This window comes from Bacillus sp. FSL K6-1218, from assembly GCF_038006445.1.
In the GTDB taxonomy this organism is placed as follows: Bacteria; Bacillota; Bacilli; order Bacillales; family Bacillaceae_G; genus Bacillus_A; species Bacillus_A thuringiensis_S.
Genome location: NZ_JBBOVE010000001.1, coordinates 3,900,359 through 3,958,029, shown reverse-complemented (window position 1 = coordinate 3,958,029; position 57,671 = coordinate 3,900,359). Strand labels below are relative to the sequence as shown.

The following is a 57,671-nucleotide window of genomic DNA, read 5'->3' as shown; positions in this document are numbered from 1 at the left end:
CAGAGATATGGGAATTTATTTTCGTTTATAAAGATGGAAAATGGTTAATGGATAAATGGTCATCTCATACACCGAGCGATTTAAAACTTACGAAGGAAGAAGCTAGTGAATTTCTGAAAATTCAAGGCTTTAAGAATGTTGATTTTGTTAAAGAAGAAGACAGCGGTGACAAAAAATATATTTTTAAAGAAAATGCTAGATTAATTGCTGTAGATGCAAAAACATCGGTTATTACATATGATTTAGATGAGCAAAAACAGGAAAAGGTAGCGAAAGAAAATAGTAGTTCAGGTCAAGAAACGGTTAAGGAAGATAGTGTAAGTTCACAAGTTATTTCTAAAGAAGAGAAGGAAACTACAAAAGAATCTTCAACAGCTTCAGGTAAAACTAAGGCTCTAAATGAATTATCTACTCTAGAAAATCAAGAAAAACATACAAATACCATGTCCGCAAGCGATATAGTAAATGAAATAGAAGGAAATTATCAACTGTGGGATAATAAACTAAATGAAATTTACAGTACATTAAGAAGTACGATGTCAGTTGATGCGTTCCAGTCGTTAAAAACGAAACAAATTGCGTGGGTTAAAGAAAAAGAAAGTAAAGTTAAAGTAATTGGTACTGATACAAATAACGGAACGATGAGACGTATAGAAGCTTCAGAAGAGAAATACAAGATGACAAAAGCAAGATGTTATGAATTAGTAAATGGGTATATGAACTAGTGTGAACGAATATAAAAAATGCGTTGCTTATAAGCAACGCATTTTTGTATTTACGCTTTTAATTTCATTACAATATCAGCATCTGGTGTTACATATACGGTTTGCTGATTGTCGTACGTAACAAAACCAAGTTTTGCACCACTCGGTTTTTTGACATGGCGTATTTTGGTGAAATCAACAGGTACAGAGCTAGACTCTTTCGCTTTACTGTAATAGGCAGCAATTTTGGCAGCTTCTAGTAAAGTTTCTTCAGCAGGCTCTAAAGAGCGAATGACAACGTGAGAGCCAGGTATGTCTTTCGTATGTAACCAAATTTCATCACGGCGGGCAAACTTCGTTGTTAAATAATCATTTTGTTTATTGTTTTTACCAACGAAAATCTCTGTGCCATCACTTGCTAAATATTTATCTAATACTGGTTTAGTAGGTTTTTTCTTTGCGTTTTTCGTTTTGCGATTGCGCACATAACCTTCTTCAGCTAATTCCTCACGAATTTCTTCAATATCTTTTGAAGAAGCAGCTTCCATTTGTTGAAGTAAGCTATCAAAATAAAGAATTTCTTCATTTGTTTTTTCGATTTGTTCTTCTACAACAACAACTGAATTTTTCGCTTTTTGGTACTTTTGGAAATAGCGTTGCGCATTGTCAGATGGTGTTTTTAAAGGATCTAATGTGATTTTTACAGTTCCGCCATTTTCGTCGTAATAGTTAACGACTTCAATATCTTTATCCCCTTTTTTCAAAGCGTACATATTGGCTGTAAGTAGTTCTCCAAATAGTTGATATTTATCTGCTTTTCCGGCATCTTGCAGTGTTTTTTCGAGTTTAATGAGTTTTTTCTCGTTTTTATTTTTTTCGTTTTGCATAAAGCGTTCTAAATCATGAGCTTGTTGTTTTACACGATCACGTTCTGCTTTGCCAAAGAAGAAACGATCTAACAATTCGCTCACTGATGAGAATGTTTTTTCTTCTCCTTGCAAGTGTGTAAGAGGGAAAAGATAAAAGAATTCTTTTCCATTTGCAGTAATCATTGCTGGTGTATATGCATGAGATAGTAATGGTGTTTGTATAGAGAAAAATGCTTCTGATAATGCTTTCTCGTTTACCATACCGGCTTTCTTTACTACTTCTTTTGCAAATAATGGGGATATTCCCATGAAAGCCCCGACGAGTTGTTTATCCATATTTCCAGATAGAAAGTCTAGCGGTCTAATAAAATCATCTGCGGTTTCAATTTGCAGAGGATTGATTTTATGTTGGGCTGGTGGCGCGACGTACTCAGCACCAGCATATACAGTTCGGTGACGGTTTACGGCTAATGAAACGTGTTTTAAGCTATCTAAAATCACGTTTGTTTTCGTATCTAATAAGATAATGTTGCTATGTCGTCCCATTATTTCAATTACTAATGTTTTTAATGATTCGTCTCCGATTTCATTACGACTGCGAACTGTAATTTGGATAATCCGTTCTAAGTCGATTTGTTCAATTTTTTCAATAAATCCACCTTCTAAATGTTTGCGAAGAAGCATACAAAACATCGGCGGTATTGCTGGCGAATCGTAGTTTTGATTCGTTAAGTGCATACGAGCATATGTAGGATGAGATGAAAGAATTAGTTTTTTGTTCTTTCCATTCGCTCGAATATGTAATAAAATCTCGTATTTTGAAGGTTGGTATATTTTAGAAATCCTTCCCGTGTAAAGAGAATTTTCAATTTCATGTGTAATCGCTCTTGTAAATAGTCCATCGAATGCCATTAATGAACACTCCTTTCTAACTAAATGTTAATTATAGCATTTTTTTGGACGAGGCTGAATAAGCTTTCAATAGAGTATGTCTGGAATCAGGAGGTCGATGGCAGGATGAACTGGTATGGAATGCGAGCACATGAAGTGGAAGAAAGAACGAATACGAATGTAAAGGTTGGACTTACAGAGAAAGAAGCAGAAGGGCGAATTAAGAAATTTGGTACAAATGAATTAGAAGAAGCAAAAAGGCCTTCTGCACTAATGGTATTTTTAGCGCAATTTAAAGATTTCATGGTACTCGTTTTGTTTGGAGCAACAATTGTTTCTGCGTTTTTAGGTGAATACATTGATTCTATTGCTATTGTTGCCATTGTTATTATCAATGGTATTCTCGGCTTTTTTCAAGAAAGAAAAGCTGAAAAATCATTGGAAGCTTTAAAGGAACTAGCTGCTCCACAAGTTACTGTAATGCGGAATGGAAAGTGGGTAAAAGCACCATCTAAAGCACTTGTTTTAGGTGATATTATTAAGTTTTCCAGTGGTGATCGTATTGGGGCTGATGTGCGTCTTGTTGAGGCATCAAGTTTATATATTGAAGAGTCTGCTTTGACAGGGGAGTCCGTACCTGTGCAAAAGAAGGTAGAAGCATTGCAAGGGCAAGAGCAAGAGGTTGCAATTGGTGATCAAAAAAATATGGCTTTTATGGGGACAATGATTACGCGAGGATCTGGAACAGGTGTCGTTGTAGCAACTGGTATGAATACAGCGATGGGTCAAATTGCAAATATGTTACAAAATGCAGAGCAAATGGAAACACCACTGCAAAGAAGGTTAGAGCAGCTCGGAAAAATATTAATTATTGTGGCTCTTATTTTGACAGCGCTCGTTGTATTAGCTGGGGTGTATCAAGGGAATGAAGTATATCATATGTTTTTAGCTGGTGTGTCTCTGGCTGTTGCGGCTATTCCAGAAGGGTTGCCAGCAATTGTTACAGTAGCTTTATCACTTGGTGTACAGCGTATGATAAAAAAGAGAGCAATTGTACGAAAGTTACCAGCCGTAGAAACGTTAGGTTGTGCTTCCGTTATATGTTCTGATAAAACGGGGACAATGACGCAAAACAAAATGATGGTAACACATATGTGGTCAGGCGGAGAATTGTGGAAAGTGACAGGGCAAGGATATGAACCTAATGGCTCTTTTATGAAAGGTGAAATAGAAGTGAATCCAGCTAAGACAAAAGCACTTTATCAGCTACTTACATTTGGTTCACTATGTAACAATGCAAATATTATTCAAAAGAAAAAGACGTACGTATTAGATGGAGATCCAACAGAGGGAGCGCTTGTAGCTGCAGCAATGAAAGCTGGGATTACACGTGAGGCATTGAAAGGGAAATTTGAAATTATTCGTGAATTTCCATTTGATTCAACTCGAAAAATGATGAGTGTTATTGTACGAGATCGAGAGGGGAAAAAGTTTATTGTTACGAAGGGAGCACCGGACGTTCTTTTGCAAATGAGTCAAACGATTTTATGGGGGGATAAGCAGCAGCCGTTAAGTGAGTTATATAGAAAAGAAGTACAGGCGGCTATTCATAGCTTAGGTAGTCAAGCGCTTCGAACAATTGCAGTTGCGTTTAAACCTTTAAAAGTCACGGATTCTATTGAACATGAAAGAGACGTTGAAAAAGATTTTATGTTGGTTGGGATACAAGGTATGATTGACCCGCCAAGGCCAGAAGTGGCGCAGGCGGTAAAAGAGTGTAAAGAAGCTGGTATTCGAACAGTAATGATTACAGGTGATCATAAAGTGACAGCAATGGCGATTGCTGAACAATTAGGAGTTTTGCCACCAGATGGGCGCGTTGTTGAAGGCGTAGAACTCGCAAATATGGATGTGGAGGAATTAGAAAATGTTGTAGAAGATACGTATGTATTCGCTCGTGTATCACCTGAGCATAAATTAAAAATTGTTAAGGCACTGCAAAATCAAGGACATATAGTAGCCATGACAGGTGATGGAGTGAACGATGCTCCAGCTATAAAAACAGCGGATATTGGGATAGCGATGGGAATTACAGGGACAGATGTTGCGAAAGAGGCCTCTTCACTTGTTTTACTAGACGATAATTTTGCTACAATTAAATCAGCAATTAAAGAAGGAAGAAATATATACGAGAACATACGTAAGTTTATTCGCTACTTATTGGCGTCAAACGTTGGAGAAATTTTAGTCATGTTATTTGCGATGTTACTTGCATTACCACTGCCGATGGTTCCCATTCAAATTTTATGGGTGAACTTAGTTACTGATGGTTTACCAGCGATGGCATTAGGTTTGGATAAGGCAGAAGGAGATGTGATGAAGAGAACGCCGCGCCACCCGAAAGAAGGGGTATTCGCTAGAGGGCTTGCGTGGAAAATAATAAGTCGAGGGTTTTTAATTGGGGCAGTGACGTTAGTAGCATTTATTATTGCGTATAACCAACATCCAAATGAACTGAAATATGCACAAACTGTAGCGTTCGCGACGTTGGTACTTGCTCAGCTTATTCATGTATTTGATTGTCGTAGTGAGCATTCTGTCTTTCACCGTAATCCATTTGGGAACGTGTATTTAGTAGGGGCGGTTATCATTTCGTTACTACTCATGCTAGTGGTTATATATTATCCACCGTTACAACCGATCTTTAGCACAATGCCGATACAAGCAAGAGATTGGTTATTAATTGGAGGTTTGTCATCAATTCCGACTTTCTTACTAGTAGGTTCTTTATTAACAGGGAAAAAGGCGAAAAAGAAAAAGCCAATATTATATAAGAAGGGATTAAACTTGAAATAGTCAATGTTATGAAAATGTGATATAATTTACAGAAGGTAGTAGAGCCTTGTCTCTATTACCTTTTTCATTGAGTTATTTTATGGCTTGGATGTGATAAAAATGATTTCTAGTATGACAGGGTTTGGAAGATCGAAAGTAGAAAGTGATACTTTTCAAATTACAGTAGAAATGAAATCGGTGAACCACCGTTTTTTAGAGATGAGTATTCGACTTCCTAAGCAAATGATGGTATTTGAGGACAAAATTCGTAAAATAATTGCAAAACAAGTTCGACGTGGACGCATTGAAGTGTCTATTAGTATAGCAGGTGAAGGACTTGTTGAAAGAAAATTAAGTGTGAATTGGTCACTTCTTGAGCAGTACCAATCGATGATGGAAGATATAAAAGGGAAATTTCAATTACAAGATTCTATTACACTCGAGCAATTAATGGCAATGCCAGAAGTAACAGCAATTGAAGAAATAGAAAATATAAATGAACATTTTGAGAACAGTTTATATGAGGCTGTTCGTCAAGCTGCTCATATGTTGAAAACGATGAGAGATGGCGAAGGAGAACGATTACATAAAGATATAGCGTATCGTTTACAAGAGATTAGCAATTGTGTAAATGCAATTATTCCACATGCACCAATTGTTACACAAAAATATCGTGAACGATTAGAAAATCGCTTAAAAGAATTACATAATCAAGAGTTAGATGAACAAAGATTGCTAACAGAAGTCGCAATCTTTGCAGAGCGTTGTGATATTCATGAAGAGTTAGTTCGTTTGCAAAGTCATTTAGAGCAATTTCATGAAACATTGCAGATTGAAGAGCCTGTTGGAAGGAAAATGGATTTCATCGTGCAAGAGATGCATAGAGAAATTAATACGATTGGTTCTAAGGCAAATGACTTAACAATTTCAAAATATGTTGTAGAAATGAAAAATAACCTTGAAAAAATTCGTGAACAAGTACAAAATATTGAGTAGCTTTCAAAAAATATATAAAGTTATACGTGGTGGAGAAATCGGATAGACTTACTAGGAGGCGCAAACTATGGCCATGCGGTTTTTAAATATTGGATACGGAAATATTGTATCTGCTCATCGAATTATTGCTATTGTAAGTCCGGAGTCAGCTCCTATTAAACGAACAGTACAGGAAGCACGCGAACATAATGCTTTGCTTGATGCTACGTATGGGAGAAAAACAAGGGCGGTTATTGTTATGGATGATGGGCATGTTGTATTAAGTCCAATTCAACCAGAGACGATTGCACATCGTTTGAATAATAAAGAAGATTTAAGTGAGGAAGGGTAGGTTTTACATATTTATGAGAAGTAGAAGAGGATTGCTCATCGTTCTTTCAGGGCCTTCTGGGGTTGGAAAAGGAACGGTTCGTAAAGAGCTGTTTAGCCATGAGGATACACGTTTTCAGTACTCTATTTCAGTAACGACACGTAAGCCGCGTGAAGGTGAAGTAGATGGTGTGGATTATTTCTTTAAAGAAAGAGAAGAATTCGAGGAAATGATTCGTAATGAAAGATTACTTGAGTGGGCTGAGTTCGTAGGTAATTATTACGGAACACCGATTGACTATGTTGAAAAAACATTACAAGAAGGAAAAGATGTATTCTTAGAAATTGAAGTGCAAGGAGCAATTCAAGTTAAGAAAGCTTTCCCAGAAGGTGTATTTATTTTCTTAGCACCTCCGAGTTTATCTGAACTAAAGAGCCGTATTGTTGGCCGTGGTACAGAGACTGAAGATGTTATTGAAAATCGTTTAACTGTAGCGAAAGAAGAAATCGAGATGATGGACGCTTACGACTATGTAGTAGAAAACGATCAAGTTGAATTAGCTTGTGATAGAATTAAAGCGATTGTGGTTGGCGAACATTGCCGCCGCGAAAGGGTAGCAAAATATTATAAAGAAATGACGGAGGGTCTATAATTATGTTAAATCCATCAATTGACTCATTACTACAAAAAATCGATTCTAAATACACACTAGTAACAGTGGCTGCAAAGCGTGCACGTGAAATGCAACTTGCTAATAACTGTGTTGTAGAGCAACCGGTTTCTCATAAGTGTGTAGGTAAAGCATTAGAAGAAATCGATGCGGAAGTATTAAGCTACGTACCAAGTGAAGATAAAGTAGCTGAATAAGCCTTTGCCTTCGACAAAATAAAACATAGACTTTATAATTTTCTATGTAACGGTAACAACCTATTTACAAGTAGGTTGTTATTTTTTTACGAAAGGAATGAAATATTGGTACTGACGAGCTGGGAATTCTATTTCAGTATTATAAGTTTGAAAAAGAAAGAGGACGAGTCATATGCTAAAAGGGAAAAAGATACTTCTATGTGTAACAGGAGGCATTGCGGTTTTTAAAGCAGCTGCGTTAACGAGTAAATTGACACAATCTGGCGCGATTGTAAAAGTAATGATGAGTGAGTCGGCAATGAAGTTTGTTACGCCTCTTACATTCCAAGCACTTTCTCGCCATGATGTATATACGGATACATTTGATGAGAAAGACTCGGCTGTTATTGCTCATATTGATTTAGCAGATTGGGCGGATATTGTACTTGTCGCACCTGCTACTGCCAATTGTATTGGAAAGTTAGCTGGTGGTATTGCAGATGATATGATTACAACTACTTTGTTAGCTACTACAGCTCCGGTATGGATTGCGCCTGCTATGAATGTGCATATGTATGAAAATAAAATTGTTCAAAAAAATATGATGACATTGAAAACGCTAGGATATACATTTATTGAGCCTGGTGAAGGCTTTTTAGCATGTGGATATGTAGCGAAGGGACGACTAGAAGAACCTGAAGCGATTATTGCACGGTTAGAGGAAGCTTTCTCAGAACACAAACCATTGCAGGGAAAAAGAATATTAATAACTGCTGGCCCAACACGTGAAAAGGTTGATCCAGTTCGTTTTATGACGAATTTTTCTTCTGGAAAAATGGGGTATGCGATTGCAGAAGTGGCGGCGAATCTAGGCGCTGATGTTATACTCGTTTCAGGACCGACAGCATTAAATCCACCGTTACATGTAACGACAGTGCAAGTGGAATCTGCACAAGATATGTTAGAAGCAGTTCTTCAACATTATCAAAACGTAGACGTTGTCATTAAAACAGCAGCAGTTGCAGATTATCGTCCGAAATATGTTCATGATAATAAAATGAAAAAGCAAAATGGTGATGCTGTCATTGAGCTCGAAAGAACGGTGGATATTTTAAAAACGTTAGGTCAGAAAAAGGATAAACAGTTACTTATCGGTTTTGCTGCTGAAACGACAAATGTAGAGGAATATGCAACGAAAAAACTACGTGAGAAAAATGCAGATATGATTGTCGCTAATGATGTAAAAGCGCAAGGAGCTGGCTTTGGCACGGATACGAATATTGTAACGATGTATAGAAAAGATGGAAAAGTTATTGAGTTGCCACTTTTAATGAAAAAAGAGGTAGCTCGTGAAATATTAAAGCAAATTGAAATGATGTTAGAAGATGATCGTTTATGAAATTTGCAAGTGTAATTGTTGATGTACCTGCCCGTCAGACAGATCGACCATTTGATTACATTATCCCTAAAAAATGGGAAGATATTGTACAGACAGGAATGCGGGTAGTAGTTCCGTTTGGGCCAAGAAAATTGCAAGGTTTTATTATTGGGATTAAAGATTCGGTGGATGTAGAAAGTAAGAAGTTAAAGACAATCCATGAAATATTAGATGTAACACCGGTTTTAAATGATGAATTATTAAAACTTGGATATTGGCTTACAAGTGAAACGTTATGCTACATGATTTCAGCTTTTCAAGTGATGCTTCCAACTGCGATAAAAGCAACGTATAAAAAACGTCTACAACTTTGTAAACAGGAAGAAATAGCACCTGAAATACTATATTTATTTCAGGATAAAGAAGCAATTGATTTTGAAATAATCGAGCAACAGCCACATTTATACCGGACTATTCAACAAGAAATTAAAAATGGTACGGTTGAAGTCGTTTATCAAGTGAAAGATAAAGTACAAAAGAAGAAGCAAAGAGTTGTTCAGCTGGAGTTGCCAGAAGATAAATTAGAATTAGCGGCATTTGAACTGAAAAGTAAAAAACAACAAGATGTACTCTATTATTTTGTGGAAAATCATAAAAGTGTACCGTTGAAAGTAATTACAGAAGAGTTACAAATAACAGATGCTCCAATAAAAGCACTTGTTAAAAAGGGATTCATTTCAGAAAAGTATGTGGAAGTATACCGAAATCCGTATGACGATGATGATTTTGAACAAACGAAACCATTTCCACTTACGGAGGAACAAAAACAAGTTATTACACCGATTTTATCATCAATTACAAATGAAACTTATAATCCATTTTTACTATATGGTGTTACAGGAAGTGGAAAGACAGAAGTATATTTACAATCTATAGCAGCAGTGCTCGAGAAAGGAAAAGAAGCTATCGTTCTTGTTCCTGAAATTGCACTAACACCCCAAATGGTGGATCGTTTTAAAGGTAGGTTTGGCTCGCAAGTTGCAGTTCTTCATAGTGCGTTGTCTGTTGGAGAAAAGTATGACGAGTGGCGTAAGATTTTAAGAAAAGAAGTGAAAGTTGTAGTTGGTGCGCGTTCAGCCGTTTTTGCGCCTTTTGAGAATTTAGGGATTATTATTATTGATGAAGAGCATGAATCAAGTTACAAACAAGAAGATAATCCAAGGTATCATGCAAGAGATGTGGCTGTCTGGAGAGGGCAATATCATAAATGTCCTATCGTTCTTGGTAGTGCGACACCAACACTTGAATCGTTTGCAAGGGCGAAAAAAGGTGTTTATGAACTACTAACAATGGAAAAACGTATGAATGAACAAGCTTTACCAACGGTAGAGATTGTTGATATGCGAGAAGAACTTCGTGACGGGAATCGATCAATGTTTTCTAAGGCGCTGCATGAAAAAATAGCAGATCGATTAGAAAAGAAAGAACAGATGGTACTCTTTTTAAATAGAAGAGGTCATTCTACATTTGTTATGTGCCGTGATTGTGGGTATGTTGTACAATGTCCGCATTGTGATATTTCATTGACATATCATAAAATGAATCATCGTTTAAAATGTCATTATTGTAGTTACGAAGAAAATATGCCAACTGAGTGTCCAGCTTGTCAAAGTACATACATTCGTTTCTTTGGTACAGGTACACAAAAGGTAGAAGAAGAAATTACAAAACTATTTCCAGAGGCGCGAGTCATTCGAATGGATGTAGATACGACAAGTCGAAAAGGAATGCATGAAAAATTATTAAAGGCGTTTGGGGAAGAAAAAGCAGATATATTACTTGGAACACAAATGATTGCTAAAGGATTAGATTTTCCGAAAGTAACGCTTGTTGGGGTTTTAACTGCAGATACGATGCTTCACTTACCTGATTTTCGGGCAAGTGAAAAGACATATCAGTTATTGACGCAAGTAAGTGGACGAGCGGGTAGACATGAATTGCCAGGGGAAGTTGTGATTCAAACGTATACGCCAGAACATTACAGTATAGAGTTAGCGAAGAACCAACAATATGATGTGTTTTTTGACCAAGAAATGCAAATGAGACGAACAAGACAATATCCTCCATATTACTATGTTGTACTCGTAACCGTATCTCATCCTGAATTATTAAAAGCGGTACAAGTGACGGAAAAAATTGCCTCGTATTTACGAACGCATTGCTCGCAGCAAACAATGGTGTTAGGACCAGTTGCTTCAGCAATTCCAAGGATAAAAGATAGATATCGTTATCAATGCATGATAAAATACAAACGGGAACCAAACTTAAAGAACGTGCTCAAAATGGTAAATGAACATTATCAAGCAGAAATGCAAAAAGAGCTACAAATCTCAATTGATTTTAATCCAACAATGTTAATGTAGCGGAGGGAAATATGGCAGTTTTAGAAATAGTAAAGCATCCAAATGAAGTGTTAGAAACACCATGCGAAAGAGTAATTAACTTTGATAAAAAGTTAGTGAAATTGTTGAAAGATATGCATGAAACAATGTTAATTGCGGACGGAGTCGGTTTAGCTGCGCCTCAAGTAGGTGTAAGCTTGCAAGTAGCGGTTGTTGATGTCGATGATGATACTGGGAAAATCGAGTTAATCAATCCATCAATATTAGAAAAACGTGGTGAACAAGTAGGTCCCGAAGGATGTTTAAGTTTCCCGGGACTTTATGGTGAAGTAGAACGTGCCGATTATATTAAAGTAAGAGCGCAAAATCGCCGTGGGAAAGTATTTTTATTAGAAGCGGAAGGATTTTTAGCGCGTGCAATTCAACATGAAATCGATCATTTACACGGTGTTTTATTTACATCGAAAGTGACAAGATATTATGAAGAAAACGAACTAGAATAGGTGTTAAAAGGAGCGGTTTTTAAATGATAAAAGTAGTGTTTATGGGAACACCGGACTTTTCAGTGCCGGTGCTTCGTCGTCTTATTGAAGATGGCTATGAGGTAGTAGGTGTTGTGACGCAACCTGATCGTCCAGTAGGTAGAAAAAAAGTATTAACACCTACACCTGTTAAAGTTGAAGCGGAAAAACATGGTATTCCTGTTTTACAGCCGTTGAAAATTCGTGAAAAAGATGAATATGAAAAAGTATTGGCATTAGAGCCAGATTTAATTGTAACAGCTGCATTTGGTCAGATTGTACCAAATGAAATTTTAGAAGCACCAAAGTATGGATGTATTAATGTCCACGCTTCTTTACTTCCTGAACTTCGTGGTGGTGCACCAATTCATTATGCAATTATGGAAGGTAAAGAAAAAACAGGTATTACAATTATGTATATGGTAGAAAAATTGGATGCTGGTGATATCTTAACACAAGTGGAAGTGGAAATTGAAGAGCGTGAAACGACAGGCTTATTATTTGATAAATTAAGTGAAGCAGGAGCACACCTTCTATCTAAAACAGTACCTTTATTAATTCAAGGTAAGCTAGAACCGATTAAGCAAAACGAAGAAGAAGTAACGTTTGCGTACAATATAAAACGTGAGCAAGAGAAAATTGATTGGACAAAAACAGGTGAAGAAGTATACAATCACATTCGCGGATTGAGTCCATGGCCAGTTGCTTATACAACTTTAGCAGGACAAGTTGTTAAAGTATGGTGGGGAGAAAAAGTACCTGTAACTGAACCGGCTGAAGCAGGTACGATTGTTGCAATCGAAGAAGATGGTTTTGTTGTAGCGACTAGTAATGAAACAGGTGTTAAAATTACTGAATTGCAACCTTCTGGTAAAAAGCGTATGAGTTGTTCACAATTTTTACGTGGAACAAAACCTGAAATTGGAACGAAGTTAGGAGAAAATGCATGAGACAAAATGTTCGTGAATTAGCTCTTGATGGTTTAATTCAAGTGGAAAAAAGTGGTGCATATAGCAACTTACTTTTAAATAATCTAATTGAAAAAAGTGCAATTGATAGAAAAGATATTGGTTTATTAACTGAAATTGTATATGGAACGATTCAACGTCGTGACACATTGGATTATTATTTACAGCCTTTTTTAAAAAAGAAAGTTGAGGCGTGGGTAAGAGTATTGCTTCGCTTATCTTTATATCAAATGATTTATTTAGACCGAGTGCCAGAAAGAGCGGCTATTCATGAAGCAGTTGAGATTGCAAAGCGTCGCGGGCATAAAGGAATTGCTGGTATGGTGAACGGTGTATTACGTTCGATTCAGAGAGAAGGTGTACCTTCTGTAGATGAAATCAAGGATCCAGTAGAACGTCTTGCAATTGCGACGAGTCATCCAGTTTGGCTTGTACAAGAGTGGACTTCTGCATATGGCTTAGAAACTGCAGAGAAAATGTGTGAAGTAAACATGTTACCTCCTGTACCTACAGCACGTGTGAATGTTGATAAGGTAACGGTAGAAGAAGCGATTGAGTTGTTGGCAAGTGAAGGTATAGAAGCAAAACGTGGTGACTTGTCAGATGATGCAATTCAGATTGAAAGAGGAAATGTAGCGCATACAGAAGCGTTTAAAAAAGGATTTCTTTCTATTCAAGATGAAAGTTCTATGCTTGTAGCACGCGCTTTAGAACCAAATGAGGGAGAGGCAGTTCTTGATAGTTGTGCGGCTCCTGGTGGTAAAACTACGCATATAGCTGAGCGTTTAAAGGGAACTGGTAAAGTAATGTCCCTTGATTTACATGCACACAAAGTACGTTTAATTAAACAGCAAGCAGAGCGACTTGGGCTAGAAAATGTCGAAACAAAAGCGCTAGATGCTAGAAAAGTGCAAGAGCACTTTTCAAATGAAACGTTTGATAAAATATTGGTAGATGCACCGTGTTCTGGATTTGGTGTAATTAGACGTAAGCCGGATATTAAGTTAGGAAAAGATAAGGGCGATAGTGAAAGATTATCGACGATTCAACTTGCGATACTAGAAAAAATAGCACCATTATTAAAACAAGGCGGTCGTCTTGTTTATAGTACGTGCACAATTGAGAAAATAGAAAATGAACAAGTAATAGATAAATTTTTAAAAGAACATCCTGAATTTGAATGGGATACCACGATAAAAGAACGTATGCCAGAAAAATTAAGTCCGTATATTAATGAAGGTCAAGTACAAATTTTACCACATTATTTTGCAACGGATGGCTTTTATATTGCTTGTTTAAGGAAGAAGGTGTAGCATCATGGAAACGACTGTAAGAAAACAAAAGAAAAATGTAGAAACGAAGAAACCATCAATTTACTCTTTACAAATTCATGAAATGCAAGATTGGTTAAAGGAACAAGGAGAACCGAAGTTCCGCGCTGGACAAATTTTTGACTGGCTATATAAAAAACGTGTAAAAAATTATGAGGATATGTCAAACCTTTCTAAAGGATTGCGTGATAAATTGTCGAATTCCTTTGATATTACTACTTTAAACACGTTAGTAAAACAAACGTCTTCGGATGGAACGATTAAATTCTTATTCCAATTATATGACGGGTATTCTATTGAAACGGTATTAATGCGACATGAATATGGAAATTCCATTTGTGTAACAACGCAAGTTGGTTGTCGTATTGGATGTACGTTCTGTGCTTCGACGCTTGGTGGACTAAAACGAAACCTAGAAGCTGGAGAAATCGTAGCGCAAGTAGTAGAAGTTCAGCGTGCGCTTGATGAAACGGAAGAACGTGTAAGTTCTCTTGTTGTTATGGGAATTGGAGAACCATTTGATAATTACGATAATTTAATGGGATTCTTACGTATCACTAACCATGAAAAAGGACTTCATATTGGTGCTAGACATATGACTGTTTCGACGAGTGGAATTATCCCGAAAATTTATAAGTTTGCTGAAGAAGATCTACAAATTAATTTTGCGATTTCATTGCATGCTCCGAACTCAGAATTACGTTCAAAATTAATGCCGATTAACCGTGCTTATAAATTACCGGATTTAATGGAAGCTATTAAATACTATGTAAATAGAACAGGGCGCCGTATTACTTTTGAATATGGATTATTTGGAGGAGAAAATGACCAAGTTGAGCACGCTGAAGAGCTTGCTGCGCTCTTAAAAGGTGTAAAATGTCATGTAAACTTAATCCCGGTAAACTACGTACCTGAACGTGATTATGTACGTACACCACGTGAGCAAATTTTCTTGTTCGAGAAAACGTTAAAAGATCGTGGAGTGAATGTAACGATTCGCCGTGAACAAGGTCATGATATTGATGCAGCCTGCGGTCAGTTGCGTGCGAAGGAGCGCAAAGAAGAGACGAGGTGACGAGATGAAAGCCGTATTTCTATCGGATAAAGGAAAAGTTCGTCAACATAATGAAGATAGTGCAGGAGTTTTTCACAATTTAGATGGAAATGTTTTAGCGGTAGTCGCAGATGGAATGGGAGGTCATCGAGCTGGTGATGTAGCTAGCTCGATGACCATCCAATTATTCCATGATTATTGGAAGCAAACGCATAATATGAATGAACCGAAAAAAGTAGAACAATGGTTACATACTAGTGTTGGGATTATTAATGAGCGTATATATGAATACGCTCAGCAAAATGTAGAATGTAATGGTATGGGAACAACGCTTATAATAGCTGTTTGTACACCAAGTTTTGTGACAATAGGGCATATAGGAGATAGTCGTTGCTATATGGTATCAGAAGGAGAAATGACGCTTGTAACGGAAGATCATTCGCTTGTAAATGAGCTTGTGAGACATGGTGAAATTTCAAAGGAAGATGCAGAGTATCATCCGAAAAAGAATGTGTTATTAAGAGCATTAGGAACAGAAGAAAAAGTTGGATTAGATGTAAAAACGTTGGTGCTTGAGGAAGATGATCAGTTGCTTCTTTGCTCTGATGGGTTATCAAACAAAGTTTCTATAGGTGATATGCAACAAATTTTACAGTTAAATGAACAGCTTGAAGGTAAAGGGCAGCGTCTCATTCAATTGGCGAATGATCGCGGTGGAGAAGATAATATCACACTTGTTCTTATTGATTATGCGGGTTCGACAAACGAAAGTAGGTGAAGTGCAACGTGCTGATTGGAAAACGCTTAAATGACCGTTATAAGCTGCTGAAAATGATAGGTGGTGGCGGAATGGCCAATGTATATTTAGCTCATGATGATATACTTGGCCGAGATGTAGCGGTAAAAATATTAAGACTCGACTACTCAAATAACGAAGAGTTTATTAAACGTTTCCATCGAGAAGCGCAGTCTGTTACAACGTTGTCGCATCCAAATATTGTGAATATGTATGATGTCGGAGAAGAAGATGGTATATATTATCTTGTCATGGAATATGTACCTGGGCAAACATTGAAGCAATACATAATTGAGCGAGGTATGTTACCTATAGGAGAAGCTCTTGATATTATGGAGCAGTTAACATCCGCCATGGCACACGCCCATCATTTTGAAATTGTGCATCGTGATATAAAGCCGCACAATATTTTAATTCGAGCTGATGGAATAATAAAAGTAACAGATTTTGGAATTGCGACAGCTACAAGTGCAACAACAATTACACATACAAATTCAGTACTCGGTTCAGTCCATTATTTATCACCAGAACAGGCACGTGGCGGGATAGCAAATAAACAATCGGATATTTATTCTCTTGGAATAGTTATGTTTGAATTGTTAACAGGAAGACAACCGTTTTCTGGCGAATCTGCTGTTGCTATAGCTTTAAAACATTTACAAAGTGAAATCCCATCACCAAAAAGATGGAATGAAAATATTCCGCAAAGTGTTGAAAATATTATATTAAAGGCAACTGCAAAAGATCCGTTCCATCGATATCAGTCTGCCAATGCGATGAAGCGAGATATTGAAACTGCGTTATATCCAGAGAGGATAAATGAGCAACCATTTTACATACCGGAAGATATGGAAGCGACGAAAGCGATTCCGATTATTCAACAAGAACAATTATTCGCAAATGTAAGTGATGAAACGATTGTTTTAAAAGGGAGTAAGGTGGAGGAACCGATAAGAGCAGAAGCAGCTGAGTTAGATAAGAAGAAAAAACGGGGTAACAAGTGGCTTAAAGTTTTAATTTCAACATTTTTATTTTTAGCAATAGGAATAACATTAGCGCTTACGGTTATTCCAGGATTATTTATTCCGAAAGATGTGAAAGTTCCTGACGTGGCTGGTATGAAATATACGACAGCTGTAAATACATTAGTAGAAAAGGGCTTTGAGGTGACGGAGCCTAATATTGTATATACAGATGATGTTGAGGTTGGGGATGTAATAAAAACGGATCCTGTAGCAGGAAGAGTCGTAAAAGAAAACGCTAAAATTACTATCTATCAATCAGGTGGAAAAAAGAAAAGTAAGATGGCGAATTTCACAGGGCAAAACTTTGAGAGTGTAAAGGCTGAGTTAGAAGAAAAATATAAACAAGTTACAGTAAATTATATTGAAAATGATAAGCCGAAAGGTGAAATCGTAGAGCAAATCCCGACGCCTGATCAAATGGTTATAGAAGCGGAGCAAGAACTGAAAATCTGGGTAAGTAAAGGTCCTTATCAAATTAGACCCGGTGATTTTTCGGGGTGGACCGAAAATAGTGTAACTGGTTATTTGAATGAGAGAAAACTAACTTCGGATATAAAACGAGAGCATTCAGATACAGTTGAAAAAGGACTTGTAATTTCTCAATTTCCAAAGCCAGGTACACCATTAAAAGAGGGAGATAAAGTAACTATTATTATCTCTGATGGTCCAAAGCCTAAAGTGACTAAAACGGTAAAAGTGGACAATATTTCTATCCCATATGAGCCTGCTGTAACAGGTGAGAAAAAGCCGCAAACAATAGAAATTTATAAAGAAGATATGCAGCAAAAAATGGATAGACCAATTGAAACGAGAACAATTACTGAATCAGCGACTATTTCTTTAGAATTTGTAATTCAAGAAGGTTCAAAAGGACACTATAAAATTGTACGAGATGGAGTCACGATTATTGACAAAGAAGTACCATATCCAACTCAATAATAGTGAAAATCTACTTATTATTATTGCCTGTTATGCTGTCTACAAAGTGGACGGTATAGCAGGCAAAAATATATGATTCAAAAAGCTAGTAAAGTGATGCAGCTGTAAATATTTTTTTGCATTTAATGGAAGATTTAATGTATATTAGCGAAAGTATATAGGGTAGGTTTTGAAATCGTTATTTGAAAAATTTAAATCCATTCATTTTTAAATTCAGCATCACCTTATACAAAAAAGGAGAATTCTATGCCAGAAGGAAAAATTATAAAAGCTTTAAGTGGGTTTTATTACGTGCAGCATGAAGAAGGGGTTACGCAGTGCCGTGGGCGAGGTGTATTTAGAAAAAATAAAATTACACCACTTGTAGGAGACCAAGTTGTTTTTCAGGCAGATAATCCAACTGAAGGTTATGTGCTTGAAGTGTTTGATCGAAAAAATGAACTTGTTAGACCTCCTATTGCTAATGTTGATCAAGCGATCCTCGTGTTCTCTGCAGTAGAACCAGATTTTAATCCTGGACTGTTAGATCGATTTTTAGTGCTGATTGAATATCATAACATTAAGCCGATTATTTGTATTAGCAAGATGGATTTAGTGGATGAAAAGATGAAAGCAACTGTTGAAGCTTATGCGGAAGATTATCGTGAGATGGGTTATGATGTGTTATTTACTTCTATCAATACGTCAGAAAGTATTGATATATTAAAACCATACTTAGAAAATTGTGTTTCTGTCGTTGCAGGTCAATCTGGTGTTGGGAAATCTTCAATGCTTAATGTGTTACGTCCAGAATTAGAACTGAAAACAAATGATATTTCCTCACATTTAGGGCGCGGGAAGCATACGACAAGGCACGTAGAATTAATTGCAATTGGGAGTGGGCTAGTTGCAGATACACCTGGCTTTAGTTCGCTAGATTTCATAGATATAGAAGTAGAAGATCTTACATATTGTTTTCCAGAGTTGAAAGAAGCGAGTCAATACTGTAAATTTAGAGGGTGTACACATCTTTCTGAACCGAAATGTGCTGTGAAAGCTGCGGTTGAAGAAGGGAAGATTACAGAATATCGTTATAAGAACTATAAACAATTCGTAGAAGAAATTAGAGAGAGAAAGCCGAGGTATTAGTTATGATTAAAATTGCACCATCGATTTTATCAGCAGATTTTTCAAAATTAGGGGAAGAGATTAAAGATGTAGAAAAGGGCGGAGCGGATTACATTCACGTTGATGTAATGGATGGACATTTCGTACCAAATATTACGATTGGACCGTTAATTGTAGAAGCTATCCGTCCGATTACATCATTACCATTAGATGTACATTTAATGATTGAAAATCCTGATAACTATATCCCGACTTTCGCACAAGCGGGAGCAGATATTATTACTGTTCATGTAGAGGCGTGTCCGCATCTACATCGTACAATTCAGTTAATTAAATCTCATGGCATTAAAGCGGGCGTTGTATTAAATCCGCATACGCCAGTTTCAGTGATTGAGCATGTACTAGAAGATATAGATATGGTATTACTTATGACAGTAAACCCTGGATTTGGTGGACAGAAGTTTATCCATTCTGTATTACCGAAAATTAAACAAGTTGCAGACATGGTAAAAGAGCGCAATCTAGAGGTAGAAATAGAAGTTGATGGTGGTGTAAATGCTGAAACAGCAAGACTTTGTGTGGAAGCTGGAGCAAATGTACTTGTAGCTGGGTCAGCAGTATACAATCAAAAAGACCGCGGTGAAGCAATTCGCGTAATTCGTGGGTAGTGATGAACTTTTATCCTAGTAAGGTATTTATAGGATAGGGTAAAAATATGTAAAAAGGCAATCTACCGAATGGCAGATTGCCTTTTTACAATGGAAGGGGAAGAAAAAATGATTATTCATATTTTAGCAGGAGGACCTTCGGAATATTGCGCAGATTTTGCTCGATATGAGAATGAGGAAGTAGTGTGGGCAGCGGTTGATAGGGGAGTATACCGTCTATTAAAGAAAGGGATTACCCCGGCTGTTGCGTTTGGAGATTACGATTCAGTTACTGAAGAAGAATTAGTATGGATGGGACAGCAAACGAACGAATTACATATTGTTCCGCGGGAAAAAGATCAAACGGATTTAGAAATTGCAATCAACTGGGCATTAGAACAGAAGCCGGCACTAATTCGTATTTTTGGTGCTACTGGTGGAAGGCTTGATCACGGTTTGGCAAATATACAGATGCTTTTAAAAGGGTTAGAAGTAGAGATAGAAATGTGTATTGTGGACAATAAAAATGAAATAACAGTTAAAAAAGTGGGTACACATATAATTGAAGAAAATAAAAATTTTCCTTATGTATCTTTTGTACCAGTTACTGAAATAGTGGAAGGGATTACATTGTTTGGTTTTAAGTATCCTCTTACTAATAAAACAATAGAGTGGGGATCAACACTTTGTATTAGTAACGAACTCGTTGAGGAAAAAGGTACTTTTTCATTTACTTCTGGCATATTAATGTTGATAAGAAGCACTGATTGAAGAAACAATTTTGCTCCTTACATCATATAGTGACCAAGTGGAGTAATGGGGATTAGGAGGGAAACCATGAGATTTTATACAATTAAGTTACCTAAATTTCTTGGTGGAATTGTTCGTGCAATGTTAAATACCTTCAAAAAAGATTAAAAAAGCACCTATCACCGGTGCTTTTTCCATTGTTATAGTAAAAAAAGAGCCTATCGGCTCTTTTTTTTATTATTAAACACGTTCGATTTTGCCAGATTTTAATGCTCTAGCAGAAACGTAAACACGTTGAACTTTTCCGTCGATGCGTACGCGAACTTTTTGAAGGTTAGCGCCCCACTTACGTTTTGTAGCGTTCATTGCGTGAGAACGAGAGTTACCAGAACGAGCTTTTCTTCCAGTAATAGCACAAACACGAGCCATTTATATTTCCCTCCCTTGATACCTTACCATACGTAATTTTTCAATGTTAGTCTTTTATGCGATGCTAAAAACACTACTATAATTTAACACAACTAAAAAGAGAATGCAACACCGTAGAAAAAAGAAATCAAGAAAATTTACTTGACACTATATGTCAATGAAGAAAAGTTGAAATCCACAAAAATTGCTTGACATATTATAGTGGTACATGTTGTATAATAACAATGGACTATTTTGCTCATCATAAAAAAGTGTAATTTAAAACATAAAATATGAGAGTGAAAAGAAAGAACGATGGAATTTTCTTTAAAAAGATTATATGATAGTAACTAAAGTAGTCTAGCTCACTTTCACCATTTATGAAGGGGGAAACGAGATGTCAATTGAAATTAAAACGAAGTACGGTCAAATTGATATTAGTACAGATGTAATTGCAACAATTGCTGGAGGTGCCGCGGTAGATTGCTACGGTATCGTAGGTATGGCATCAAAAAATCAGTTAAAAGATGGATTAACAGACATTTTACGAAAAGAAAACTTCACTAGAGGTGTTATTGTTCGTAAAGATGAAAATGAAGTACATATTGATATGTATATTATTGTGAGCTATGGTACGAAAATTTCAGAAGTGGCACATAATGTGCAAACGAAAGTGAAATATACATTAGATCAAACTGTAGGACTAGCAGTAGATTCTGTAAACATCTACGTACAAGGAGTTAAAGTAATAAACTTGTAATGTGCATTAAGGAGGAAAATCTGTGTCAATTCAAAAAATTGATGGAAAACGTTTATCACAAATGATCATGCAAGGAGCGAATAATTTAACAAACAATGTTCAGCTTGTTGATGCATTAAACGTATTTCCAGTTCCAGATGGCGATACCGGTACAAACATGAACTTATCTATGACTTCAGGTGCGCGTGAAGTGAAAGCAAACCCTTCACAGCATGCTGGTAAAGTCGGTGTAAGTTTAGCCAAAGGATTATTAATGGGAGCTCGTGGTAACTCTGGAGTTATTCTATCTCAGTTGTTCCGTGGTTTTTCTAAATCCATTGAACAAAAAGAAGAGTTAACAACAGTTGATTTTGCTGCAGCACTAGAAGCTGGAGTAGAGGCGGCTTATAAAGCGGTTATGAAACCGATTGAAGGAACGATTTTAACGGTTGCAAGAGAGACGGGTAAATATGCAGTAACAGTTGCGAAAAAACAGCGCGACTTTGTTTTGTTTATGGAAGACGTTGTGAAAGAAGCAAACGCATCGTTAAATCGTACGCCAGATTTATTACCTGTATTAAAACAAGTTGGCGTTGTAGATAGCGGTGGTAAAGGTCTTGTAGTGGTATACGAAGGATTTTTAGCTGACTTAAAAGGAGAAACGATTTCTTCTGATGCACCGACGCAACCATCTATGAATGAGATGGTACGCGCAGAACATCACCGTAGTGTACAAAGCCAATTGAGTACAGAAGATATTAAGTATGGATATTGTACGGAGTTCATGGTGAAATTAGAGGCTGAAAAGGTGAAAGAGCATAATTTCTCTGAACAAAAATTCCGTGAAGATATTAGTGTATATGGTGATTCTCTACTAGTTGTGTCTGATGATGAAATTGTAAAAGTTCATATCCACGCAGAACATCCTGGAGACGCTATGAACTACGGGCAAAAATACGGTAGTTTAATTAAGATAAAAGTAGAAAATATGCGTGAACAGCATACTGCTTTATTAGATGAACCTACTATGGTTCCTGAACAACCAGCTCAATCGAAAGAAAAACAACCATATGGTATCGTAACTGTAGCTATGGGGTCTGGTATTAAAACTTTATTTGAGAGCATCGGCGCAACGAAAGTTATCGAAGGTGGTCAAACGATGAATCCAAGTACGGAGGATATCGTGAAGGCAATTGAAGAAGCGAATGCTGAAAAAATCATTATTTTACCGAATAACGGAAATATTGTAATGGCAGCAGAACAAGCGGCATCAGTTGTAGATCAAGAAGTTATTGTTGTTCGTTCGAAAACGGTTCCTCAAGGTATGGCGGCAATGTTAGCATTTAATCCAGTTGGAACGTTAGAAGAGAATGAAGAAAACATGCAAGAAGCTTTATCTCATGTGAAAACAGGTCAAATTACGTATGCTGTACGTGATACGGAAATTGATGGTGTAGCAATTCAAAAAGACGACTTCATGTGTATTGCAGATGGGAAAATTGTATCTACAAATGCTGAAAAAGTAGGAGCTGCGAAGCAATTACTAGAAGCGCTTATTGATGAAGATTCTGAAATCGTAACGATTCTACAAGGTGAAGATGCAACTGACGAAGAAGTAGCTGAGCTAGTTGAATTTGTAGAAGAGAAATTTGAAGATGCAGAAGTAGAAGTGCATGCTGGAAACCAACCAGTGTATTCTTTCATCTTCTCTGTAGAATAAGATAAGATTCGTTTTGAAAATAAATGAATTACTTACTTGCTAATGGATAAGAAGTAGTAATATGAAGTTTATTACTAGTTTTTATTCAAAAGGCTAGCATATTGAAGAGAGAAAAGAGCCTTGCTGCTAATAGTGAGGCTCTTTTTTACTTGTTTTATATAAGGGATTTGAGTAGTTTCTCTTAGAATGCCTATGATAGAATATAGAAGGTGAAAGAGAGCGATTACAGATGCTAATTGATACTCAAATAGAATGCAATAAAGAAAATAATGTGACGGGGTGTGAGAATCTTGAATGATGTTGTACAAGTTCCTGTTACGGATGTAAAGGGGATCGGAGGAGAAACATCTGAGTTACTACATGAGATGGGGATTTATACAGTTTCTCATCTATTAGAACATTTTCCGTACCGTTATGAAGATTATGCGATGAAAGATCTTGCTGAAGTAAAGCATGATGAACGTGTAACGGTTGAGGGGAAGGTTCATAGTGCTCCTTTGCTGCAATATTATGGTAAAAAGAAATCGCGTCTAACAGTTCGTGTTCTCGTCGGTCGTTATTTAATTACGGCGGTATGTTTTAATAGGCCTTACTATAAGCAAAAATTAACGTTAGATGAAACGGTAACGATTACTGGTAAGTGGGATCAACATCGTCAAACAATTGCTGTATCAGAGCTTCATTTTGGGCCGGTTGTACGTCAACAAGAAGTGGAGCCTGTTTATTCAGTAAAGGGGAAACTTACAGTAAAACAGATGCGTCGTTTTATTGCTCAAGCGTTAAAGGAATATGGAGATTCTATAGTCGAAGTGTTACCGGATGGTTTGTTAGGCCGATATAAATTATTACCAAGATATGAAGCACTTAGGGCCTTGCATTTTCCGGTAGGACAGGAAGATTTAAAGCAAGCGCGTCGCCGTTTTGTATATGAGGAATTTTTCTTATTTCAGCTGAAAATGCAAACGCTGAGGAAAATGGAGAGGGAAAATTCAAAAGGGACGAAGAAAGAGATTCCGTCAGTAGAATTACAAGAATTTATCGATGCACTGCCGTTTCCATTAACGGGTGCGCAGCGCCGAGTTGTAAATGAAATTTTAAAAGATATGACATCTCCTTATCGGATGAACCGACTATTGCAAGGTGACGTTGGTTCTGGGAAAACAGTTGTTGCTGCGATTGGTCTTTATGCATCGAAATTAGCTCATTATCAAGGTGCTTTAATGGTTCCTACAGAAATTTTAGCTGAGCAACATTATCAGTCGCTTGCTGAAACGTTTTCGCATTTTGGTATGAAGGTGGAACTGCTAACAAGTTCTGTTAAAGGTGCGAGACGCCGAGAAATTTTAGCGAAGTTAGAACAAGGAGAAATAGATATTCTTGTTGGAACGCACGCTTTAATTCAAGATGAAGTTATATTTCATAGGTTGGGTCTCGTTATTACAGATGAACAGCATCGATTTGGTGTAGCGCAGCGCCGAGTTTTACGGGAGAAAGGTGAAAGTCCAGATGTATTATTTATGACAGCGACACCAATTCCGCGTACGCTTGCAATTACTGCATTTGGAGAGATGGATGTTTCAATAATCGATGAGATGCCAGCAGGTAGAAAGGTGATTGAAACATACTGGGCAAAACATGATATGTTAGATCGCGTCCTCGGTTTTGTTGAGAAGGAGATAAAAAAAGGAAGACAGGCATACGTTATTTGTCCTCTAATTGAAGAATCTGAGAAACTTGATGTGCAAAATGCTATCGACTTACATAGTATGCTGACGCATCATTACCAAGGGAAATGCCAAGTTGGATTGATGCATGGGAGATTATCGTCTCAGGAAAAAGAAGAGATAATGGGACAGTTTAGTGAAAATAAAGTGCAAATTCTTGTATCGACAACAGTTGTTGAGGTTGGTGTGAACGTACCGAATGCGACTGTGATGGTTATTTATGATGCAGAACGTTTCGGTTTATCGCAGCTTCATCAGCTTAGAGGGCGTGTCGGGCGTGGTAGTGAACAATCATATTGTTTATTAATAGCAGACCCTAAATCAGAAACAGGAAAAGAAAGAATGCGCATAATGACTGAAACAAATGATGGATTTGTATTGTCTGAAAAAGATTTAGAATTACGAGGTCCTGGAGATTTCTTTGGGAGTAAGCAAAGTGGCTTACCAGAATTTAAGGTTGCTGACATGGTACACGATTATCGAGCGTTAGAAACAGCAAGGCAAGATGCGGCGATACTAGTAGAGTCAGAAGCATTTTGGCACAATGATCAATACGCTGCTTTGCGTACGTATCTTGATGGGACAGGTGTGTTCCAAGGAGAGAAGCTCGATTAAAGGGAGTCAACAAAAAAATTGTTGCATTCTACTTTCAATGATTATATACTACTGTTAGTACCTAGTCATAAAAATGGATGGTGCGGTATGAAGAAAAGAAGAAGTAAAAAAGAAAGACAAGAATTATTACAACAAACAATCGAATCAAATCCTTTTATTACGGATGAAGATTTAGCGGAAAAATTTCAAGTGAGTATACAAACAGTACGACTGGATCGTATGGAATTGTCTATTCCTGAATTAAGAGAGAGAATTAAACATGTAGCTACAAAGCAACATGAAGAAGATGTGAAATCTTTACCGTTAGAAGAGGTTGTCGGTGAAATTATTGATATTGAATTAGATAGACATGCAATTTCTATCTTTGAAGTAAAGGTAGAACATGTATTTAAAAGAAATCAAATCGCCCGTGGGCATCATCTGTTTGCGCAAGCAAACTCACTAGCTGTTGCGGTTATTGATGAAGAATTAGCTTTAACTGCAAAGTCTACCATTCGATACATTCGCCCTGTAAAATTAGGAGAGCGTGTTGTTGCAAAAGCGCGCGTTGAAGACGTAGAGAATGATAAGGGACGGACGGTTGTCAAAGTGCGTAGCTTCGTTGGAGAAGAACTTGTTTTTACAGGCACTTTTGAAATGTATCGATCTAGTAATTATAGTGAGGAAGGTAACAACTTATGAAAATCGCAATAGATGCAATGGGCGGAGATCACGCTCCAAAGGCTGTAGTATTAGGGGCAATGAAAGCTATTAAGGAATATTCTGATTTACATATTACGTTAGTAGGGAAAGAAGAGGAAATTCGTCAATACTTAACGAGTGATGAACGAATTACGATTCTTCATACAGACGAAAAAATAGAATCGACAGAGGAACCAGTAAGAGCGGTTCGTCGAAAAAAACAAGCTTCAATGGTACTTGCGGCACAGCAAGTAAAGGATGGAGAAGCAGATGCTTGTATATCCGCAGGTAGTACAGGAGCTTTAATGGCAGCTGGATTATTTGTTGTCGGTCGTATGGAAGGAATTGAGCGACCAGCTTTATCGCCTACAATGCCAACTGTAGATGGAAAAGGTTTTGTTATGTTAGATGTTGGAGCAAATGTTGATGCAAAACCAATTCATTTATATCAATATGCAGTAATGGGATCTATTTATGCTGAGAAGGTAAGAGGAATTGAAAATCCTCGTGTTGGACTATTAAACGTTGGAACAGAGGATGGAAAAGGAAACGAGCTTTCAAAGCAAGTATTTGCAATGCTTAAGGATGCGCCAATTAATTTCGTTGGGAACGTTGAATCGAGAGATTTATTGCAAGGTGTAGCAGATGTTGTTGTATGTGATGGTTTTACAGGGAATGTAGCGTTGAAATCATTAGAGGGAACAGCACTTGCGCTATTCTCTATGTTGAAAGAACAACTAATGAGTTCGTTTACGAGCAAATTAGCAGCGGCGGTATTAAAGCCAAAACTTATGGTATTAAAAGATAAAATGGATTATTCGGAGTATGGGGGAGCTGCATTATTTGGATTGAAAGCACCTGTCATTAAGGCTCACGGTTCTTCTAATGACCAGTCGATATTTAGTGCGATTCGTCAAACGAGAGAAATGGTAGCGAAAGAAGTAATTCCTACGATTTCAAGCGTAATGGAGAAAGAGTCACTCCAATAAGAGGAGGATTTGAAATGGGAAAAATAGCATTTCTTTTTCCGGGCCAAGGTTCACAGGCAGTTGGAATGGGTAAAAAATTAGCAGAGAATAATAAAGAGGTTGCAAAAGTGTTTGCAAAAGCAGATGAGGTGTTGCAAGATTCACTTTCAGAAGTGATTTTTGAAGGACCGCAGGAAAAGCTTACATTAACAACAAATGCTCAGCCTGCATTATTAACGACGAGTTTTGCTATTTTGACAGCTTTGAAAGAGTATGACATTACACCTAACTTTGTCGCTGGTCATAGTTTAGGTGAATATAGCGCTCTTGTAGCAGCTGGTGCATTAACTTTTGAAGATGCTGTATATGCTGTAAGGAAACGTGGCGAATATATGGAAGAAGCTGTTCCAGACGGGGAAGGTGCGATGGCAGCTATATTAGGTGCTGACCTAGATATGCTGAAACAAGTTACAGAAGAAGTAACAAGTGAAGGATATGCAGTGCAAATCGCTAATATGAATAGTACGAAGCAAATTGTAATTTCTGGAACGAAGCAAGGTGTAGAGGTTGCTTCTCAAAGAGCGAAAGAAAATGGTGCAAAGAGAGCAATTCCACTAAAAGTAAGTGGACCTTTCCATTCTTCACTTATGAAGCCGGCAGCTGAGAAGTTCCAAAGTGTTTTAAATGAAATTACAATTCATGACACGAATATTCCTGTTATTGCAAATGTTACGGCGGATGTTATTACACGTGGTGCAGACATTCAAGAAAAGTTAATCGAACAGCTTTATTCGCCTGTATTATGGTACCCGTCTATTGAATGTATGGTGAAGCAGGGAGTAGATACATTTATTGAAATTGGACCTGGAAAAGTACTTGCTGGACTTATGAAGTCAATTGATTCATCAGTGAAAGCATATGCGATATATGATGAAGAGACATTAAAAGATACCATTTCAAATTTGAGAGGAGAAAACTGATGTTAAAAGGGAAGGTAGCATTAGTAACTGGCGCTTCACGTGGAATTGGTCGCGCGATTGCGATCGATTTAGCGAAACAAGGGGCAAATGTAGTAGTAAATTATGCAGGTAATGAACAAAAAGCAAATGAAGTAGTAGATGAAATTAAGAAATTAGGTTCTGATGCAATTGCGGTAAGAGCAGATGTTGCAAATGCTGATGATGTTACAAATATGGTGAAACAAACAGTAGATACATTTGGACAAGTTGATATTCTTGTAAATAATGCTGGTGTAACAAAAGATAATTTATTAATGCGTATGAAAGAAGAAGAATGGGATACAGTTATTAATACAAACTTAAAAGGTGTATTCTTATGTACAAAAGCAGTATCTCGCTATATGATGCGTCAACGTCATGGTAGAATTATAAATATCGCTTCGGTTGTTGGTGTTATAGGAAACCCAGGGCAAGCTAATTATGTTGCTGCTAAAGCGGGTGTTATTGGATTAACAAAAACATCTGCAAAAGAGTTAGCAAGTCGAAATATTACAGTGAATGCAATTGCGCCGGGCTTTATTGCGACTGATATGACGGATGTACTAGATGAGAATATTAAAGCCGAAATGTTAAAAGTTATTCCAGCTGCTCAATTTGGTGAAGCGCAAGATATCGCGAATGCTGTAACGTTTTTTGCTTCTGATCAAAGCAAATATGTTACAGGTCAAACGTTAAATGTTGATGGCGGTATGGTAATGTAATAAAAGAATCGATTTCACCTAGTTTTTTTGGTCAATATTTAATATAATATTTGAGGGGAGGTGAATGGAATGGCAGATGTTTTAGAGCGCGTAACAAAAATCATCGTTGATCGTTTAGGAGTAGAAGAGACTGAGGTAGTACCAGCTGCAAGCTTCAAGGAAGATTTAGGAGCAGACTCCCTAGATGTAGTAGAACTTGTAATGCAATTAGAAGATGAATTCGAAATGGAAATTTCTGATGAAGATGCTGAAAAGATTGCTACTGTTGGCGATGCTGTGACTTACATAGAGAGTCATCTATAATGCTTAAGTGAAGTCCCGTTTTTTAGCGGGGCTTTCTGGCTTATATCTGGAGGGACCTATGCCGTACCGAAAATATAGAGAAAAAAAATACGAAACAAAATATCGTGAAGCATTTAAAGTGTTTCAAGAAAAGATAGGTATTACGTTTACAGATGAAAAATTATTGATTCAAGCATTTACGCATTCATCGTATGTGAATGAGCATCGAAAAAAACCGCATGAAGATAATGAGCGTCTTGAATTTCTTGGAGATGCAGTATTGGAACTTACTGTATCGCAGTATCTGTTTCAAAAATATCCGACAATGAGCGAAGGAGAGTTAACAAAACTACGTGCAGCTATTGTATGTGAGCCATCTCTTGTTCGTTTTGCGAACGAATTGTCATTTGGTAGCCTTGTTTTATTAGGAAAAGGTGAAGAAATGACAGGTGGACGTGAACGACCAGCTTTATTAGCGGATGTCTTTGAAGCGTTTATTGGTGCCCTTTATCTTGATCAAGGGTTAGAAACAGTTTGGGAATTCTTAAAAGAAATTGTATATCCGAAAATTAATGAGGGTGCTTTTTCTCATGTGATGGATTATAAGAGTCAGTTACAAGAATTGATTCAGCGTGATGGTAGTGGCAATGTTGAGTATCAAATTTTGCAAGAAAAAGGACCAGCTCACAATCGAGAATTTGTGTCACGTGTTACGTTAAATAACGTAGCTTTAGGTCTTGGTAGTGGTAAGTCGAAAAAAGAAGCAGAGCAACAAGCTGCAGCAGAAGCATTGAAAAAATTAAAAGAACAACTATAAGGAATCCCCCTTTGAATGAGGGGGATTCCTTATGCATAAAATGAAACTTTCTTTTTGTTTGTGAATAAAAGGAAGGGAAATCCGTATGATAGCTCGTTTTTTTATAGATAACAGTTATAGCAACGGAGAATAGGAGGAAGGCCTTTCGTGTTTTTAAAAAGATTAGAAATAGCAGGATTTAAGTCTTTTGCTGAGCGTGTATCTGTTGATTTTGTCCCAGGTGTAACTTCTGTAGTAGGACCTAATGGAAGCGGGAAAAGTAATATTACTGATGCGATTCGCTGGGTACTTGGTGAACAATCTGCAAAATCATTACGTGGTGCAAAGATGGAGGATATTATTTTTGCCGGCAGTGATACGAGGAGAGCGGTTAATGTTGCTGAAGTAACAATAACTTTAAATAATGAAGATCAACGTTTACCAATTGAATACAATGAGGTGTGTGTAACACGTCGTGTATCTCGTTCAGGTGATAGTGATTTTTATATTAATAAACAATCATGTAGATTGAAAGATATTATCGATTTATTTATGGACTCTGGTATGGGAAGAGAAGCTTTTTCAATTATTAGCCAGGGGAAAGTGGAAGAGATTTTAAGTAGTAAGTCAGAAGAGCGTCGAGGTGTATTTGAAGAAGCGGCAGGCGTACTAAAATACAAACTTCGCAAAAAGAAAGCTGAAGGGAAATTAGCAGAAACACAAGAAAACTTAAATCGTGTACAAGATATAATTCATGAATTAAGTAGTCAAGTAGAACCTTTAGAAAGACAAGCTTCTATTGCGAAAGATTATCTTGAGAATAAAGAAGAATTAGAGAAAGTAGAAGCTGCGCTTATTGTACATGAAATTGAAGAATTGCATGAGAAATGGGAAGCGCTTCGAAATCAGTTTGGGCATAATAAAGACGAAGAAGCTAAAATGTCAACGGATTTACAAAAAAGTGAAGAAGAGCTTGAGGAATTACGAGGACAATTACAAGCGGTAGATGAGTCTGTAGATTCGTTGCAAGAAGTACTTCTTCTTTCTAGTAAAGAGCTAGAAAAACTAGAAGGGCAGCGCGAGTTGTTAAAAGAGAGAAAGCAAAATGCTACGACGCATTGTGCGCAACTTGAGCAGTTAATTGTTGAATTAACAGAGAAAGCTAAAAGTTACGATGGTGAAATTGCGTCAAGTACAGAAGCTTTAATGCAATTTGTGAATCAAGTAAAAGAGTTAGAGCAAAAATTGCATGATAATGAGCAACTGCTTGCTACTTTTGCTGACAATTTAGAGGAACAAATTGAGAATTTAAAAGGTGACTATATTGAACTTTTAAATCAACAAGCCAGTCATCGTAATGAATTATCTATGATTGAAGAACAATCTAAACAGCAAACGTCTAAAAACGAGCGGCTGGATGAAGAGAATGCGAAATATGTAGAAATGCGTATGGAAATTACAGCGAAAAAGACGAAACTTGTAGAAAATTACGAACAAGTGAAAGAAAAAGTAGCTGGCATCCTCTCAAACATACAGAAGACAGAAGCGGCGCTCGGGAAATGTAAGACGCAGTATAGTGAAAATGAAACAAAACTGTATCAAGCATATCAATTTGTGCAACAGGCACGTTCTCGAAAAGAAATGCTTGAAGAGATGCAAGAAGATTATTCTGGTTTCTATCAAGGTGTACGTGAAGTATTGAAAGCTAGAGAAAATAGGTTGCAAGGTATCGAGGGTGCTGTTGCGGAACTGTTAAAGGTACCTAAAGAATACGAAGTTGCAATGGAAATCGCTCTAGGTGCAGCGATGCAGCACATTGTTGTACAAACAGAGGAACATGCTCGTAATGCAATTGCATTTTTAAAGCAAAATAAACATGGGCGTGCAACGTTTTTACCGCAAGCTGTTATTAAAAGCAGGTCGTTATCATTTGAGCAATTACGCATTGTAAATCAACACCCATCGTTTGTAGGTGTGGCGGCAGAACTTGTGCAGTACAATAATAAATATGAAAATGTAGTTTCAAATTTATTAGGTACTGTTATTGTTGCGAAAGATTTACGCGGAGCAAATGAGTTGGCGAAACAACTGCAATACCGTTATCGCATTGTAACAATCGAAGGTGACGTAGTGAATCCTGGCGGTTCTATGACTGGTGGAGCGGTAAAACAAGCGAAATCTTCTTTATTAGGACGCCAACGTGAACTGGAAGAGTGGACTCGCAAGTTAACTGATATGGAAGAAAAAACAACGAAGTTAGAAAACTTTGTTAAAGCAGTAAAACAAGAGATTCAAGAAAAAGAAGTGAAAATACGCGAACTAAGGCAAACTGTAGAAGCGGAGCGTGTAGATGAGCAGAAATTAAGAGAAGAGATTAATCGTTTAGAATTAGAAGAACATCGTATTAATGACCGCTTGTCTATTTATGATTTAGAGATTGAAGGTTTTTTACAAGATCGAGTAAAAATACAAGGGCGTAAAGAGGCGTTAGAAGGGACTTTAACGAATCTTCAAGCTGATATCACAGAGTTAGATAGTAAAATTGTAGCTTTAACAAAACAAAAAAGTGAGCAACATTCTTCAAAAGAAAAAGTTCAACAAGAAATGACTGAGTTAAAAGTGCTGGCAGCTGAAAAGCAACAACGCTTATCTAATCAAAAAGAAAAAGTTGAACGATTTACGAAGGAAAAAGAAGAAACGGATGCGACACTTGTAAAAACGAAAGAGGATTTAGCTTTCTTAAAACAAGAAATGACATCTAATTCAAGTGGTGAAGAGCAAATTACGAATATGATTGAAAAGAAAGCGTATGATCGTAATCAAACTTCAGAATTAATTCGCTCTCGTCGCGAACAACGTGTCTCGTTGCAAGAGAGAGTAGAACATTTAGAGCGTAATTTGAAAGAAACGACAGGTAAACATAAATATATTATTGAAATGTTGAAAGATCAAGAAGTGAAAATAAACCGACTTGATGTAGAGTTGGAAAATAGATTACAACATTTACGTGAAACATATACGATTTCATTTGAAGCGGCAAAACTAAAATATACAATGACAATGCCTGCAGAAGATGCGCGTAAGAAAGTAAAATTAATCAAATTATCCATAGAAGAGTTAGGTACAGTGAACCTAGGGGCAATTGATGAATATGAACGCGTAGCGGAGCGTCATACATTCTTACTAGAGCAGAGAGACGACCTAGAAGAAGCGAAAACGACATTGCACCAGCTTATTACCGAAATGGATGAAGAAATGAAAAAACGCTTTTTTACTACGTTTGAAGGCATTAGAATGGAGTTTCAATCGGTATTCTCTGAGTTGTTTGGAGGCGGAAGAGCGGATTTAGTAATGACTAATCCAGAGGATTTACTAAATACGGGTATTGATATTGTAGCACAACCGCCAGGGAAGAAACTGCAGAACTTAGGTTTACTTTCAGGCGGAGAGCGTGCTTTAACGGCAATTGCGCTTTTATTTGGTATTTTAAAAGTGCGCCCAGTACCGTTCTGTGTACTAGATGAGGTAGAGGCGGCCCTTGATGAAGCCAATGTAGCTCGTTTTGCACAGTATTTAAAGAAATTCAGTGATGAGACGCAGTTTATTGTAATTACACATAGAAAAGGTACAATGGAAGAGTCTGATGTGTTGTACGGTGTAACAATGCAAGAATCAGGGGTATCTAAACTTGTTTCGGTGCGTTTAGATGCCGGAGAAGAACTTATTGCAAGTGAATAGGAAGGATGGGAAAGTATGAGTTTTTTTAAAAAACTAAAAGAAAAAATTTCAAAACAAACGGATACAGTTACAGAGAAATTTAAACACGGATTAGAAAAAACTAGAAATTCATTTGCGGATAAAGTGAATGATTTAGTGTATCGTTACCGTAAAGTGGACGAAGATTTCTTCGAAGAGTTAGAAGAAATCTTAATCGGTGCAGACGTTGGCGTTGCAACGGTAATGGAATTAATTGATCAATTGAAAGAAGAAGTACAACGTCGTAACATTCAAGATCCAAAAGAAGTACAAGCTGTTATTTCAGAAAAACTAGTAGGAATTTACAAAGGTGACAGCGATTTTAGTAACGAAATTAATATGCAAGAAGACCAATTAACGGTTGTTTTATTTGTTGGTGTTAACGGTGTAGGAAAAACGACGACAATTGGTAAACTGGCGCATAAGTTTAAATCAGAAGGTAAGTCAGTCCTATTGGCGGCAGGAGACACATTCCGTGCTGGGGCGATTGAACAATTAGAAGTATGGGGCGATCGCGTTGGTGTAGAAGTGATTAAACAAGGATCTGGATCTGATCCAGCGGCGGTTATGTATGACGCTGTACAAGCTGCAAAAGCACGTAAGGTAGATGTATTACTATGTGACACAGCAGGACGCTTGCAAAATAAAGTAAACTTAATGAAAGAGTTAGAGAAGGTGAAGCGTGTAATTGAGCGTGAAGTACCAGGTGCTCCTCATGAAGTATTGCTTGTTATTGATGCAACAACAGGACAAAACGGTTTAAGCCAAGCGAAAACATTCCGTGAAGCAACGAATGTAACTGGTATTGTTTTAACGAAGTTAGATGGAACTGCTAAAGGTGGTATTGTATTAGCGATTCGTAACGAAATGGATGTACCGGTGAAGTTTGTTGGATTAGGAGAGCAAATGGATGACTTGCAGCAGTTTGATCCAGAACAATATGTGTATGGTTTATTTGCGAACTTAGTAGAAACAGAAGAAGCATAAGCGAAAGAAGCGGTATTTCCGCTTCTTTTTCTATAAAAATATATGATGTTAAGAAAAAAACTTGACACTCTTTTGGACTCCATGTAAACTAATTCATGTAAAGGGAAATCACTTAACAAAGGATGATCCAACATGCTCGAAAAAACAACGAGAATGAACTATTTATTTGATTTTTATCAATCGTTGTTAACGCAAAAACAAAGAAGTTATATGTCGCTTTATTATCTAGATGATTTATCTCTTGGTGAAATTGCGGAAGAATTTGATGTAAGTCGCCAAGCCGTGTATGATAACATTAAACGGACTGAAGCGATGCTTGAAGAATATGAAGAAAAATTAGTATTACTTCAAAAGTTTCAAGAGCGACAGCGACTTGTTGCAAAGCTAAAACAGCTAATCAGCGAAGAAGAGCATGTGAATGAAGAAATGAAACAAGTTGTTGAAGCTATCGAAAAATTAGATTAGGAGGGCGGCAATATGGCATTTGAAGGATTAGCCGACCGACTTCAACAGACAATGCAAAAAATCCGCGGCAAAGGAAAAGTTTCTGAAGCCGATGTGAAAGAAATGATGAGAGAAGTTCGTCTAGCTCTTTTAGAAGCAGATGTTAACTTTAAAGTAGTAAAAGATTTTGTGAAGCGTGTGTCTGAACGTGCTGTCGGACAAGATGTAATGAAAAGTTTGACACCTGGACAACAAGTAATTAAAGTTGTACAGGAAGAACTTACAGAACTTATGGGCGGAGAGCAGAGCAAAATTGCTGTTGCTAATAAGCCACCGACTGTTATTATGATGGTTGGTCTGCAAGGTGCGGGTAAAACAACGACGACAGGTAAGCTTGCGAATTTGCTTCGTAAAAAGCATAATCGTAAACCGATGCTTGTTGCAGCGGATATTTACCGTCCAGCAGCGATTAAACAGCTTGAAACATTAGGGAAGCAATTGGACATGCCTGTATTTTCTTTAGGAGATCAAGTAAGTCCTGTTGAAATTGCGAAACAAGCGATTGCAAAAGCAAAAGAAGATCATCATGATTATGTTTTAATCGATACAGCGGGTCGCCTGCATATTGATGAAGAACTAATGGATGAATTAGCGAAAGTGAAAGAAGTTGCGAAACCGGATGAAATTTTCCTTGTTGTCGATGCGATGACGGGACAAGACGCGGTAAATGTTGCACAAAGTTTCCATGAACAGTTAGGTTTAACAGGTGTTGTATTAACGAAATTAGATGGTGATACGCGCGGTGGTGCTGCATTATCTATTAAGGCTGTAACAAACACACCGATTAAATTTGCTGGTATGGGTGAAAAACTAGATGCAATTGAAGCGTTCCATCCAGAGCGTATGGCATCCCGTATTTTAGGGATGGGCGATGTCTTAACATTGATTGAAAAAGCGCAAGCTACAGTTGATGAAGAGAAAGCAAAAGAACTTGAGCAAAAAATGCGTACGCTTTCGTTTACGCTTGACGATTTCCTAGAACAACTTGGACAAGTGCGTCAACTTGGACCGCTTGATGAATTGTTAGGAATGCTTCCTGGTGCAAATAAAATTAAAGGGCTGAAAAATGCGCAAGTTGATGAAAAACAAATTGGGCATATTGAGGCAATTATTCGTTCTATGACTAAATTAGAACGAGAACAACCGGAAATAATCAATGCTAGTCGCAAAAAGCGCATTGCCAAAGGTAGCGGTACAACTGTACAAGAAATCAATCGTCTAATTAAGCAATTCGATGACATGAAAAAAATGATGAAGACGATGACGGGAATGCAAAAAGGCAAGAAAAAAGGACTAGGTGGATTGAAGTTTCCATTCATGTAAGGAAAAAAAGATGGCTCTGTTAAGAAAAAATACTTTACAAAGCAATAGTCTTTTTGCTAATATAATTATCTGTGTGAAATAAATTCGGAGGTGCTTTATAAATGGCAGTTAAAATTCGTTTAAAACGTATGGGAGCTAAAAAAACTCCTTTCTATCGTGTAGTTGTTGCAGATTCTCGTTCTCCTCGTGACGGACGTTTCATTGAGGAAATCGGAACTTACAATCCAGTTGCTCAACCAGCTGAAGTTAAGATCGACGAAGAAGCAGCATTAAAATGGTTAGGAAATGGTGCTAAACCATCTGATACAGTTCGTAACTTATTCTCTAACCAAGGTATCATGGAGAAATTCCACTTATCTAAACAAGGTAAGTAATTGAGGCAATGACTATGAAGAAGTTAGTCGAGACGATTGTCAAGCCTCTTGTCGATCATCCTGAAGATGTAAAAGTTACACAGGAACTTTGCAACGGAGAGATAAAGTATCGATTAACTGTACATCCTGAGGATGTTGGGAAAGTCATTGGAAAGCAAGGGAGAGTTGCGAAAGCGATTCGAATGCTCTTGTATTCAGTGGGACATCATAATGATGAAAAAGTAACACTGGAAATTCAATAAACGTAAAAAGGGCGAGGAGTTATTCCTCTCCCTTTTTTAACATTTAAATAGAGATTGCATGTTCCATCTATGAAATGGAGATGCTTAATTTATATAGAAACCAGGGGGGACATACTATTTATGACAAAGTGGTTTAACGTAGGGAAAATTGTAAATACTCATGGAGTAAGAGGAGAAATCCGTGTGATTTCTCGTACTGATTTTCCAGAAGAGCGATATAAAGTAGGAAACACGCTATACATATCGAATGAGAAAGACACAGACTATCTTCCAGTGAAGGTAACTTCTCATCGCCAACATAAGACATTCGATTTATTAACATTTGAAGGATATAACAATGTAGATGAAGTAGAGAAGTTTAAAGGTTCTTTAATAAAAGTACCGGAAGAGCAGTTAGGTGAACTTTCTGAAGGTGAATACTACTATCACGAAATTATTGGTTGCAGCGTTGTAACGGAAGAAGGAGAAGCGCTAGGGACAATCAAAGAGATTCTCTCTCCTGGTGCAAATGATGTTTGGGTGATTAAACGTCCGAAGGGTCAAGATCTCTTAATTCCTTATATTGATGACGTTGTACTTCAAGTTAATATTGAAAATAAATTAGTAACCATTCATGTAATGGAAGGGTTGCTATAATGAAAATTGATATTTTAACGTTGTTCCCAGACATGTTTACCGGTGTATTTGGATCTTCTATATTAAAGAAGGCGCAAGAAAAAGAAGCGGTAAACCTTCGTGTTGTTAACTTTCGTGATTATACAACAAGTAAGCATAATAGCGTAGACGATTATCCTTACGGCGGAGGAGCTGGTATGGTGCTTACTCCTCAGCCTATTTTTGATGCTGTAGAAGATTTGACGAAAGAGACAGAGCGTAAGCCGAGAGTTGTCTTAATGTGTCCGCAGGGCGAAAGATTTACGCAGAAGAAAGCGGAAGAGCTTGCAGGGGAAGAACATTTGATCTTTGTATGTGGGCATTATGAAGGGTATGACGAACGAATTCGTGAGCATCTCGTAACGGATGAGATTTCTATTGGTGACTATGTATTAACGGGCGGAGAATTAGCTTCTATGGTTATTACTGATAGTGTTGTACGTCTCTTGCCAGGCGTGCTAGGAAATCATGCTTCACAAGTAGAGGATTCGTTTAGTACAGGTTTATTAGAGCATCCTCATTATACACGTCCGGCTGATTTTCGTGGTATGAAGGTACCGGATGTATTAATGTCAGGGAATCATAAAAATATTGATGAATGGCGACATAAGGAATCTTTGCGCCGTACGTATACGCGTAGACCTGATTTGTTAGATGATAGAGATCTATCTAAACAAGAGAAAAAATGGCTTGAGGAAATAAAGCGAGAGCAGTAATAACTTCATATATTTGCTATTGCAACAGGCCTAGTAATATGCTATTATAACATTTGTGCTACTGAAATCAGTAGCCGTATTAACGATGTTCCGCTGTAATTTATTAAGACTTTATAAGAGCATCTGTTTAAAGGAGAGAATTTAATATGCAACAATTAATCGCAGAAATTACAAAAGGCCAATTAAAAACTGACCTTCCTTCATTCCGTCCTGGTGACACTTTACGTGTACACGTAAAAGTTGTTGAGGGAACTCGTGAAAGAATTCAGCTTTTCGAAGGTGTTGTAATTAAACGTCGTGGTGGCGGAATTAGTGAAACATTCACAGTTCGTAAGATTTCTTACGGTGTAGGTGTTGAGCGTACATTCCCAGTTCACACGCCAAGAATCGCGAAAATCGAAGTACTTCGCCGTGGTAAAGTACGTCGTGCTAAGTTATACTACTTACGTAACCTTCGCGGTAAAAAAGCACGTATTAAAGAAATTCGATAAGACATGTATGGGAGCTTGTAAATGCACAAGCTCCCTTTTTCCAATCTATATGAAATTTTGGTATAATACGAACAGCTTACATAACCGTGGAGGGGAAATGCATGAAAAAAGAGAAGAGTTCACTTTGGGAATGGATTAAAGCAATTTTGATTGCTGTTGTATTAGCTGGTGTTATTAGACAGTTTTTCTTTGCGCCAATTCTCGTAGACGGGGTATCGATGGCACCTACTTTACATGATCGTGATCGAATGATTGTGAATAAAATTGGTTATCACATTGGAGATCCAAAACGCTTTGATATTATCGTATTTCGAGCAACAGAAGATAAAGATTACATTAAGCGCATTATAGGCCTACCGGGCGATGAAATAGAGTATCGTAATGATAAGCTGTATGTTAACGGAAAGGCTTATGAGGAGCCGTATTTAGACAAGCAGAAAAAGCAAATTGCTGACGGACCGCTTACATATGATTTTAATCTTGAAGAAATGACAGGCAAGAAAACCGTTCCAAAAGATCAATTATTTGTTTTAGGTGATAATCGTCGTTTTAGTAAAGATAGCCGTTCAATCGGTACGATTTCAATGGATCAAGTAATTGGTAAAGCTAATATGTTATATTGGCCGTTAGAAGACGCACGTATTGTGAAATAAATGAAAAAGAAGGTGGCAACATGGTAATTCAATGGTTTCCAGGGCATATGGCGAAGGCTAGACGCCAAGTAACGGAGAAATTAAAATTAATTGATGTTGTAATTGAACTTGTAGATGCTCGATTACCATTATCATCTCGAAACCCAATGATTGATGAAATCATTACACATAAGCCGAGGCTTGTTGTTTTAAATAAAGCGGATATGGCAGATGACCGTTTAACAAAACAATGGATCGCATATTTTAAAGAAAAAGGCCATATGGCAATTTCGATTAACGCGCAAGCTGGACAAGGTATGAAAGAAATTGCAGCAGCTTGTAAAGTGCTTGTTAAAGAAAAATTTGATAAAATGGTTGCAAAAGGTATTAGACCGAGAGCGATTCGTGCATTAATTGTAGGTATACCAAATGTTGGTAAATCTACATTGATTAATAAATTGGCAAAGAAAAATATTGCTAAAACAGGAGATCGTCCAGGTGTGACAACAGCTCAACAATGGATTAAAGTTGGGAAGGAAATGGAATTGTTAGATACGCCAGGTATTCTGTGGCCTAAATTTGAAGATCAATTAGTGGGTCTTCGCTTAGCGACGACGGGTGCAATTAAAGATTCAATTTTAAATTTACAAGATGTAGCTGTTTACGCATTACGTTTTATGGAGAAACATTATCCAGAACGCTTGAAAGAACGCTATAATTTAAATGAGATTCCAGAAGATATTGTGGAATTATTCGATGCAATTGGAAAAAATAGAGGCTGCTTAATGGGCGGCGGAATGATTGATTATGATAAGACATCTGAGCTTGTACTTCGTGAGCTTCGTGGTGGCAAACTTGGAAAAATGACGTTTGAAACACCGGAAGAGTTTGCAGAGCAAGTAGAAGATGTGGAAAAAATAGAAGAAGTATAAGACGTGCGTTTGTGCGTCTTTTCTTTTTGGATACGTTTAAAAAGGAGTTTGTATAAATGCAAAAAATGACGATAAAAGAAGCGGAAAATGTATTGAAAGAAATTATGAATGAAGAAGATGATCGCTTTCAACTGTTAATGAAAGATGAGCGAAAAGGCGTTCAAAAGCTCGTTTTGAAGTGGTATAAACAAAAAGAGTTAGAACAGAAAGAAAAAGAGAATTTTTTTGAAATGTCCAAGTATGAAAATGCTTTGCGTGAAAAAGGGGTCACATATATCGCGGGTATTGATGAAGTAGGGCGTGGCCCGTTGGCTGGGCCTGTTGTGACGGCAGCTGTCGTCCTTCCAGAGGATTTTTATATTCCAGGGTTAAATGACTCAAAAAAGCTGAGTGAAGCGAAACGTGAGCGTTTTTATGATGAAATAAAAGTACAAGCAATTGCAATTGGCGTAGGAATTGTATCACCGCAAGTTATTGATGACATTAATATTTACCAAGCAACGAAACAAGCGATGTTAGATGCAGTTGCAAATTTATCTTGTACACCCCAACATTTATTAATTGATGCGATGAAGCTTCCTACACCAATTCCGCAAACCTCAATTATTAAAGGTGATGCGAAAAGTATTTCTATTTCAGCTGCATCTATTATTGCGAAAGTAACGAGAGATCGTATGATGAAAGAACTGGGAGAAAAGTATCCTGAATACGGATTTGAGCAACATATGGGATATGGCACAAAGCAACATTTAGAGGCAATTGAAGTGCATGGAGTATTAGATGAACACCGAAAGTCATTCGCGCCAATTAAAGATATGATTCAAAAATAAGCTGTAAATATACAGCTTATTTTTTATTTTGGCATATAAACATTACTATTTTCGAAAAAGAATAAAGCGATTTCAGTTTTCTGACACTTTATTGTAGACAGCGTGCCAATCATCTTATACAATGGCAATGTAATGTTTTTTAAACATTAAAAAACTTTTCGAGTAAAACAGGAAAACAGGGGAGGATGGGACCATGAATATCCATGAGTACCAAGGTAAGGCAGTCCTTAGAAGCTATGGGGTTAGCGTTCCGAACGGGAAGGTTGCATTTACAGTAGAAGAAGCTGTAGAAGCAGCGAAAGAACTAGGAACAGATGTATGTGTAGTGAAAGCACAAATTCACGCTGGTGGACGCGGCAAAGCTGGCGGAGTAAAAGTTGCAAAAAATTTAGATGAAGTTCGTACATATGCAGAAAGCATTTTAGGAACTACACTTGTGACACATCAAACAGGTCCTGAAGGTAAGGAAGTAAAACGCTTACTTATCGAAGAAGGTTGCGATATTAAAAAAGAATATTATGTAGGTCTAGTTTTAGATCGTGCAACTTCTCAAGTTGTTTTAATGGCGTCTGAAGAAGGCGGAACAGAAATTGAAGAAGTAGCAGAAAAAACACCTGAAAAAATCTTTAAAGAATATATTGATCCAGCAGTAGGCTTACAAGGTTTCCAAGCACGCCGAATTGCATTTAACATCAATATTCCAAAAGAGCTTGTAGGACAAGCTGTGAAGTTTATGATGGGCTTATACCGTGCGTTTATCGAAAAAGATTGCTCTATCGCTGAGATTAACCCACTTGTTACAACAGGTGAAGGTAAAGTTATGGCATTAGATGCAAAATTAAACTTTGATTCTAATGCGTTATATCGCCATAAAGACATTTTAGAGCTTCGTGATCTTGATGAAGAGGATTCAAAAGAAATTGAAGCTTCAAAATACGACTTAAACTACATTCCTTTAGATGGAAATATCGGTTGTATGGTTAATGGTGCAGGTTTAGCGATGGCTACAATGGATATCATTAAACATTACCACGGTGACCCAGCTAACTTCTTAGATGTTGGTGGCGGTGCAACTGCTGAAAAAGTTACAGAAGCATTCAAAATTATCCTTTCTGACAAAAATGTAAAAGGTATCTTCGTTAACATTTTTGGTGGCATTATGAAGTGTGATGTTATTGCAGAAGGTGTTATTGAAGCAACGAAACAAGTAGGTCTTGAGTTACCTTTAGTTGTACGTCTTGAAGGTACAAACGTAGAACTAGGTAAGAAAATTTTAAATGAGTCTGGCTTAAATATTGTTGCAGCAGAATCTATGGCAGACGGTGCACAAAAAATTGTTTCACTAGTGGGCTAATAGAAAGCGGGGGAGAAAAATGAGCGTATTAGTTAATAAAGATACAAAAGTTATTGTTCAAGGTATTACAGGTTCTCAAGGTTTATTCCATACAAAACAAATGATTGAATACGGTACGAAAATTGTCGGTGGTGTAACACCAGGTAAAGGCGGCACTGATATTGAAGGTGTACCAGTATTTGATACAGTAGAAGATGCAGTGAAAGCAACAGGCGCAAACGCTTCAGTTGTATACGTTCCACCCGCTTTTGCGGCAGATGCAATTATGGAAGCAGTTGATGCAGAAATTGATTTAGTAGTATGTATTACTGAAGGAATTCCTGTATTAGATATGGTAAACGTAAAGAGATATATGGCTGGTAAACATACACGTTTACTTGGACCAAACTGCCCAGGTGTAATCACACCAGATGAATGTAAGATTGGTATTATGCCAGGATATATTCATAAAAAAGGTCATGTTGGTATCGTATCTCGCTCTGGTACATTAACGTATGAAGCTGTACATCAGTTAACACAAGAAGGTATTGGCCAATCTACTGCTGTAGGTATCGGCGGAGACCCTGTTAACGGTACAGACTTTATTGATGCGTTAAAAGCATTTAATGAAGATGAAGAAACACATGCTGTAATTATGATTGGTGAAATCGGCGGTACAGCAGAAGAAGAGGCAGCTGAATGGGTAAAAGCTAATATGACAAAACCTGTTGTAGGCTTCATTGGTGGTCAAACAGCGCCTGCTGGCAAACGTATGGGCCATGCTGGTGCAATCATTTCTGGCGGTAAAGGAACTGCTGCTGAAAAGATTAAAACAATGGAAGCTTGTGGCATTAAAGTAGCTGAAACTCCAGCAGTTATGGGAGAAACGCTAATCTCTGTTTTAAAAGAAAAAGGTCTATTTGAGACTTGCAAAAACTATTAATCTGTTGAAAGACACCTTCTTACTTGAGGGTGTCTTTTTGCACTTTTTTCTGTTTACATAATAAAAATTATGGGTAAGGAGAATCAAGATGAAAAGAGAGCGGTTATTACATCTTCATTACTTGCTAGCAGATTATTGGAAAGCGATGGAGAGGCTACTATATGTCGATCCAGAATTAAAGAACATATATACTTTTAACGAAAAACAAATGGAGCACTACACTGGAATATCCTCGAAAAAATCTTCAGAACTAGTGAAATTTCTTCAAAGTTCAAATCTTCCGCAATATATATCTTATTTAGAGAAAAATCGTATCTTTTATATAACGATATGGGATGAAAATTATCCGCAATTATTACGTGAAATACAAGACCCTCCCTTCGTTTTATATGGAAAAGGAGAGAAAGATTTTCTAAATAAAGTAACTAAATTGGCAGTTGTTGGAACGAGAGAACCATCATTATATGGTCATGAGAGCTTGAAATTTATTTTACACCCTTTATTAGAAAGAGAGTGGCTTATTGTCAGTGGGTTTGCAAAAGGGATAGATACAATGTCTCATGAGATTACAGTAAGGCATCATTGCCCCACTATTGCGATATTAGGGCACGGATTGTCGTTTATGTATCCGAAAGAAAATAGACATTTATATGAAATGTGGAAGGAATATATATTGTTATTGACAGAGTATCCTCCGCACTATGCACCGAAAAAATGGTATTTTCCAAAAAGGAACCGGATTATTAGTGGTATAAGTAAAGGTGTTTTAGTTGTAGAAGCGAAATCGAGAAGTGGAACACTTATTACTGCAGACCTTGCGTTAGAGCAAAATAGAGAGGTGTTTGCACTTCCTGGACCTATATTTATAGAGGGGGCATCAGGAACGAATCATCTTATTCAACAAGGAGCAAAATTAGTAAGAAATGCAGAAGATATCTTGGAAGAGATTTTAAATTAACCTTATATTTTTAAATTTTTATTAAACAATTATTGACAAATGGTAGATTGGCACTGTATGGTATATTCATTCTTGATTGACAAAAACAAGAGAAATCAATAAGATTAATGAAGACTTGAATCCACCTCTTAAGGAGGCACTAGCATGTCAGATTACCTCGTGATCGTGGAGTCGCCTTCTAAGGCGAAGACCATTGAGAAATATTTAGGGAAAAAATACAAAGTTGTCGCGTCTATGGGACATGTTCGCGATTTGCCAAAAAGTCAAATGGGGATAGAAGTAAAGAACAACTTCACCCCGAAGTATATTACCATTCGTGGTAAAGGTCCCGTCTTAAAAGATTTAAAATCAGCGGCGAAAAAAGCAAAGAAAGTCTATCTCGCGGCCGATCCAGACCGCGAAGGGGAAGCAATCGCTTGGCATTTAGCGAATACGTTAAATGTGGACGTTGAATCAGATTGTCGGGTTGTGTTTAATGAGATTACGAAAGATGCAATCAAAGAATCATTTAAACATCCTCGTGCAATTAATATGGATTTAGTAGATGCACAACAAGCAAGACGTATACTTGATCGTCTTGTTGGTTACAATATTAGTCCTTTATTATGGAAGAAAGTAAAAAAAGGATTAAGTGCAGGGCGTGTACAATCTGTAGCAGTTCGTTTAATCATCGAACGTGAAAAGGAAATTCAAAGCTTTGAACCTGAAGAATTCTGGACAATTAAAACAGAATTTGTAAAAGGAAAAGACACATTTGAAGCAAGCTTTTACGGTGTAGATGGGGAAAAGGTTCAATTAACGAATGAAACGCAAGTGAATGAAATAATTGAACAGATGAAAGACAATGCGTTTTCAGTTGAAAATGTAACGCGCAAAGAGCGAAAACGTAATCCTGCATTACCGTTTACAACATCTTCCTTGCAACAAGAAGCAGCACGTAAGTTAAACATGCGAGCAAAGAAAACGATGATGCTTGCACAGCAATTGTATGAAGGGATAGATCTTGGAAAACAAGGAACTGTAGGTCTTATTACGTATATGAGAACTGATTCAACACGTATCTCAGAAACAGCTCAAACAGAGGCTCGTACTTACATCACTGAAGCGTATGGTACGGAATACATAGGAACAGAAAAGAAGAAAGAAACGAAAAAGTCAAATGCACAAGATGCACATGAGGCAATTCGTCCTACTTCGGTAATGAGAAAGCCAGAGGAACTAAAAAGTTTCTTAAGTCGTGATCAACTTCGATTATATAAATTGATTTGGGAGCGATTTGTTGCAAGTCAAATGGCGTCTGCTATAATGGATACTGTGACAGCGAGACTCATTAATAACAAGGTTCAGTTCCGTGCAAGTGGATCGGTTGTAAAGTTCCCAGGATTTATGAAAGTGTATGTAGAGTCGAAAGATGATGGTGCTGAAGAAAAGGATAAGATGTTGCCGCCTTTAGAAGTAGGGGAAACTGTATTTTCAAAGGATTTAGAACCGAAGCAACATTTTACACAACCTCCTCCGCGCTATACAGAGGCTCGTCTAGTAAGAACACTTGAAGAACTTGGAATCGGAAGACCGTCGACTTATGTACCTACACTTGAAACGATTCAAAAACGTGGATATGTAGGCTTGGATAATAAACGCTTCGTTCCGACTGAACTTGGTGAAATAGTAATTGAACTTATTTTAGAATTTTTCCCGGAAATTATTAACATTGAATTTACTGCCAATATGGAGCAAAGCCTTGATGAAGTGGAAGAAGGAAATGCCAATTGGGTGAAAATTGTTGATGATTTCTACGTAGGATTTGAACCGCGCTTAGAAAAAGCGGAAAAAGAAATGCGTGAAGTGGAAATTAAAGATGAGCCAGCTGGGGAAGACTGTGAATTATGCGGACATCCAATGGTCTTTAAAATGGGTAAATACGGGAAGTTTATGGCTTGTTCGAATTTCCCTGATTGTCGTAATACAAAACCGATTGTGAAAGAAATCGGTGTAACTTGTCCGAAATGTGAAGAAGGACAAATTATTGAGCGTCGTAGTAACAAAAAGAAACGCCTTTTCTATGGATGCGGTACGTATCCAGAATGTGACTTTGTATCTTGGGATAAGCCGATTGGTCGTAAATGTCCGAAGTGTGAAGGCATGCTTGTAGAGAAGAAGTTGAAAAAAGGCGTGCAAGTACAATGTATTTCGTGCGATTATGAAGAAGAACAACAAATGTGAGCGTAACTGCTCACATTTTTTTCGGGAAGAAAAGGAAAGGTGATATATATGACAACACAAGTAGTAAACGTCATTGGCGCAGGTCTTGCAGGAAGTGAAGCGGCTTACCAAATTGCAAAACGTGGTGTCCAAGTTAGATTATATGAAATGAGGCCGGTAAGGCAAACGCCAGCTCATCACACAGATAAATTTGCTGAATTAGTATGTAGTAACTCACTTCGTGCAAACACTTTAACAAATGCAGTTGGAGTTATTAAAGAGGAAATGCGTTTAATGGATTCTGTAATTATTCGTGCGGCAGATGAGTGCTCTGTACCAGCTGGAGGTGCTTTAGCTGTAGACCGTCATGAGTTCGCAGCTAAAGTAACAGAATACGTAAAAAACCATCCGAATGTAACTGTAGTGAACGAAGAGCTTACTGAAATTCCAGAAGGACCAACAATTATTGCAACAGGTCCACTTACATCTCCTGATCTTGCTGCACAATTAAAAGAACTAACAGGTGAAGATTATTTCTATTTCTACGATGCGGCAGCACCAATCGTAGAAAAAGACAGTATTGACATGAATAAAGTATATTTAAAATCGCGTTATGACAAAGGGGAAGCTGCATATTTAAATTGCCCAATGACAGAAGAAGAGTTTGACCGTTTTTATGAGGCTTTAATTGCTGCTGAGACAGTGCCTTTAAAAGAGTTTGAAAAAGAAATTTTCTTTGAAGGTTGTATGCCAGTAGAAGTTATGGCAAGTAGAGGGAGACAGACGCTAGTATTTGGACCTATGAAACCTGTTGGATTGGAAGATCCAAAAACAGGGAAAACGCCATATGCTGTTGTTCAGTTACGTCAAGATGATGCAGCAGGAACTTTATACAATATCGTAGGTTTCCAAACGCATTTAAAGTGGGGACCACAAAAAGAAGTGCTACAGTTAATTCCGGGACTGGAAAATGCAGAGATTGTACGTTATGGTGTAATGCATCGTAATACGTTTATTAATTCACCTAATTTGCTTCGTCCAACATATCAATATAAACAACGTGATGATTTATTCTTCGCTGGTCAAATGACTGGAGTAGAGGGATATGTTGAATCAGCAGCATCAGGATTATTAGCAGGAATTAATGCTGCACGTCTTGTGCAAGGTGAAGAGCCAGTTGTATTACCGTCAGTAACTGCAATGGGCAGCATGGCAAATTACATTACGGCAACGAACGCTAAAAACTTCCAACCGATGAATGCGAACTTCGGTCTATTTGCACCGTTAGAGAAGAAGATCAAAAAGAAAGCGGAACGAAATGAAGCATACGCAACACGCGCTTTAGAAACAATTCAAAATTTTGTAAATATTTAGTTAAATTTCTTGCAAAGGCTACTAAGTTGTGATACGATTTAGTAGCCTTTATTGAGGTGAGTTGTGTGAATGTGAAGAAATTGTTACAATTATTCGTTGGATATTTACAAATTGAAAGAAATTATTCAAAATATACAATTGCAAGTTATCAAAATGATTTAGAACATTTTGTGCAATTTATGGAGCGAGAAGGCATATCCTCTTTTTTAGACGTTACATACGCGGATGTTCGTTTGTACTTAACGACGTTGCACGATGAAAAGTTAGCCCGTAAATCTGTCGCAAGAAAAGTATCAAGCTTACGAAGTTTATATCGTTTTTTGATGCGAGAAGGTTATCGGAAAGATAATCCGTTTGCACTTGCGTCACTCCCCAAAAAAGAATTGTCAATCCCAAAGTTTTTATATGCTGAAGAGTTAGAGGAATTATTTGAAGTTTCTGACACGGGAACACCATTAGGTCAAAGGAATCAAGCTTTATTAGAGTTGATGTATGCGACCGGAATCCGTGTGAGTGAATGTGTCAATTTACAACTTACTGATATTGACTTTGCGGTGGGAACAATTTTAGTAATGGGAAAAGGAAAAAAACAAAGGTATATTCCGTTCGGAAGCTATGCGCAAGATTCTTTAATTACTTATATAGAGAATGGGAGAAAACAGTTAGTTAATAAGACTGACGAAGACTCTCGTATGGTGTTTTTAAATGCGAAAGGTACACCGCTAACAAGTCGTGGAGTACGTTATGTTTTAAATGAACTCATTAAAAAGGCTTCACTGACAATGCGAATAAGTCCCCATATGTTAAGGCATACATTTGCTACACATATGTTAGATGAAGGGGCGGATTTACGTACTGTACAGGAGCTATTAGGTCATGAGAATTTGTCGACCACACAAATTTATACGCATGTCTCTAAAGAAAGATTGCGTTCTGTTTACATGAAGCATCACCCGCGGGCATAAATTGCTTTAAAAGCTATAAAAACAAATAAAGGAGTTTTTTCTATGGGGAATTTCCACGCTACAACGATATTTGCAGTTCATCATAATGGAGAATGTGCAATGGCTGGAGATGGTCAGGTGACAATGGGAAATGCTGTTGTAATGAAACATACAGCTCGTAAAGTTCGCAGACTTTTCCAAGGTAAAGTTTTAGCTGGTTTTGCAGGTTCAGTTGCTGATGCATTTACTCTTTTTGAAATGTTTGAAGGAAAATTAGAAGAGTATAATGGCAACTTGCAGCGTGCTGCTGTTGAAATGGCAAAACAATGGCGTGGCGATAAAATGTTACGTCAACTAGAAGCGATGCTCATTGTCATGGATAAAACAACTATGCTCCTTGTTTCAGGTACAGGAGAAGTGATTGAACCGGATGATGGTATTTTAGCAATTGGATCTGGTGGGAATTATGCACTTTCTGCAGGTCGTGCTTTAAAGCAATATGCAAGTGAACACTTAACAGCGAAACAAATTGCGAAAGCGAGTTTAGAGATTGCTGGCGATATTTGTGTTTATACGAATCACAACATAATTGTTGAAGAATTGTAGAATCGTAAGGGAGGCATTTTATATGCATTTACATTTTACTCCGCGCCAAATTGTGGAAAAATTAGATCAATACATCATCGGTCAAAAAGACGCAAAGAAAGCGGTTGCTGTAGCGTTGAGAAATCGATACCGTCGCAGTAAATTAGCTGAAAATTTACGTGATGAAATAGCACCTAAAAACATTTTGATGATTGGACCGACAGGTGTTGGGAAAACAGAGGTAGCACGACGAATGGCGAAACTCGTTGGAGCACCTTTTATTAAGGTTGAGGCTACAAAATTCACAGAAGTTGGATATGTGGGTAGAGATGTAGAGTCGATGGTACGTGACCTTGTGGAAACATCGGTTCGTATCGTAAAAGAAGAAATGGTAGTGAAAGTTCAAGATAAAGCAGAAGAGCAAGCGAATCAACGTCTTGTTGAAATTTTAGTACCGAGTCCGGAGAAGCAATCTGGATTTAAAAATCCATTAGAGATGCTTTTTGGGGGCGCTCAAAATTCGAGTCAAACGTCTGATACACAAGAAGATGGTGAAATCGAAAAGAAACGTCAAGATGTGGAGAGAAAGCTTGCTGCAGGGCTTCTTGAAGACGAAATTGTATCGATTGAAGTGACTGAGCAACAGTCGTCAATGTTTGATATGTTACAAGGAACTGGCATGGAACAAATGGGAATGAATTTCCAAGATGCGTTAGGGAGTTTTATGCCGAAAAAAACAAAAAAACGTAAACTTTCTGTAAAAGAAGCAAGAAAACTCTTGACAAATGAAGAGGCACAGCGCTTAATTGATATGGATGAAGTTACACAAGAGGCTGTTTATCGTGCTGAACAGCTCGGGATTATTTTTATCGATGAAATTGACAAAATTGCTGGTAAGCAGTCGAATAGCGTAGATGTATCACGTGAAGGTGTGCAACGTGACATTTTGCCAATTGTAGAAGGGTCGAATGTTGCGACAAAATACGGATCAGTAAAAACGGATTATATTTTATTCGTTGCAGCTGGAGCGTTCCATATGTCTAAACCGTCGGATTTAATTCCGGAATTGCAAGGGAGATTTCCGATTCGAGTAGAATTAACAAAATTATCGACAGACGATTTTGTTAAAATATTAATCGAGCCTGACAATGCGTTAATTAAACAATATATGGCATTATTAGCGACTGAAGGTATAGAAATTGAATTTTCAGACGAAGCTATTCGTAAGATTGCTGAGATTGCTTATCAAGTTAATCAGGATACAGATAATATTGGAGCAAGAAGACTTCATACGATTATGGAGAAGCTCCTTGAAGATTTATCGTTTGAAGCATCTGAAATTACGTTAGAGAAAATAACGATAACCCCTCAATACGTTGAGGAGAAATTAGCAACAATTGCTAAAAATAAAGATGTGAGCCAGTTTATTTTGTAATAGTGTCATCAGGTGACTCGCCCTAGTTTCCAAGTGATGAAAAAATATGTGAGTAACATGTAGGAGGAACTTTTGAAATGGAATTATTAGCAAAAACAAGAAAATTAAATGCGTTATTACAGAGCGCAGCAGGGAAGCCTGTAAACTTTAGAGAAATGTCTGACACAATGTGTGAAGTAATCGAAGCAAACGTATTCGTAGTTAGCCGTCGTGGTAAATTACTAGGTTATGCAATTCACCAACAAATCGAAAACGAACGCATGAAGCAAATGCTTGCAGAACGTCAATTCCCAGAAGAATATACACAAAGCTTATTCAACATTACAGAAACATCTTCAAACTTAGATGTGAACAGTGCTTACACAGCATTCCCAGTAGAAAACAGAGAATTATTTGGTCAAGGTTTAACTACAATCGTACCAATCGTTGGTGGTGGTGAGCGTCTAGGTACATTAGTATTAGCTCGTCTAGGTCAAGAGTTCTTAGATGACGATTTAATCCTTGCTGAGTACAGCTCAACTGTTGTAGGTATGGAAATCTTACGTGAAAAAGCAGAAGAAATCGAAGAGGAAGCACGTAGTAAAGCTGTTGTTCAAATGGCGATCAGCTCATTATCTTACAGTGAGTTAGAAGCAATTGAGCACATCTTCGAAGAATTAAATGGAACAGAAGGTTTACTTGTTGCAAGTAAAATTGCTGATCGCGTAGGAATTACTCGCTCTGTAATCGTAAATGCACTACGTAAATTAGAAAGTGCTGGTGTTATTGAGTCTCGCTCTTTAGGTATGAAAGGAACATACATTAAAGTGCTAAACGACAAGTTTCTACAGGAACTTGCTAAATTAAAAACAAACTAATTTATAAAAAACTCTCCTCGATTGAGGAGAGTTTTTTTGTGCAATGGATTGATGGTGCTTGTGAAAAGTGGCATAAGCGTGTTTTCTGGGAAAACTATTAATTGTATTTTGCTTTTTTGCTTAAAAGAAATGAAGGTTGGTAATACTAGAATTCGAGTATGAACAAAGAAAGTTTTACATTGTTCGCATTTTCGACTTGATTGTAATATTTCAGTATGATATAGTAAGCAGTGGTGTCAGTACAAAGTACACACGTTTACTGATTTAAGTGTTGGTGCTACGTTTGTAGTTTCGCTTAGAGATGAAGTAAACGGAGGATATCAAAAACCATTTAGGAGGAACTATATTATGTCAGTAATTTCTATGAAGCAATTGCTTGAAGCTGGTGTTCATTTCGGACATCAAACTCGTCGTTGGAACCCAAAAATGAAGCGTTACATTTTCACAGAGCGTAACGGTATCTACATCATCGACTTACAAAAAACTGTGAAAAAAGTTGAGGAAGCTTACAGAACGATGCGCGACATCGCTGCTGAAGGTGGAGACATTTTATTCGTAGGTACTAAAAAACAAGCACAAGAAGCTATTAAAGAAGAAGCAACTCGTGCTGGTATGTACTTCGTTAACCAACGTTGGTTAGGTGGAACTTTAACAAACTTCCAAACAATCCAAAAGCGTATCAAGCGTCTTAAAGACATCGAAAGAATGCAAGAAGATGGTACTTTCGAAGTACTTCCTAAGAAAGAAGTTGTTCAACTTAAAAAAGAGTTAGAGCGTCTTGAGAAATTCTTAGGCGGTATTAAAGATATGAAAGGTCTTCCAAGTGCATTATTCGTAGTAGACCCTCGTAAAGAGCGTATTGCAGTTGCTGAAGCACGCAAATTACACATTCCAATCATCGGTATCGTTGATACAAACTGTGATCCAGACGAAATCGATCACGTTATCCCAGCAAACGATGATGCAATTCGTGCTGTAAAACTTCTTACATCTAAAATGGCAGACGCGATCCTTGAAGCAAAACAAGGTGAAGAAACTGTTACTGCGTAACAAAGTTGGAAAGGTGATAAGGGGTTCGGCCTTTTATCACCTTTTTTAAGGTATAAACACCTTTATAAAAGGTATAAATACATATTTTAGGAGGATGAAAAGTATGGCAATCACTGCTCAAATGGTAAAAGAATTACGTGAAAAAACTGGCGCAGGTATGATGGACTGCAAAAAAGCTTTAACAGAAACTAACGGCGACATGGAGAAGGCAATTGACTTCTTACGTGAAAAAGGTATTGCGAAAGCTGCTAAAAAAGCAGACCGCATTGCTGCTGAAGGTTTAACTTTCATCGAAACAAACGGTAACGACGCTTTAATCTTAGAATTAAACTCTGAAACTGATTTCGTTGCGAAAAACGAAGGTTTCCAAGCATTAATTAAAGAACTAGCTGCTCACTTATTAGCTAACAAACCTGCTAACGTTGAAGAAGCTATGGCTCAAACAATTGAAGGCGGCAAAACAGTAGAAGAGCACATCAACGAAGCAATCGCTAAAATTGGTGAAAAACTTACACTTCGTCGTTTCGAAATCGTATCAAAAACTGATGCAGATGCATTCGGCGCTTACCTACACATGGGTGGACGTATTGGTGTATTAACAGTTCTTGAAGGTTCTACTGATGAAGCAGCTGCTAAAGATGTGGCAATGCACATTGCAGCAGTTAACCCTAAATACATCGACCGCGATGCTGTAACAGCTGAAGAAGTTGAGCATGAGCGTCAAGTATTAACACAACAAGCATTAAACGAAGGCAAGCCTGAAAAAATCGTTGCAAAAATGGTTGAAGGCCGTCTAGGCAAATTCTTCGAAGAGATTTGCTTACTTGACCAAGCATTCGTTAAAAACCCTGATATGAAAGTTCGTCAGTTCGTTGAGTCTAAAGGCGGAACATTAAAAGGATTCGTTCGCTACGCTGTTGGTGAAGGTATCGAAAAACGCGAAGACAACTTTGCTGAAGAAGTAATGAACCAAGTAAAAGGTAGTAACTAATACAGATTAGGGAACACATTGTGTTCCCTTTTTTAAAATAAAGATGTAAGCAATTGGAGGTTCATTATGAGTAAACCGAAATATAATCGTGTCGTTTTAAAGCTAAGTGGAGAAGCTTTAGCTGGAGAGCAAGGATTTGGAATTAATCCAACTGTTATTAAGTCAGTTGCAGAACAAGTAAAAGAAATTGCAGAACTTGATGTAGAGGTTGCTGTTGTTGTTGGTGGCGGTAACATTTGGCGTGGGAAAATTGGAAGTGAAATGGGCATGGATCGTGCAGGAGCAGATTACATGGGCATGTTAGCTACAGTTATGAATTCATTAGCTCTTCAAGATAGCTTGGAGAATATTGGAATCCAAACTCGTGTACAAACTTCAATTGAGATGCGTCAAGTGGCAGAGCCTTACATTCGCCGTAAAGCAGTTCGTCACTTAGAGAAAAAACGTGTTGTTATCTTTGCAGCAGGTACAGGTAATCCATACTTCTCTACAGATACAACAGCAGCATTACGTGCAGCGGAAATCGAAGCAGACGTTATTTTAATGGCGAAAAATAATGTGGATGGCGTATATAGCGCAGATCCATCTATTGACCCAACGGCTACGAAATACGAAACGCTTACTTACTTAGATGTATTAAAAGAAGGTTTAGGTGTAATGGATTCTACAGCTTCTTCTCTATGTATGGATAATGATATTCCATTAATTGTATTCTCAGTTATGGAAAAAGGTAATATTAAACGTGCCGTTTTAGGCGAAAATATTGGAACAGTTGTAAGGGGGAAATAAATATGGGACAACAAGTATTGAAGTCTTCAAATGAAAAAATGGAAAAAGCAGTTGCTGCTTATTCTCGTGAATTAGCAACAGTTCGCGCTGGTCGTGCAAGCTCGTCTGTATTAGATAAGGTACAAGTTGATTACTATGGTGCACCAACACCAGTTGTGCAATTAGCGAACATTACAGTTCCAGAAGCACGTTTACTTGTAATTCAACCTTATGATAAAACTTCTATCGGTGATATCGAAAAAGCAATTTTAAAAGCAGATTTAGGCTTAAACCCTTCTAATGATGGAACTGTAATTCGTATTGCATTCCCTGCATTAACAGAAGAGCGTCGTCGTGATCTTGTTAAAGTTGTGAAAAAATATGCTGAAGAAGCAAAAGTAGCTGTTCGTAACGTACGTCGTGACGGAAATGATGATCTTAAGAAGCTTGAAAAAGCTGGCGAGATTACAGAAGATGATTTAAGAGGATATACTGAAGATATCCAAAAAGAAACAGATAAATATATTGCAAAAGTTGACGAAATCGCAAAAAACAAAGAAAAAGAAATCATGGAAGTGTAATAGCGATAACTTCGCAAATATGACCCTCTTCTTAAGGGGGTCTTTTTACACTTTTAGGCATACGTCTGCTTGTTGGAGGGTATGAATGATGTTTAAAAACTTTCCTTTTTTTAAAGGTAAAAAGGACACATCGTTTGATCATCTCGTTGAAGAAGTGAAAAAAGGATATATCCCAGAACATATTGCCATCATTATGGATGGGAATGGAAGATGGGCAAAGAGGAGAGCAATGCCTCGTATTGCGGGACATCATGAAGGTATGCAAGTTGTAAAGAAAATTACAAAATTTGCAAGTAAACTTAATGTGAAAGTGTTAACTCTCTATGCTTTTTCAACTGAGAACTGGAAAAGACCGAAAAAGGAAGTTGATTATTTAATGAAGCTTCCAGAAGAATTTCTAGGTACATTTTTACCAGAATTGATTGAAGAAAACGTACAAGTCCGAGTAATAGGGCAAAAAGATCGTCTTCCTACGCATACACGCAGAGCGATGGAGAAAGCCATGGAAGATACGAAAGAGAATACGGGATTAATTCTTAATTTCGCGTTAAACTATGGAAGTCGAGATGAAATCGTTTCTGCTGTGCAACATATGATGAAAGATAACGAGGAAGGAAAAATTCGTTCTGAAGAGGTAAGTGAAGAAATGCTTTCTTCCTACTTAATGACGAGTTCTTTACCTGATCCAGAGTTGTTAATCCGAACAAGCGGAGAGCTACGTATTAGTAATTTCATGTTATGGCAAATTGCGTATTCGGAGTTTTGGTTTACAGACGTGTATTGGCCAGACTTCAAAGAAGAACATTTGTTAAATGCAATTACTGACTTTCAACATAGAGGGCGCAGATTCGGAGGCGTGTAGAAAGAGAGGGTTTGGTAGTGAAACAGAGAATTATTACTGGAGTGGTTGCTGCCGCGCTATTCATTCCCATCGTAATATACGGTGGCGTGCCTTTTACGGTTTTAGTGTATGCACTTGCTTCTATAGGTTTATATGAATTAATTCGCATGAATAAGCTTACGCTTATTTCAGTACCGACAGTTTTAGCTGCAGTATTATTGTGGATTCTTTTAATTCCAAGTAGTGCATCAGAACTGTTTACATGGATTGGATTAGGTAAATTGGAAATCACATTTGTGATTGTTTTATTACTTTTATCATATACAGTCCTTTCTAAGAATACATTTACTTTTGATAATGCTTCATTTTTACTGATGGCAACGACATATGTGGCAATGGGATTCTTATATTTAAATGAAACGAGAATATTAGGAATTAAATATGTGTTTTGCGCATTATTTATTATATGGGCTACTGATTCAGGCGCATATTTCGTAGGAAAAGCATTAGGCAAGAGAAAATTGTGGCCAGAAATTAGTCCAAATAAAACGATTGAAGGTTCATTAGGCGGCATCGTTTGCGGAATTATCGTGGCACTTGTTTACAACGCGTTCTTCCCAGTGGAATCGAATGTAGTAATTTTAATTGTGCTGACAATTATCATTTCTATTTTTGGACAAATTGGTGATTTAGTACAATCTGCTTTTAAACGTCATTATGGCGTAAAGGATTCAGGTACAATTTTACCTGGACATGGTGGTATATTAGATCGAACAGATAGTTGGTTATTCGTTTTACCAATTCTCTACTTCTTATTACAATACAATTAATAAATGAACGAGGGGTTGGAGTCATGAAAAACATTAGTTTATTAGGTGCAAGCGGATCAATTGGTACACAAACTTTAGATGTATTACGCTCGCACCCAGACCAATTCCGTCTCGTTGCTTTTTCTGTAGGGAAAAATATTGACTACGCAGTAAAGGTAATTCAAGAATTTTCTCCGCAAATCGTCTCTGTGCAAAGAGAGGAAGATGTTTTAAAATTACAAGCTGTTTCTGGTAATACAAAAATTGTATATGGTAGTGAAGGGCTTTTAGAAGTAGCATTACATCCAGATGCGGAGATTGTAGTAAATGCTGTTGTAGGTAGCGTAGGGTTGTTACCAACACTTCGTGCAATTGAGGCGAAAAAAACAATTGGAATTGCAAATAAAGAAACGTTAGTAACTGCAGGACATCTTGTAATGGAAGCAGCACGAAAACATAATGTTTCGTTACTTCCAGTAGATAGTGAACATTCAGCTATTTTTCAATGCTTGAATGGTGAAAATGAGAAAAGAATTT

At 37.4% G+C, this 57,671-nt stretch carries 57 protein-coding genes (2 of these 57 running past the window's edge); 55 read left to right on the top strand and 2 right to left on the bottom strand.

What is annotated here, in order from left to right:
* Window positions 1-725, top strand: the 3' portion of a protein-coding gene (locus MHI26_RS20005; RefSeq protein WP_000736522.1) for a lysozyme inhibitor LprI family protein. 457 nt of this gene lie to the left of the window's left edge; 725 of the gene's 1,182 nt are visible here — the last part of the coding sequence; its start codon lies beyond the left edge, outside the window; the stop codon is at window positions 723-725.
* A 50-nt stretch (window positions 726-775) separates the two neighbouring features.
* On the opposite strand, the gene MHI26_RS20000 is transcribed toward MHI26_RS20005, so the two are convergent.
* Window positions 776-2,485 carry an Rqc2 family fibronectin-binding protein gene (locus MHI26_RS20000; RefSeq protein ID WP_061666368.1) on the bottom strand — a complete coding sequence of 570 codons (1,710 nt, stop codon included), beginning with the start codon at window positions 2,483-2,485 and terminating at the stop codon, window positions 776-778.
* A 105-nt stretch (window positions 2,486-2,590) separates the two neighbouring features.
* On the opposite strand from MHI26_RS20000, the gene MHI26_RS19995 reads away from it, so the two are divergent.
* From MHI26_RS19995 to spoVM, 17 genes are all read left to right on the top strand, one after another.
* A complete protein-coding gene (locus MHI26_RS19995; RefSeq protein WP_001104762.1) occupies window positions 2,591-5,320 on the top strand; it encodes a calcium-translocating P-type ATPase, SERCA-type in 2,730 nt (909 codons plus the stop codon).
* 99 nt (window positions 5,321-5,419) lie between these two features.
* On the top strand, window positions 5,420-6,295 hold the full coding sequence (locus MHI26_RS19990; RefSeq protein ID WP_000625863.1) for a YicC/YloC family endoribonuclease: 876 nt from the start codon (window positions 5,420-5,422) through the stop codon (window positions 6,293-6,295).
* Window positions 6,296-6,362: 67 nt separating this feature from the next.
* Window positions 6,363-6,626: an extracellular matrix/biofilm regulator RemA gene (remA, locus tag MHI26_RS19985; RefSeq protein WP_001251456.1), complete on the top strand. Its 264-nt coding sequence runs from the start codon at window positions 6,363-6,365 to the stop codon at window positions 6,624-6,626.
* A gap of 13 nt (window positions 6,627-6,639) precedes the next feature.
* Window positions 6,640-7,257 carry a guanylate kinase gene (gene gmk / locus MHI26_RS19980; RefSeq protein WP_001257742.1) on the top strand — a complete coding sequence of 206 codons (618 nt, stop codon included), beginning with the start codon at window positions 6,640-6,642 and terminating at the stop codon, window positions 7,255-7,257.
* Between the two features lie 2 nt (window positions 7,258-7,259).
* Window positions 7,260-7,472, top strand: a complete 213-nt coding sequence (gene rpoZ, locus MHI26_RS19975; RefSeq protein ID WP_000933962.1) for a DNA-directed RNA polymerase subunit omega — start codon at window positions 7,260-7,262, stop codon at window positions 7,470-7,472.
* 172 nt (window positions 7,473-7,644) lie between these two features.
* Window positions 7,645-8,850 (top strand): bifunctional phosphopantothenoylcysteine decarboxylase/phosphopantothenate--cysteine ligase CoaBC, encoded by a 1,206-nt coding sequence (gene coaBC / locus MHI26_RS19970; protein ID WP_000911743.1) that lies wholly within the window; start codon window positions 7,645-7,647, stop codon window positions 8,848-8,850.
* Window positions 8,847-11,252: a primosomal protein N' gene (gene priA / locus MHI26_RS19965; RefSeq protein WP_061666369.1), complete on the top strand. Its 2,406-nt coding sequence runs from the start codon at window positions 8,847-8,849 to the stop codon at window positions 11,250-11,252. Before coaBC ends, priA begins: the two co-directional genes overlap by 4 nt.
* Before the next feature lie 11 nt (window positions 11,253-11,263).
* A complete protein-coding gene (def, locus tag MHI26_RS19960) occupies window positions 11,264-11,734 on the top strand; it encodes a peptide deformylase (protein WP_000279470.1) in 471 nt (156 codons plus the stop codon).
* A 23-nt stretch (window positions 11,735-11,757) separates the two neighbouring features.
* Complete coding sequence (gene fmt, locus MHI26_RS19955; protein ID WP_000598802.1) at window positions 11,758-12,702, top strand: methionyl-tRNA formyltransferase; 945 nt, start codon at window positions 11,758-11,760, stop codon at window positions 12,700-12,702.
* Window positions 12,699-14,033, top strand: coding sequence for a 16S rRNA (cytosine(967)-C(5))-methyltransferase RsmB (rsmB, locus tag MHI26_RS19950; protein WP_001249663.1), 1,335 nt, complete (start codon window positions 12,699-12,701; stop codon window positions 14,031-14,033). The genes fmt and rsmB overlap by 4 nt, the downstream gene beginning before the upstream one ends.
* 4 nt (window positions 14,034-14,037) lie before the next feature.
* The gene (gene rlmN, locus MHI26_RS19945; protein ID WP_000450547.1) at window positions 14,038-15,126 is read left to right on the top strand and encodes a 23S rRNA (adenine(2503)-C(2))-methyltransferase RlmN; all 1,089 of its coding nucleotides are present in this window, start codon (window positions 14,038-14,040) and stop codon (window positions 15,124-15,126) included.
* 4 nt (window positions 15,127-15,130) lie between these two features.
* A complete protein-coding gene (locus MHI26_RS19940) occupies window positions 15,131-15,883 on the top strand; it encodes a Stp1/IreP family PP2C-type Ser/Thr phosphatase (protein WP_000648711.1) in 753 nt (250 codons plus the stop codon).
* Window positions 15,884-15,891: 8 nt separating this feature from the next.
* Window positions 15,892-17,865, top strand: coding sequence for a Stk1 family PASTA domain-containing Ser/Thr kinase (gene pknB, locus MHI26_RS19935; RefSeq protein ID WP_000904741.1), 1,974 nt, complete (start codon window positions 15,892-15,894; stop codon window positions 17,863-17,865).
* Between the two features lie 246 nt (window positions 17,866-18,111).
* The gene (rsgA, locus tag MHI26_RS19930; RefSeq protein WP_001113931.1) at window positions 18,112-18,993 is read left to right on the top strand and encodes a ribosome small subunit-dependent GTPase A; all 882 of its coding nucleotides are present in this window, start codon (window positions 18,112-18,114) and stop codon (window positions 18,991-18,993) included.
* 2 nt (window positions 18,994-18,995) lie between these two features.
* Window positions 18,996-19,640, top strand: a complete 645-nt coding sequence (gene rpe, locus MHI26_RS19925; RefSeq protein ID WP_000589974.1) for a ribulose-phosphate 3-epimerase — start codon at window positions 18,996-18,998, stop codon at window positions 19,638-19,640.
* Between the two features lie 69 nt (window positions 19,641-19,709).
* Window positions 19,710-20,390: a thiamine diphosphokinase gene (locus MHI26_RS19920; RefSeq protein ID WP_000752664.1), complete on the top strand. Its 681-nt coding sequence runs from the start codon at window positions 19,710-19,712 to the stop codon at window positions 20,388-20,390.
* Window positions 20,391-20,456: 66 nt separating this feature from the next.
* Complete coding sequence (spoVM, locus tag MHI26_RS19915) at window positions 20,457-20,537, top strand: stage V sporulation protein SpoVM (protein WP_001213599.1); 81 nt, start codon at window positions 20,457-20,459, stop codon at window positions 20,535-20,537.
* A 72-nt stretch (window positions 20,538-20,609) separates the two neighbouring features.
* On the opposite strand, the gene rpmB is transcribed toward spoVM, so the two are convergent.
* The gene (gene rpmB, locus MHI26_RS19910; protein WP_000124776.1) at window positions 20,610-20,798 is read right to left on the bottom strand and encodes a 50S ribosomal protein L28; all 189 of its coding nucleotides are present in this window, start codon (window positions 20,796-20,798) and stop codon (window positions 20,610-20,612) included.
* A 376-nt stretch (window positions 20,799-21,174) separates the two neighbouring features.
* Between rpmB and MHI26_RS19905 the strand changes: the two genes are divergently transcribed.
* The 37 genes from MHI26_RS19905 to dxr all read left to right on the top strand — a co-directional run.
* Window positions 21,175-21,537, top strand: coding sequence for an Asp23/Gls24 family envelope stress response protein (locus MHI26_RS19905; protein WP_000021110.1), 363 nt, complete (start codon window positions 21,175-21,177; stop codon window positions 21,535-21,537).
* A gap of 22 nt (window positions 21,538-21,559) precedes the next feature.
* Window positions 21,560-23,236, top strand: a complete 1,677-nt coding sequence (locus MHI26_RS19900) for a DAK2 domain-containing protein (RefSeq protein ID WP_000027129.1) — start codon at window positions 21,560-21,562, stop codon at window positions 23,234-23,236.
* A 290-nt stretch (window positions 23,237-23,526) separates the two neighbouring features.
* Window positions 23,527-25,575: an ATP-dependent DNA helicase RecG gene (gene recG / locus MHI26_RS19895; protein ID WP_001000825.1), complete on the top strand. Its 2,049-nt coding sequence runs from the start codon at window positions 23,527-23,529 to the stop codon at window positions 25,573-25,575.
* 87 nt (window positions 25,576-25,662) lie between these two features.
* Complete coding sequence (gene fapR / locus MHI26_RS19890) at window positions 25,663-26,256, top strand: transcription factor FapR (protein ID WP_000747349.1); 594 nt, start codon at window positions 25,663-25,665, stop codon at window positions 26,254-26,256.
* Window positions 26,253-27,245, top strand: a complete 993-nt coding sequence (gene plsX, locus MHI26_RS19885; protein ID WP_000684095.1) for a phosphate acyltransferase PlsX — start codon at window positions 26,253-26,255, stop codon at window positions 27,243-27,245. The genes fapR and plsX overlap by 4 nt, the downstream gene beginning before the upstream one ends.
* Before the next feature lie 14 nt (window positions 27,246-27,259).
* Window positions 27,260-28,204 (top strand): ACP S-malonyltransferase, encoded by a 945-nt coding sequence (gene fabD / locus MHI26_RS19880; protein WP_000515897.1) that lies wholly within the window; start codon window positions 27,260-27,262, stop codon window positions 28,202-28,204.
* The gene (gene fabG, locus MHI26_RS19875; protein ID WP_000911774.1) at window positions 28,204-28,944 is read left to right on the top strand and encodes a 3-oxoacyl-[acyl-carrier-protein] reductase; all 741 of its coding nucleotides are present in this window, start codon (window positions 28,204-28,206) and stop codon (window positions 28,942-28,944) included. The genes fabD and fabG overlap by 1 nt, the downstream gene beginning before the upstream one ends.
* A gap of 69 nt (window positions 28,945-29,013) precedes the next feature.
* Complete coding sequence (gene acpP / locus MHI26_RS19870) at window positions 29,014-29,247, top strand: acyl carrier protein (protein ID WP_000786062.1); 234 nt, start codon at window positions 29,014-29,016, stop codon at window positions 29,245-29,247.
* A gap of 58 nt (window positions 29,248-29,305) precedes the next feature.
* Window positions 29,306-30,043, top strand: coding sequence for a ribonuclease III (rncS, locus tag MHI26_RS19865; protein ID WP_001146875.1), 738 nt, complete (start codon window positions 29,306-29,308; stop codon window positions 30,041-30,043).
* 147 nt (window positions 30,044-30,190) lie between these two features.
* Window positions 30,191-33,760, top strand: a complete 3,570-nt coding sequence (gene smc / locus MHI26_RS19860; RefSeq protein ID WP_000478968.1) for a chromosome segregation protein SMC — start codon at window positions 30,191-30,193, stop codon at window positions 33,758-33,760.
* Between the two features lie 15 nt (window positions 33,761-33,775).
* Window positions 33,776-34,765 carry a signal recognition particle-docking protein FtsY gene (gene ftsY, locus MHI26_RS19855; protein WP_000007641.1) on the top strand — a complete coding sequence of 330 codons (990 nt, stop codon included), beginning with the start codon at window positions 33,776-33,778 and terminating at the stop codon, window positions 34,763-34,765.
* Window positions 34,766-34,897: 132 nt separating this feature from the next.
* Window positions 34,898-35,230, top strand: a complete 333-nt coding sequence (locus tag MHI26_RS19850; protein ID WP_000891062.1) for a putative DNA-binding protein — start codon at window positions 34,898-34,900, stop codon at window positions 35,228-35,230.
* A 12-nt stretch (window positions 35,231-35,242) separates the two neighbouring features.
* Window positions 35,243-36,592 (top strand): signal recognition particle protein, encoded by a 1,350-nt coding sequence (gene ffh, locus MHI26_RS19845; protein WP_000863460.1) that lies wholly within the window; start codon window positions 35,243-35,245, stop codon window positions 36,590-36,592.
* Between the two features lie 101 nt (window positions 36,593-36,693).
* Window positions 36,694-36,966, top strand: a complete 273-nt coding sequence (gene rpsP, locus MHI26_RS19840; RefSeq protein ID WP_000268748.1) for a 30S ribosomal protein S16 — start codon at window positions 36,694-36,696, stop codon at window positions 36,964-36,966.
* Window positions 36,967-36,980: 14 nt separating this feature from the next.
* Window positions 36,981-37,208 (top strand): KH domain-containing protein, encoded by a 228-nt coding sequence (locus MHI26_RS19835; protein ID WP_000737393.1) that lies wholly within the window; start codon window positions 36,981-36,983, stop codon window positions 37,206-37,208.
* 120 nt (window positions 37,209-37,328) lie between these two features.
* The gene (gene rimM / locus MHI26_RS19830; protein WP_000170273.1) at window positions 37,329-37,844 is read left to right on the top strand and encodes a ribosome maturation factor RimM; all 516 of its coding nucleotides are present in this window, start codon (window positions 37,329-37,331) and stop codon (window positions 37,842-37,844) included.
* Complete coding sequence (trmD, locus tag MHI26_RS19825) at window positions 37,844-38,578, top strand: tRNA (guanosine(37)-N1)-methyltransferase TrmD (RefSeq protein WP_000686901.1); 735 nt, start codon at window positions 37,844-37,846, stop codon at window positions 38,576-38,578. Before rimM ends, trmD begins: the two co-directional genes overlap by 1 nt.
* A gap of 146 nt (window positions 38,579-38,724) precedes the next feature.
* Window positions 38,725-39,069: a 50S ribosomal protein L19 gene (rplS, locus tag MHI26_RS19820; protein ID WP_001186516.1), complete on the top strand. Its 345-nt coding sequence runs from the start codon at window positions 38,725-38,727 to the stop codon at window positions 39,067-39,069.
* Window positions 39,070-39,170: 101 nt separating this feature from the next.
* Entirely contained in the window at window positions 39,171-39,722 is a 552-nt protein-coding gene (gene lepB / locus MHI26_RS19815; protein WP_000711853.1) for a signal peptidase I, read from the top strand.
* Window positions 39,723-39,742: 20 nt separating this feature from the next.
* Window positions 39,743-40,633 (top strand): ribosome biogenesis GTPase YlqF, encoded by an 891-nt coding sequence (ylqF, locus tag MHI26_RS19810; protein ID WP_000236702.1) that lies wholly within the window; start codon window positions 39,743-39,745, stop codon window positions 40,631-40,633.
* 56 nt (window positions 40,634-40,689) lie between these two features.
* On the top strand, window positions 40,690-41,463 hold the full coding sequence (locus tag MHI26_RS19805) for a ribonuclease HII (protein WP_001171121.1): 774 nt from the start codon (window positions 40,690-40,692) through the stop codon (window positions 41,461-41,463).
* Between the two features lie 193 nt (window positions 41,464-41,656).
* Complete coding sequence (gene sucC / locus MHI26_RS19800) at window positions 41,657-42,817, top strand: ADP-forming succinate--CoA ligase subunit beta (RefSeq protein WP_001020791.1); 1,161 nt, start codon at window positions 41,657-41,659, stop codon at window positions 42,815-42,817.
* A 19-nt stretch (window positions 42,818-42,836) separates the two neighbouring features.
* Window positions 42,837-43,739 carry a succinate--CoA ligase subunit alpha gene (gene sucD / locus MHI26_RS19795; RefSeq protein ID WP_000115178.1) on the top strand — a complete coding sequence of 301 codons (903 nt, stop codon included), beginning with the start codon at window positions 42,837-42,839 and terminating at the stop codon, window positions 43,737-43,739.
* An 88-nt stretch (window positions 43,740-43,827) separates the two neighbouring features.
* Window positions 43,828-44,697 carry a DNA-processing protein DprA gene (gene dprA, locus MHI26_RS19790; RefSeq protein WP_000818045.1) on the top strand — a complete coding sequence of 290 codons (870 nt, stop codon included), beginning with the start codon at window positions 43,828-43,830 and terminating at the stop codon, window positions 44,695-44,697.
* Between the two features lie 144 nt (window positions 44,698-44,841).
* Window positions 44,842-46,920, top strand: coding sequence for a type I DNA topoisomerase (gene topA, locus MHI26_RS19785; protein ID WP_061666370.1), 2,079 nt, complete (start codon window positions 44,842-44,844; stop codon window positions 46,918-46,920).
* Between the two features lie 48 nt (window positions 46,921-46,968).
* On the top strand, window positions 46,969-48,273 hold the full coding sequence (gene trmFO / locus MHI26_RS19780) for an FADH(2)-oxidizing methylenetetrahydrofolate--tRNA-(uracil(54)-C(5))-methyltransferase TrmFO (protein ID WP_000213006.1): 1,305 nt from the start codon (window positions 46,969-46,971) through the stop codon (window positions 48,271-48,273).
* 65 nt (window positions 48,274-48,338) lie between these two features.
* Window positions 48,339-49,238 carry a tyrosine recombinase XerC gene (gene xerC / locus MHI26_RS19775; RefSeq protein WP_001101245.1) on the top strand — a complete coding sequence of 300 codons (900 nt, stop codon included), beginning with the start codon at window positions 48,339-48,341 and terminating at the stop codon, window positions 49,236-49,238.
* 42 nt (window positions 49,239-49,280) lie between these two features.
* On the top strand, window positions 49,281-49,823 hold the full coding sequence (hslV, locus tag MHI26_RS19770) for an ATP-dependent protease proteolytic subunit HslV (protein WP_000526274.1): 543 nt from the start codon (window positions 49,281-49,283) through the stop codon (window positions 49,821-49,823).
* A gap of 22 nt (window positions 49,824-49,845) precedes the next feature.
* On the top strand, window positions 49,846-51,237 hold the full coding sequence (gene hslU, locus MHI26_RS19765; protein WP_000550084.1) for an ATP-dependent protease ATPase subunit HslU: 1,392 nt from the start codon (window positions 49,846-49,848) through the stop codon (window positions 51,235-51,237).
* A 77-nt stretch (window positions 51,238-51,314) separates the two neighbouring features.
* A complete protein-coding gene (gene codY / locus MHI26_RS19760; protein ID WP_000421290.1) occupies window positions 51,315-52,094 on the top strand; it encodes a GTP-sensing pleiotropic transcriptional regulator CodY in 780 nt (259 codons plus the stop codon).
* A 348-nt stretch (window positions 52,095-52,442) separates the two neighbouring features.
* Window positions 52,443-53,144 carry a 30S ribosomal protein S2 gene (rpsB, locus tag MHI26_RS19755; protein WP_000111485.1) on the top strand — a complete coding sequence of 234 codons (702 nt, stop codon included), beginning with the start codon at window positions 52,443-52,445 and terminating at the stop codon, window positions 53,142-53,144.
* Window positions 53,145-53,247: 103 nt separating this feature from the next.
* Window positions 53,248-54,135, top strand: coding sequence for a translation elongation factor Ts (gene tsf / locus MHI26_RS19750; protein ID WP_001018575.1), 888 nt, complete (start codon window positions 53,248-53,250; stop codon window positions 54,133-54,135).
* Between the two features lie 66 nt (window positions 54,136-54,201).
* Entirely contained in the window at window positions 54,202-54,924 is a 723-nt protein-coding gene (gene pyrH / locus MHI26_RS19745) for a UMP kinase (protein ID WP_000042669.1), read from the top strand.
* 2 nt (window positions 54,925-54,926) lie between these two features.
* On the top strand, window positions 54,927-55,484 hold the full coding sequence (frr, locus tag MHI26_RS19740; protein WP_000531505.1) for a ribosome recycling factor: 558 nt from the start codon (window positions 54,927-54,929) through the stop codon (window positions 55,482-55,484).
* 85 nt (window positions 55,485-55,569) lie between these two features.
* A complete protein-coding gene (gene uppS, locus MHI26_RS19735) occupies window positions 55,570-56,346 on the top strand; it encodes an isoprenyl transferase (RefSeq protein ID WP_000971296.1) in 777 nt (258 codons plus the stop codon).
* 17 nt (window positions 56,347-56,363) lie between these two features.
* Window positions 56,364-57,155, top strand: a complete 792-nt coding sequence (gene cdsA / locus MHI26_RS19730; RefSeq protein ID WP_000813589.1) for a phosphatidate cytidylyltransferase — start codon at window positions 56,364-56,366, stop codon at window positions 57,153-57,155.
* 23 nt (window positions 57,156-57,178) lie between these two features.
* Window positions 57,179-57,671, top strand: the beginning of a protein-coding gene (dxr, locus tag MHI26_RS19725) for a 1-deoxy-D-xylulose-5-phosphate reductoisomerase (protein ID WP_000790358.1). 650 nt of this gene lie beyond the right edge of the window; only the first 493 of its 1,143 coding nucleotides appear in the window; its start codon is at window positions 57,179-57,181; its stop codon lies off the right edge, out of view.

What these genes read in the sequence shown, in the direction of transcription:
- MHI26_RS20000 (WP_061666368.1), bottom strand. Translation starts at nt 2,485, where the DNA reads ATGGCATTCGATGGACTATTTACAAGAGCGATTACACATGAAATTGAA.
- MHI26_RS19995 (WP_001104762.1), top strand. Translation starts at nt 2,591, where the DNA reads ATGAACTGGTATGGAATGCGAGCACATGAAGTGGAAGAAAGAACGAAT.
- MHI26_RS19990 (WP_000625863.1), top strand. Translation starts at nt 5,420, where the DNA reads ATGATTTCTAGTATGACAGGGTTTGGAAGATCGAAAGTAGAAAGTGAT.
- remA (WP_001251456.1), top strand. Translation starts at nt 6,363, where the DNA reads ATGGCCATGCGGTTTTTAAATATTGGATACGGAAATATTGTATCTGCT.
- gmk (WP_001257742.1), top strand. Translation starts at nt 6,640, where the DNA reads ATGAGAAGTAGAAGAGGATTGCTCATCGTTCTTTCAGGGCCTTCTGGG.
- rpoZ (WP_000933962.1), top strand. Translation starts at nt 7,260, where the DNA reads ATGTTAAATCCATCAATTGACTCATTACTACAAAAAATCGATTCTAAA.
- coaBC (WP_000911743.1), top strand. Translation starts at nt 7,645, where the DNA reads ATGCTAAAAGGGAAAAAGATACTTCTATGTGTAACAGGAGGCATTGCG.
- priA (WP_061666369.1), top strand. Translation starts at nt 8,847, where the DNA reads ATGAAATTTGCAAGTGTAATTGTTGATGTACCTGCCCGTCAGACAGAT.
- def (WP_000279470.1), top strand. Translation starts at nt 11,264, where the DNA reads ATGGCAGTTTTAGAAATAGTAAAGCATCCAAATGAAGTGTTAGAAACA.
- fmt (WP_000598802.1), top strand. Translation starts at nt 11,758, where the DNA reads ATGATAAAAGTAGTGTTTATGGGAACACCGGACTTTTCAGTGCCGGTG.
- rsmB (WP_001249663.1), top strand. Translation starts at nt 12,699, where the DNA reads ATGAGACAAAATGTTCGTGAATTAGCTCTTGATGGTTTAATTCAAGTG.
- rlmN (WP_000450547.1), top strand. Translation starts at nt 14,038, where the DNA reads ATGGAAACGACTGTAAGAAAACAAAAGAAAAATGTAGAAACGAAGAAA.
- MHI26_RS19940 (WP_000648711.1), top strand. Translation starts at nt 15,131, where the DNA reads ATGAAAGCCGTATTTCTATCGGATAAAGGAAAAGTTCGTCAACATAAT.
- rsgA (WP_001113931.1), top strand. Translation starts at nt 18,112, where the DNA reads ATGCCAGAAGGAAAAATTATAAAAGCTTTAAGTGGGTTTTATTACGTG.
- rpe (WP_000589974.1), top strand. Translation starts at nt 18,996, where the DNA reads ATGATTAAAATTGCACCATCGATTTTATCAGCAGATTTTTCAAAATTA.
- MHI26_RS19920 (WP_000752664.1), top strand. Translation starts at nt 19,710, where the DNA reads ATGGCAGATTGCCTTTTTACAATGGAAGGGGAAGAAAAAATGATTATT.
- spoVM (WP_001213599.1), top strand. Translation starts at nt 20,457, where the DNA reads ATGAGATTTTATACAATTAAGTTACCTAAATTTCTTGGTGGAATTGTT.
- rpmB (WP_000124776.1), bottom strand. Translation starts at nt 20,798, where the DNA reads ATGGCTCGTGTTTGTGCTATTACTGGAAGAAAAGCTCGTTCTGGTAAC.
- MHI26_RS19905 (WP_000021110.1), top strand. Translation starts at nt 21,175, where the DNA reads ATGTCAATTGAAATTAAAACGAAGTACGGTCAAATTGATATTAGTACA.
- fapR (WP_000747349.1), top strand. Translation starts at nt 25,663, where the DNA reads ATGAAGAAAAGAAGAAGTAAAAAAGAAAGACAAGAATTATTACAACAA.
- plsX (WP_000684095.1), top strand. Translation starts at nt 26,253, where the DNA reads ATGAAAATCGCAATAGATGCAATGGGCGGAGATCACGCTCCAAAGGCT.
- fabD (WP_000515897.1), top strand. Translation starts at nt 27,260, where the DNA reads ATGGGAAAAATAGCATTTCTTTTTCCGGGCCAAGGTTCACAGGCAGTT.
- fabG (WP_000911774.1), top strand. Translation starts at nt 28,204, where the DNA reads ATGTTAAAAGGGAAGGTAGCATTAGTAACTGGCGCTTCACGTGGAATT.
- acpP (WP_000786062.1), top strand. Translation starts at nt 29,014, where the DNA reads ATGGCAGATGTTTTAGAGCGCGTAACAAAAATCATCGTTGATCGTTTA.
- rncS (WP_001146875.1), top strand. Translation starts at nt 29,306, where the DNA reads ATGCCGTACCGAAAATATAGAGAAAAAAAATACGAAACAAAATATCGT.
- ftsY (WP_000007641.1), top strand. Translation starts at nt 33,776, where the DNA reads ATGAGTTTTTTTAAAAAACTAAAAGAAAAAATTTCAAAACAAACGGAT.
- MHI26_RS19850 (WP_000891062.1), top strand. Translation starts at nt 34,898, where the DNA reads ATGCTCGAAAAAACAACGAGAATGAACTATTTATTTGATTTTTATCAA.
- ffh (WP_000863460.1), top strand. Translation starts at nt 35,243, where the DNA reads ATGGCATTTGAAGGATTAGCCGACCGACTTCAACAGACAATGCAAAAA.
- rpsP (WP_000268748.1), top strand. Translation starts at nt 36,694, where the DNA reads ATGGCAGTTAAAATTCGTTTAAAACGTATGGGAGCTAAAAAAACTCCT.
- MHI26_RS19835 (WP_000737393.1), top strand. Translation starts at nt 36,981, where the DNA reads ATGAAGAAGTTAGTCGAGACGATTGTCAAGCCTCTTGTCGATCATCCT.
- rimM (WP_000170273.1), top strand. Translation starts at nt 37,329, where the DNA reads ATGACAAAGTGGTTTAACGTAGGGAAAATTGTAAATACTCATGGAGTA.
- trmD (WP_000686901.1), top strand. Translation starts at nt 37,844, where the DNA reads ATGAAAATTGATATTTTAACGTTGTTCCCAGACATGTTTACCGGTGTA.
- rplS (WP_001186516.1), top strand. Translation starts at nt 38,725, where the DNA reads ATGCAACAATTAATCGCAGAAATTACAAAAGGCCAATTAAAAACTGAC.
- lepB (WP_000711853.1), top strand. Translation starts at nt 39,171, where the DNA reads ATGAAAAAAGAGAAGAGTTCACTTTGGGAATGGATTAAAGCAATTTTG.
- ylqF (WP_000236702.1), top strand. Translation starts at nt 39,743, where the DNA reads ATGGTAATTCAATGGTTTCCAGGGCATATGGCGAAGGCTAGACGCCAA.
- MHI26_RS19805 (WP_001171121.1), top strand. Translation starts at nt 40,690, where the DNA reads ATGCAAAAAATGACGATAAAAGAAGCGGAAAATGTATTGAAAGAAATT.
- sucC (WP_001020791.1), top strand. Translation starts at nt 41,657, where the DNA reads ATGAATATCCATGAGTACCAAGGTAAGGCAGTCCTTAGAAGCTATGGG.
- sucD (WP_000115178.1), top strand. Translation starts at nt 42,837, where the DNA reads ATGAGCGTATTAGTTAATAAAGATACAAAAGTTATTGTTCAAGGTATT.
- dprA (WP_000818045.1), top strand. Translation starts at nt 43,828, where the DNA reads ATGAAAAGAGAGCGGTTATTACATCTTCATTACTTGCTAGCAGATTAT.
- topA (WP_061666370.1), top strand. Translation starts at nt 44,842, where the DNA reads ATGTCAGATTACCTCGTGATCGTGGAGTCGCCTTCTAAGGCGAAGACC.
- trmFO (WP_000213006.1), top strand. Translation starts at nt 46,969, where the DNA reads ATGACAACACAAGTAGTAAACGTCATTGGCGCAGGTCTTGCAGGAAGT.
- hslV (WP_000526274.1), top strand. Translation starts at nt 49,281, where the DNA reads ATGGGGAATTTCCACGCTACAACGATATTTGCAGTTCATCATAATGGA.
- hslU (WP_000550084.1), top strand. Translation starts at nt 49,846, where the DNA reads ATGCATTTACATTTTACTCCGCGCCAAATTGTGGAAAAATTAGATCAA.
- codY (WP_000421290.1), top strand. Translation starts at nt 51,315, where the DNA reads ATGGAATTATTAGCAAAAACAAGAAAATTAAATGCGTTATTACAGAGC.
- rpsB (WP_000111485.1), top strand. Translation starts at nt 52,443, where the DNA reads ATGTCAGTAATTTCTATGAAGCAATTGCTTGAAGCTGGTGTTCATTTC.
- tsf (WP_001018575.1), top strand. Translation starts at nt 53,248, where the DNA reads ATGGCAATCACTGCTCAAATGGTAAAAGAATTACGTGAAAAAACTGGC.
- pyrH (WP_000042669.1), top strand. Translation starts at nt 54,202, where the DNA reads ATGAGTAAACCGAAATATAATCGTGTCGTTTTAAAGCTAAGTGGAGAA.
- frr (WP_000531505.1), top strand. Translation starts at nt 54,927, where the DNA reads ATGGGACAACAAGTATTGAAGTCTTCAAATGAAAAAATGGAAAAAGCA.
- uppS (WP_000971296.1), top strand. Translation starts at nt 55,570, where the DNA reads ATGATGTTTAAAAACTTTCCTTTTTTTAAAGGTAAAAAGGACACATCG.